49 protein-coding genes (2 of these 49 cut by a window edge) are annotated in these 57392 nt (G+C 68.5%); 21 read left to right on the forward strand and 28 right to left on the reverse strand.

Annotation, left to right across the window (positions count from 1 at the left end; all coding sequences use genetic code 11):
* The 5 genes in view from FPJ27_RS18430 to FPJ27_RS18450 are tightly spaced (at most 36 nt apart) and all read right to left on the reverse strand, a layout consistent with a single transcriptional unit that may run on beyond the window.
* Positions 1–446, reverse strand: partial view of a TIGR00725 family protein gene (locus tag FPJ27_RS18430; protein ID WP_204422064.1) — the 5' portion only. Its footprint begins 103 nt before the window's first position; 446 of the gene's 549 nt are visible here — the first part of the coding sequence; it begins with the start codon at positions 444–446; its stop codon lies beyond the left edge, outside the window.
* Complete coding sequence (locus FPJ27_RS18435; protein ID WP_175960004.1) at positions 424–1254, reverse strand: ABC transporter permease subunit; 831 nt, start codon at positions 1252–1254, stop codon at positions 424–426. The genes FPJ27_RS18430 and FPJ27_RS18435 overlap by 23 nt, the downstream gene beginning before the upstream one ends.
* A 10-nt stretch (positions 1255–1264) precedes the next feature.
* Positions 1265–2353 (reverse strand): extracellular solute-binding protein, encoded by a 1089-nt coding sequence (locus FPJ27_RS18440; protein WP_204422065.1) that lies wholly within the window; start codon positions 2351–2353, stop codon positions 1265–1267.
* A gap of 36 nt (positions 2354–2389) precedes the next feature.
* A complete protein-coding gene (locus FPJ27_RS18445) occupies positions 2390–3421 on the reverse strand; it encodes an ABC transporter ATP-binding protein (protein WP_204422066.1) in 1032 nt (343 codons plus the stop codon).
* A 7-nt stretch (positions 3422–3428) separates the two neighbouring features.
* Positions 3429–4280 carry an ABC transporter permease subunit gene (locus tag FPJ27_RS18450; RefSeq protein ID WP_204422067.1) on the reverse strand — a complete coding sequence of 284 codons (852 nt, stop codon included), beginning with the start codon at positions 4278–4280 and terminating at the stop codon, positions 3429–3431.
* A 162-nt stretch (positions 4281–4442) separates the two neighbouring features.
* Here FPJ27_RS18450 and FPJ27_RS18455 point away from each other — a divergent pair, with 162 nt between their 5' ends.
* Positions 4443–5339, forward strand: coding sequence for a LysR family transcriptional regulator (locus FPJ27_RS18455; protein ID WP_204422068.1), 897 nt, complete (start codon positions 4443–4445; stop codon positions 5337–5339).
* A gap of 100 nt (positions 5340–5439) precedes the next feature.
* Here the strand turns inward: FPJ27_RS18455 and FPJ27_RS18460 are convergent, their stop codons facing one another.
* Entirely contained in the window at positions 5440–7116 is a 1677-nt protein-coding gene (locus FPJ27_RS18460; RefSeq protein ID WP_204422069.1) for an alkaline phosphatase family protein, read from the reverse strand.
* A 250-nt stretch (positions 7117–7366) separates the two neighbouring features.
* On the opposite strand from FPJ27_RS18460, the gene FPJ27_RS18465 reads away from it, so the two are divergent.
* Positions 7367–7588, forward strand: coding sequence for a hypothetical protein (locus FPJ27_RS18465; RefSeq protein WP_034181647.1), 222 nt, complete (start codon positions 7367–7369; stop codon positions 7586–7588).
* A 57-nt stretch (positions 7589–7645) separates the two neighbouring features.
* Here FPJ27_RS18465 and FPJ27_RS18470 read toward each other — a convergent pair whose 3' ends face one another.
* Both FPJ27_RS18470 and FPJ27_RS18475 read right to left on the reverse strand, forming a co-directional pair.
* Entirely contained in the window at positions 7646–11422 is a 3777-nt protein-coding gene (locus FPJ27_RS18470; protein ID WP_204422070.1) for a DUF748 domain-containing protein, read from the reverse strand.
* Between the two features lie 149 nt (positions 11423–11571).
* The gene (locus FPJ27_RS18475) at positions 11572–13008 is read right to left on the reverse strand and encodes a DUF1254 domain-containing protein (RefSeq protein WP_204422071.1); all 1437 of its coding nucleotides are present in this window, start codon (positions 13006–13008) and stop codon (positions 11572–11574) included.
* 300 nt (positions 13009–13308) lie between these two features.
* On the opposite strand from FPJ27_RS18475, the gene FPJ27_RS18480 reads away from it, so the two are divergent.
* The 3 genes from FPJ27_RS18480 (at position 13309) to FPJ27_RS18490 (ending at position 16928) form a co-directional block, all read left to right on the forward strand.
* On the forward strand, positions 13309–13587 hold the full coding sequence (locus FPJ27_RS18480; protein WP_204422072.1) for a toxin HicA: 279 nt from the start codon (positions 13309–13311) through the stop codon (positions 13585–13587).
* Positions 13584–13907: a toxin-antitoxin system HicB family antitoxin gene (locus FPJ27_RS18485; protein WP_072440106.1), complete on the forward strand. Its 324-nt coding sequence runs from the start codon at positions 13584–13586 to the stop codon at positions 13905–13907. Before FPJ27_RS18480 ends, FPJ27_RS18485 begins: the two co-directional genes overlap by 4 nt.
* A 183-nt stretch (positions 13908–14090) precedes the next feature.
* Complete coding sequence (locus tag FPJ27_RS18490; protein WP_204422073.1) at positions 14091–16928, forward strand: heavy metal translocating P-type ATPase; 2838 nt, start codon at positions 14091–14093, stop codon at positions 16926–16928.
* A 127-nt stretch (positions 16929–17055) separates the two neighbouring features.
* On the opposite strand, the gene FPJ27_RS18495 is transcribed toward FPJ27_RS18490, so the two are convergent.
* From FPJ27_RS18495 to FPJ27_RS18510, 4 genes are all read right to left on the reverse strand, one after another.
* Positions 17056–17535 (reverse strand): GNAT family N-acetyltransferase, encoded by a 480-nt coding sequence (locus FPJ27_RS18495; RefSeq protein WP_072440102.1) that lies wholly within the window; start codon positions 17533–17535, stop codon positions 17056–17058.
* Between the two features lie 175 nt (positions 17536–17710).
* Entirely contained in the window at positions 17711–17866 is a 156-nt protein-coding gene (locus tag FPJ27_RS18500; RefSeq protein ID WP_174382494.1) for a hypothetical protein, read from the reverse strand.
* Positions 17867–18041: 175 nt separating this feature from the next.
* Positions 18042–19421 carry a flagellar hook-length control protein FliK gene (locus FPJ27_RS18505; protein ID WP_204422074.1) on the reverse strand — a complete coding sequence of 460 codons (1380 nt, stop codon included), beginning with the start codon at positions 19419–19421 and terminating at the stop codon, positions 18042–18044.
* Positions 19422–19513: 92 nt separating this feature from the next.
* Positions 19514–20212 (reverse strand): MgtC/SapB family protein, encoded by a 699-nt coding sequence (locus FPJ27_RS18510; RefSeq protein ID WP_204422075.1) that lies wholly within the window; start codon positions 20210–20212, stop codon positions 19514–19516.
* Positions 20213–20323: 111 nt separating this feature from the next.
* Between FPJ27_RS18510 and FPJ27_RS18515 the strand changes: the two genes are divergently transcribed.
* Entirely contained in the window at positions 20324–21433 is a 1110-nt protein-coding gene (locus tag FPJ27_RS18515; protein ID WP_204422076.1) for an AGE family epimerase/isomerase, read from the forward strand.
* Here the strand turns inward: FPJ27_RS18515 and FPJ27_RS18520 are convergent.
* Positions 21406–23025 (reverse strand): methyl-accepting chemotaxis protein, encoded by a 1620-nt coding sequence (locus FPJ27_RS18520; RefSeq protein WP_204422077.1) that lies wholly within the window; start codon positions 23023–23025, stop codon positions 21406–21408. The two genes, FPJ27_RS18515 and FPJ27_RS18520, sit on opposite strands and share 28 nt — an antisense overlap.
* Positions 23026–23330: 305 nt before the next feature.
* On the opposite strand from FPJ27_RS18520, the gene FPJ27_RS18525 reads away from it, so the two are divergent.
* On the forward strand, positions 23331–23774 hold the full coding sequence (locus tag FPJ27_RS18525; protein ID WP_047902232.1) for a PaaI family thioesterase: 444 nt from the start codon (positions 23331–23333) through the stop codon (positions 23772–23774).
* Positions 23775–23841: 67 nt separating this feature from the next.
* Here the strand turns inward: FPJ27_RS18525 and FPJ27_RS18530 are convergent, their stop codons facing one another.
* Together FPJ27_RS18530 and FPJ27_RS18535 are read right to left on the reverse strand one after the other, a co-directional pair.
* Positions 23842–24894, reverse strand: coding sequence for a CaiB/BaiF CoA-transferase family protein (locus FPJ27_RS18530; RefSeq protein ID WP_204422078.1), 1053 nt, complete (start codon positions 24892–24894; stop codon positions 23842–23844).
* Between the two features lie 200 nt (positions 24895–25094).
* Entirely contained in the window at positions 25095–25859 is a 765-nt protein-coding gene (locus FPJ27_RS18535) for a helix-turn-helix domain-containing protein (RefSeq protein WP_204422079.1), read from the reverse strand.
* Between the two features lie 135 nt (positions 25860–25994).
* On the opposite strand from FPJ27_RS18535, the gene FPJ27_RS18540 reads away from it, so the two are divergent.
* From FPJ27_RS18540 to FPJ27_RS18570, 7 genes are all read left to right on the forward strand, one after another.
* Positions 25995–26777 carry a crotonase/enoyl-CoA hydratase family protein gene (locus FPJ27_RS18540; protein WP_204422080.1) on the forward strand — a complete coding sequence of 261 codons (783 nt, stop codon included), beginning with the start codon at positions 25995–25997 and terminating at the stop codon, positions 26775–26777.
* Positions 26778–26859: 82 nt separating this feature from the next.
* A complete protein-coding gene (locus tag FPJ27_RS18545; protein ID WP_072440090.1) occupies positions 26860–28080 on the forward strand; it encodes a CoA transferase in 1221 nt (406 codons plus the stop codon).
* Entirely contained in the window at positions 28077–28877 is an 801-nt protein-coding gene (locus FPJ27_RS18550; RefSeq protein WP_083534127.1) for an enoyl-CoA hydratase-related protein, read from the forward strand. The genes FPJ27_RS18545 and FPJ27_RS18550 overlap by 4 nt, the downstream gene beginning before the upstream one ends.
* 89 nt (positions 28878–28966) lie before the next feature.
* Complete coding sequence (locus FPJ27_RS18555) at positions 28967–30019, forward strand: porin (protein WP_204422081.1); 1053 nt, start codon at positions 28967–28969, stop codon at positions 30017–30019.
* Between the two features lie 10 nt (positions 30020–30029).
* Positions 30030–31352 (forward strand): MFS transporter, encoded by a 1323-nt coding sequence (locus FPJ27_RS18560; protein ID WP_204422082.1) that lies wholly within the window; start codon positions 30030–30032, stop codon positions 31350–31352.
* Between the two features lie 37 nt (positions 31353–31389).
* The gene (locus FPJ27_RS18565) at positions 31390–32544 is read left to right on the forward strand and encodes an acyl-CoA dehydrogenase (protein WP_204422083.1); all 1155 of its coding nucleotides are present in this window, start codon (positions 31390–31392) and stop codon (positions 32542–32544) included.
* Between the two features lie 255 nt (positions 32545–32799).
* Positions 32800–33738, forward strand: coding sequence for an alpha/beta hydrolase (locus FPJ27_RS18570; RefSeq protein WP_072440083.1), 939 nt, complete (start codon positions 32800–32802; stop codon positions 33736–33738).
* Between the two features lie 57 nt (positions 33739–33795).
* Here FPJ27_RS18570 and prpF read toward each other — a convergent pair whose 3' ends face one another.
* The 4 genes from prpF to prpB form a co-directional block, all read right to left on the reverse strand.
* Positions 33796–34989 (reverse strand): 2-methylaconitate cis-trans isomerase PrpF, encoded by a 1194-nt coding sequence (prpF, locus tag FPJ27_RS18575; protein ID WP_072440081.1) that lies wholly within the window; start codon positions 34987–34989, stop codon positions 33796–33798.
* 24 nt (positions 34990–35013) lie between these two features.
* Entirely contained in the window at positions 35014–37608 is a 2595-nt protein-coding gene (gene acnD / locus FPJ27_RS18580) for a Fe/S-dependent 2-methylisocitrate dehydratase AcnD (RefSeq protein ID WP_204422084.1), read from the reverse strand.
* 81 nt (positions 37609–37689) lie between these two features.
* Positions 37690–38862: a 2-methylcitrate synthase gene (gene prpC, locus FPJ27_RS18585; protein ID WP_072440077.1), complete on the reverse strand. Its 1173-nt coding sequence runs from the start codon at positions 38860–38862 to the stop codon at positions 37690–37692.
* Between the two features lie 114 nt (positions 38863–38976).
* Positions 38977–39870, reverse strand: a complete 894-nt coding sequence (prpB, locus tag FPJ27_RS18590; protein WP_204422085.1) for a methylisocitrate lyase — start codon at positions 39868–39870, stop codon at positions 38977–38979.
* 170 nt (positions 39871–40040) lie between these two features.
* On the opposite strand from prpB, the gene prpR reads away from it, so the two are divergent.
* A complete protein-coding gene (gene prpR / locus FPJ27_RS18595; RefSeq protein WP_204422086.1) occupies positions 40041–42029 on the forward strand; it encodes a propionate catabolism operon regulatory protein PrpR in 1989 nt (662 codons plus the stop codon).
* A gap of 48 nt (positions 42030–42077) precedes the next feature.
* Here the strand turns inward: prpR and FPJ27_RS18600 are convergent, their stop codons facing one another.
* A complete protein-coding gene (locus FPJ27_RS18600) occupies positions 42078–42722 on the reverse strand; it encodes an ABATE domain-containing protein (protein ID WP_204422087.1) in 645 nt (214 codons plus the stop codon).
* A 101-nt stretch (positions 42723–42823) separates the two neighbouring features.
* Here FPJ27_RS18600 and FPJ27_RS18605 point away from each other — a divergent pair, with 101 nt between their 5' ends.
* On the forward strand, positions 42824–43207 hold the full coding sequence (locus FPJ27_RS18605) for a VOC family protein (protein WP_034181624.1): 384 nt from the start codon (positions 42824–42826) through the stop codon (positions 43205–43207).
* 141 nt (positions 43208–43348) lie between these two features.
* Here FPJ27_RS18605 and FPJ27_RS18610 read toward each other — a convergent pair whose 3' ends face one another.
* Entirely contained in the window at positions 43349–44197 is an 849-nt protein-coding gene (locus FPJ27_RS18610; RefSeq protein ID WP_072440067.1) for an ureidoglycolate lyase, read from the reverse strand.
* 663 nt (positions 44198–44860) lie between these two features.
* Between FPJ27_RS18610 and FPJ27_RS18615 the strand changes: the two genes are divergently transcribed.
* Positions 44861–45682 carry an IclR family transcriptional regulator gene (locus FPJ27_RS18615; protein WP_072440065.1) on the forward strand — a complete coding sequence of 274 codons (822 nt, stop codon included), beginning with the start codon at positions 44861–44863 and terminating at the stop codon, positions 45680–45682.
* A 171-nt stretch (positions 45683–45853) separates the two neighbouring features.
* Positions 45854–46405, forward strand: coding sequence for a hypothetical protein (locus FPJ27_RS18620; protein ID WP_034181621.1), 552 nt, complete (start codon positions 45854–45856; stop codon positions 46403–46405).
* Positions 46406–47058: 653 nt separating this feature from the next.
* On the opposite strand, the gene FPJ27_RS18625 is transcribed toward FPJ27_RS18620, so the two are convergent.
* The 5 genes from FPJ27_RS18625 to FPJ27_RS18645 form a co-directional block, all read right to left on the reverse strand.
* Positions 47059–49416, reverse strand: a complete 2358-nt coding sequence (locus tag FPJ27_RS18625; RefSeq protein WP_204422088.1) for a GNAT family N-acetyltransferase — start codon at positions 49414–49416, stop codon at positions 47059–47061.
* Between the two features lie 579 nt (positions 49417–49995).
* Complete coding sequence (locus tag FPJ27_RS18630) at positions 49996–50298, reverse strand: H-NS histone family protein (protein WP_034181619.1); 303 nt, start codon at positions 50296–50298, stop codon at positions 49996–49998.
* Positions 50299–50401: 103 nt separating this feature from the next.
* Positions 50402–50674, reverse strand: coding sequence for a hypothetical protein (locus FPJ27_RS18635; protein ID WP_081938468.1), 273 nt, complete (start codon positions 50672–50674; stop codon positions 50402–50404).
* A 61-nt stretch (positions 50675–50735) separates the two neighbouring features.
* On the reverse strand, positions 50736–51263 hold the full coding sequence (locus FPJ27_RS18640; protein ID WP_034181618.1) for a BON domain-containing protein: 528 nt from the start codon (positions 51261–51263) through the stop codon (positions 50736–50738).
* A gap of 54 nt (positions 51264–51317) precedes the next feature.
* A complete protein-coding gene (locus FPJ27_RS18645) occupies positions 51318–52814 on the reverse strand; it encodes a sigma 54-interacting transcriptional regulator (protein ID WP_204422089.1) in 1497 nt (498 codons plus the stop codon).
* A 317-nt stretch (positions 52815–53131) separates the two neighbouring features.
* Between FPJ27_RS18645 and FPJ27_RS18650 the strand changes: the two genes are divergently transcribed.
* Positions 53132–54535 (forward strand): GntP family permease, encoded by a 1404-nt coding sequence (locus tag FPJ27_RS18650; protein WP_034181616.1) that lies wholly within the window; start codon positions 53132–53134, stop codon positions 54533–54535.
* A gap of 395 nt (positions 54536–54930) precedes the next feature.
* On the forward strand, positions 54931–55182 hold the full coding sequence (locus FPJ27_RS18655) for a DUF4148 domain-containing protein (RefSeq protein WP_111020388.1): 252 nt from the start codon (positions 54931–54933) through the stop codon (positions 55180–55182).
* 39 nt (positions 55183–55221) lie between these two features.
* On the opposite strand, the gene FPJ27_RS18660 is transcribed toward FPJ27_RS18655, so the two are convergent.
* The gene (locus FPJ27_RS18660; RefSeq protein WP_072440054.1) at positions 55222–56817 is read right to left on the reverse strand and encodes a thioredoxin family protein; all 1596 of its coding nucleotides are present in this window, start codon (positions 56815–56817) and stop codon (positions 55222–55224) included.
* An 82-nt stretch (positions 56818–56899) separates the two neighbouring features.
* On the opposite strand from FPJ27_RS18660, the gene FPJ27_RS18665 reads away from it, so the two are divergent.
* Positions 56900–57130, forward strand: coding sequence for a hypothetical protein (locus FPJ27_RS18665; protein WP_204422090.1), 231 nt, complete (start codon positions 56900–56902; stop codon positions 57128–57130).
* On the opposite strand, the gene FPJ27_RS18670 is transcribed toward FPJ27_RS18665, so the two are convergent.
* Positions 57114–57392, reverse strand: partial view of a GNAT family N-acetyltransferase gene (locus FPJ27_RS18670; protein WP_072440052.1) — the 3' portion only. It continues 222 nt past the right edge of the window; the window shows 279 of its 501 coding nt (coding positions 223–501); its start codon lies off the right edge, out of view; the stop codon is at positions 57114–57116. The genes FPJ27_RS18665 and FPJ27_RS18670 overlap by 17 nt on opposite strands.

Genomic DNA, 57392 nt, shown 5'->3' on the forward strand with positions numbered 1-57392 from the left:
ACCGGCTTGCCCCATTGCAGCCCGAGCGCGATCTCGGACAGCGTGCCGAGGCCGCCGCCGACCGCGATCAGGCACAGCGACGCGCGAGCGATCAGCGCGTTGCGCGTGATGCCGAGCCCGGTGGGCAGCGCGACGCTCAGATACGGATTCGCGTGCTGCGCATCGTCCTCGGGCAGCAGCCCGATCGCACAGCCGCCCGCCGCATGCGCGCCGCGCGCGGCGGCCTCCATCACGCCCTGCTTGCCGCCGCCGACGATCGCGACGCCCGCCGCCGCGAGCCCGTGCGCGATTCGCTCCGCGATGGCGAGCTGGGCGTCCGTCGCATCGCGCGGGCCGATCACGCCGACCGGCATCCGGTGCCGGTCGGCGCCGCGCTGCCGTTGCGCGAGTTGCTGCAGCGCATCGCGCGCCTGGTTCGACCATTCAATGACGTCGTTGCCGTGCAAGTCCTTCCCCCAATGCAAGAACACAAGTGCAGAGCGCCGTCAGCACGATCGACAGTACGGCGGCCTGCGAGAAATCGGTCTGTCCGTCGGACAGCTTCAGGTACATCAGCAGCGGCAGGATGTTGATCTGCGTGCCGGCCAGCGCGAGCGCCGTGCCGTACGTGCCGAGCGCGATCGCGCTGACGAGGCACCACGCCGACGCGATCGACGGCCACAGCTCGCGCCACGCGACGTCGAACCACGCGCGCCACGGCCGTGCGCCGAGCGTCAGCGCCGCCTCGAGCGGCCGCCTGTCGAGATTCGCGAGCGCCGGGTAGAGGATCAGCGCGACGCGCGGGATCAGGTAGTACGCGTACGCGAAAGCGAGCCCCGGCATCGTGTAGATCGCGCCGCCGACCACGGTCGGGTCCGCGCCGAGCGACGCCAGCAGCGTCGTCACGAAACCGGCGCGGCCGAACACGAGGATGAAGCCGTACGCGATCACGAGGCCGGAGAACGCAAGCGGCACGCCGAGCAGCGCGAGCGACCAGCGGCGGCGCGCCGGCGACTGCCCTGCCAGCACGAACGCGACCGGCACGCCGACCGCGACGGACAGCGTGCCGGCGCCGATCGCGAGCGCCAGCGAACGCACGATTGCGTCGGCGACGAGCGGATCGCCGAATACCGCGGAGAACGCACGACCGCCGCCGTCGAACGCGGCGCCGACGAGCGCGGCGAGCGGCAGCGCGAAGCACACCGCGAACAGCCCGGCCGCCGGCACCGCGCCGTAGCGGCGCAGGACGCCGCGCTGCATGGACGAGACCCGCATCCCGTTCCCCTTACTTGCCGAGCGTGGCCTGCGACCAGAGCTGGTCGACCTCGGCCTTGCGCGTCGCGGCCTTCGCGACGTCGAGCGGACGCACCTGCGGCGCATTCGGCAGCTTCGCGGCAACCTCCTGCGCGACCGGCGTGCCGGGTACGGCCGGGCGCACGTAGCCCTGCGCGAACAGCGCCTGGCCGACATCGCTCATCACGAGGTTGAGCCACAACTGCGCGGCGGCCGGGTTCGGGCCGTTCTTCACGAGACTCATCGCGTACGGCGCCGATACGCTGCCGTCCTGCGGAATCACGACGTCGGCCGCGTCGCCCATGCCGTCCGTGTACTTGGCCTTGAGCCCGTCGTTCTCGTAGCCGATCAGGATCGGAATCTCGCCCTTGACGAACTTCGCGTACGGCGTCGTCCCCTCGACGCGCAGCACGTTGCCCGCCTGCTTCAGCTTGCCGAAGAACTCCGCGCCCGGCTTCGGGTTGTCGACGCTGCCGCCGTTCGCATAGGCGGCGGCAAACACGGCGACCTGCCCCTGCCCGGTCGAGCGCGGGTCGAGATAGACGACCGCATTGCGATATTCGGGCTTCAGCAGGTCGGACCAGCGCTGCGGCACGTTCTTCACGAGTTTCCGGTTGACGAGCAACGCGATGTTCAGCGAATGCACGGCGAACCAGCGGCCGTCGGCCGCGCGGAACACCGGCGGCAGCTTGTCGAAATTGACCGGCTTGAACGGCGCGACGACGTCCTTGGCCGTCGCATCGAGCGCCGACGCCGCGAAGTAGTACGCGGTGTCGGCCTGCGGGCGGCGTCGCGACTTGTCGAGCGCGACGACCGTTGCCGCCGAGCCGATGTCGTTGTACGTGATCTCGACCTTCGGGTAGCGCTTGCGGAATTCGGCGAACAGCGATTTCCAGTTCGCCCATTCCGGGCCCGTGTCGAACGACACGACGAGCCCTTCGTCGGCGGCTTTCTCGTACAGCGCGTCCTCGCCGGGATACAACGGCGCGGCATGGGCCAGCGCCGGCGCGAGGGTCGCGAACGCGCAGAGCGCCAGCAGGCGGCGGCGCGTCGCAAGAAGGAAGTGGCGGCGTGCAGACATCGTGATTCTCCGTGGAATGAATAGGGTCGCCCGCGCTTACGCGGCGGGCAGCACGAGCAGGTGGCGCGGCTCGATCGACACGCAGCGCGCGGGCAGCGCGCGCCCTTCGCCGAGCAGCGCGTCGGTCGCGCCGGCCGGCACGAAGTCGAAGCGCTGCGTCGCGCCGAAATAGCGCACCTCGCCGACCCGGCCGTCGATGCGGTTCGCGACGTGTTCGGGCGGATCGGGCTGCAGGTGTTCCGGCCGGACCAGCACGTCGACCGTGTCGCCCGGCCGATGCGCGCCCGTATCCGCGCACAGCGTGGTGAACCGCACGTCAACCGCGCCGTGCGCGAGCACGCGGCCGCGCAGCAGCGTCGAATGGCCGACGAAGCGGGCGACCTGCGCGGTCGCCGGACGCTCGTACAGGTCGCGCGGGGTGCCGGCCTGCAGCACGCGTCCGCCGTCGACGATCGCCACGCGATCGGCCATGCTGAGCGCCTCGTCCTGGTCGTGCGTGACGAGCAGCGTCGTCGCGCCGCACGCGCGCTGCAGCGCGCGGATCTCGTCGCGCAACTGGTGGCGAATGCCGGCATCGAGCGCCGCGAGCGGCTCGTCGAGCAGCAGCAGCTTCGGTTCGATCACGAGCGCGCGGGCCAGCGCGACGCGCTGCTGCTGGCCACCGGACAACAGCGCCGTACTGCGGTCGGCCTGCGCCGCGAGGCCGACGCGTTCGAGCATCTCGAGCGCGCGGCGGCGGCGCAGTGCCGCCGTCATGCCGCGCATCTTCAGGCCATAGCCGACGTTGTCGACGACCGACAGGTTCGGAAACAGCGCGTAGTGCTGGAACACCATCCCGATCTCGCGCTGCCACACCGGCACGCCGGCCATGTCGCGGCCGACGATCGCGATACGGCCGCGGTAGCCGTCGAGCAGCCCGGCGGCGAGGCGCAGCAGCGTCGATTTGCCGGAGCCGCTGCGGCCCATCACGGCGAGCAGTTCGCCCTGGGCCGCGGACAGCGTGACCGCGTCGACGCCGTGACGGGCGCCCGGATACTGAAAGCTGACGTTTTCGAAATCGAGACTCATGACGGTTTCACTTCAGGCGTTGCACGGTGAAGACGGATGCGAGCGTCGCGAGCACGGCGAGGACGAGCAGCACGACGGTCGCCGCACAGGCCATCCCCGACGCGCCGTAAAACGCCTGCAGCAGCACGATCGGATAGTTGCGATAGCGGAAGCCCGCGATCAGGTTCGAGATCTGGAATTCGCCGATCGACAGCGCGGCGACCATCACAAGGCCGGAAAACAGGCTGTGCCGCAGGTTCGGCACCACGATCGTGAAGAACTGCCGCAGCGGCGTCGCGCCGAGCGTTGCCGCACACGCCTCGAGATGAGCGAGGCCCAGATGGCGCAGGTCGCTCAGCAGTGTCTGCAGCAGATACGGCAGCGTCAGCACCGCGTGCGCGGCGATCATCAGCGGCAGCGTGCCGAGCCACGGCAGCGCATCGCCGCTGAAGATCGCGATGTAGCCGAACCCGAGCGTCAGCGCCGGCACCGCGATCGGCATCAGCATCACGACGCGCGCCGCGAAGCCGCGGCCGGCCAGTGCGCGGTGATGCAGCGCATACGCGAGCGGCAGCGCCAGCACGGCATTGGTCGCACAGCAGGCGAGCGCAACGACGAGGCTCACGCCGAATGCGCGGGTAAAGCTGCGATTCGCGGCCAGATCCGCGAACCAGTGCGACGTGACGCCGGACGGCAGCAGCGTGTTCGTCCACGACTGGCCGACCGAGCCGATCAGCAGCAGCGCGATCGGCAACGCGAGGTACAGCGCGAAGGCCGCGACGAATGCCTGCAGCAGCAGGCGTCCCGCCAACGCGCGCGGCCGTTTGTTACGACGAATCGGAATAGCTTCGGCTAGGGCCGGAGCGGATGGCGGATGCATGGCGAAACTCGCTGACGGACACGGAATGGGTCACGCAACGCCCGCCGGACAGGACCGACATGCATTGTCGTGACGGACGCAGTGTGCGGATCCGACATGGCATCGTCATGAAAAAAACGTACAACGCCCGCATCGATCTGTGCGCGCAAGGAATAGTTCGCCGTGAAGCACCTGTTTCCCAATATCGCGGAGCTGCACGCGTTCGCGAGTTCCGTGAAGTACCTGAACTTCTCGTATGCGGCCCGCGAGCTCGGCCTGACGCCGAGCGCGGTCAGCCGGCAGATCGCGAATCTCGAAACGCTGTTCGGCGTCAAGCTGTTCGTGCGCGAGGGGCGCAATCTCGCGCTCACGCGGGCCGGACAGGTCTATCACGCGCGCGTGATCGGCCCGCTGCGAGAGATCGGCAACGCGTCGATCGAATTGCTGAGCGCGCGCGAGAACAGCGATCTGCTGACGATCGCGAGCGTGCCGACCTTCACGACGAAGTGGCTGGTGCCGCGGCTCGCGCGCTTTCTGGCCTGCGCGCCGGGCGTCACGCTGAGTTTTCGCCGCCATCTGGCTCACGGCGACGTGTTTCCGTTCGGACTCGACGCGGCGATCCGCTATGGCGACGGCGCATGGGAAGGCGTCCGCTGCGATTACCTGGACGGCAGGACGTTCGTGCCGGTCTGTTCCCGTGAATTCGCGGCGCGGCATGCGCTGCGCACGCCGGCCGACGCGGTATCCGCGCCGCGGCTCGTACACGAGCAGGCGGAGATCGCATGGTCCATGTGGGCGGAACGCCATCGCGCGGCACACATGAACGCGCTGTCGGGGCCGCGCTTCGAACAGTATTCGGTGCTGATCCAGGCCGCGCAGGCCGGGCTCGGGCTCGCGCTCGTGCCGCGTTTCCTGATCGTCGACAATCTCGCGACCGGCGCGCTCGTCGAACCGTTCGACGCCCCCGTCGACGTCGACGCGCAAGGGCACTACCTGTGCTACGCGCCGGAGCGCCTGGAGACGAGCGCCGCGTTGCGGCGCTTCAGGGAATGGATGCTCGACGAATGCGCGAACGGATGAGCCTGTCCGGCCATGCCGGACAGGCTCGGATGGCACGGGGCCGGGCAAGCCCGGGCGGCATGGCGGCGCCGGTAGCGCGGCGCCGCGCCGCCCGTCACGCTCAACGCCCGATACCGAGCCCCGGCAGCACGCGCGTGTTCTCGGCCACGACCGCATGCAGCAGGCGCGGGTCGGCGCCGAGCAGCTCGAGGATCGTCGGCGCGACCTGCTTCGTGCCGACGAGATCGTTCACGGTGCGCGCGCGATGGATGCCCGGATACGATACGAGCAGGCCGAGGTGGCTGTCGTCCGGTGCGTTGCCGCCGTGCTCCTCGTCCTTCTTCGTGCTCGACGTGTAGATCACGCCCGGATTCGGCTGGACGATGATGTCCGGCGTACGGCCGTTGGCCGGATCGCCGAAGCGGTCGGCGAGCGCCGCGCCGTACAGGATGTAGGCCTGCGAACCGTCCGCGCAGATCCCCGGCGCGTTGCAGCCAAGATTCGCCTTCAGCGTCTGCACGACGGCCGTGCGCTGGCTGCGGTCGCGCAGCCAGATCAGGCCGACGTCGTCGGTCTGCACGAAGCCCGTGCCGACCAGGCCCGACCCGTCGTTCAGATTGCCCGTCGTCGTGTTGTTCTGGCCGAAGTTGCCGTTCGGGTCGAGGTAGTTGTTCGCTTCGAGCAGCTTCGACAGCGTATCGCCGTTCTTCACGAGCTTCGTGTGGTCGGTCGGCGACTGGCCGTGCTTCGCCGTCACGATCACGGCGGTCGACGTGTACAGGTTGGCCTGCTTCAGCGCCGCGACGACATGACCGATCGAGTTGTCGACATACGTGATCGCGTTCGCGACCTGACCGTTCGGCGTGAAGTCCGCGTCGAGATACCCGCCGCCCTTCGCGACCGGCGACTTCTGCGCGACGCTCAGCGTCTGGAAGTTCGCGCCGAACAGCGTCGGCACCGGCGCGCTCTTCGTGCCCGTCGAATCGCGGCCTTCGATCTGGTTGATCAGCGCCTGCACGTGCAGGTTGTCGAAGCGCGCGGTGTGCGAGTAGACGTCCGTGTACTCCGTGTTCGTCGCCGGGTCGATCGAATTGATCTCGGTGCGCATCAGGTCGTCGACGCCGGTGCCCGACGGGCCGTTCAGCCAGTCGTAGCCCCACGCATGCTTGTCGGCCCACGCGGTATGCGCATTCGGCACGCCGGCCTTCACGGCCTCGAACACCGTATTGGTCTTCAGGTAGTTGTGCGGATAGACCGGCACGCACTGGCCGCCCACGCGCGCATGCGGGATCGCCTGCGGGTTGAACGCGCCGCCGCCGTCGAGGTGCACGAGCTTGCCGCCGTTGATCGCGTCGATGCCGGTCGTTTCGTCGAACACGACGTTCCAGCCCTGCTTGCCCGAGCACGTCGTGTCGCTCGGCGCATACAGGTTGCGGTCGTACGACACGTCGTAGAACAGGCCGGCCGTCTTCGGCGAACCGCCCGTCACGAGCGCCGCGAGGCCCGGGAACGAATCCGACAGGCCCGGCGTGTACGCATTCGTGTACGTCACGCCGCTCTTGGCAAGCACCGCGATGTTCGGACACGTGTTCGCGCCGATGCAGCGCGCGAGATCCTGCTCGTGCAGGCCGTCGACGCTGATCAGCAGCACGTGCTTCACGACGCGGCGCGCATGGCCGCCGTTCTCGCCCTGACTGTTGCCGTCCTGCTGCGCCGCGTACGCGCCCATGCTTGCGAGCGCCAGCGCGCCCGCCACCATCGCGGCCATCTTCCGCTGCTTACCGAAGAACGAAATCATCACCCCACCTCATCGATTGATGTTGAACTGCGTGACTTGCCATCAGGCGCGCAAAATATCGCCGGATCGTGCGGCGGTCGGATGAAGCGGGGCTTTCTGTTCTCTGTCAAACGTAACCAAACGCAAGCGACATGACGCGGTCGCAATGCGGTCCGCTCCGTGCGTCGGCGTGCGCGGCCGGATTTTTTTTCGGCTTGGCCCGCGACTATTGGCGTGTGATAAAGGGTTTTCCCTGACCCGGAGCACGACTATGTCGACCCTGGAAGCTCTCCGGTTCGTGCTGGACGATGCACGCACCCCCGAAATCATTCGCCATCACGTCGTCGACGCGCTGCAGTACGCGCTGCGCAACTACGGACAGGTATTCACCGCGAAGGAAGTCGAATGGCTGACGCAGTGGGACGACGCGCGTCTGCCGCTGGCCGCGAGGAAGGAACTGGACAAGCGCGAACCGGCAATCGTCGCGCGCTGAAAAAAAGCCGCCGCGCCCGGCTTGTGCGGACGCGGCGGCAGCGGATGAAGCGACGGCTTACTGGAGCCCGAAGTCGACGCGGGTCGTCGCGCCCTTGTCCTCGATGCCCTTCGCATCGAGCTTCGGTGCAACGACGAACACGCGGCTCGAATCGATCTTTCCTTCGAGGTACTGGCGCACGGCCTGCGCGCGCTGCTGCGCGAGCGCACGCAGCGCGTTGTCGTCGGCCGGTGCGTGATCGGCCAGCGCCTGCTTCATGTCCGCATCGGGCAGCGTCTTCTGCAGGCCGACCAGGTTGCGCGGCTTCTTGAAATCGGCGGCCTTGTACGCGCGCGTCAGGTATTTGGAATATTCGGCCGGGTCGACCTTCACCGACATCGGATCGATGCTCTCGCCCTGGCCGACCACGTCCCTCAGCTTCTGCTGGCGAACCAGCCGGTCAACGTACGCGTCGCGCAGCCCCGGCGTGTCCTTCGCCGGATCGACGCGGCCGATCAGGTCGAGGCGGATCGACGGCTTCTCGGTCAGCATCTTCACGACGGTGTCGAGCTTCTGCTGCTGCGCATCGGTCAGCGCGTACGTGCCCGGCGCGAACTCGACGTAGCCTAGATCCTCGCCGCCGCCGCCGAATGCATTCGCGAGCAGCGTGAACGGCGACGTGACGGCCTTCGCGATCAGGTTCAGCACCGCGTGCCAGATCAGCCCGCCGATGCTGAACTCCGGATTCGACAGCGAACCCGACACCGGCAGGTTCACGTCGATCTGGCCGCGCGTGTTCTTCAGCAGCGAGATCGCGAGCTTCACCGGCAGCTTCGTCGCCGTGTCGTTTTCGACGTGGTCGCCGAACGTGAGCTGGTCGATGAAGATGTGGTTGTTCGCCGTCAACTGGTCGTTCGCGAGCTGGTAGTGCAGGTCGACGTTGAGCTTGCCCTTCGTGATCGGATAGCCGGCGTACTTCGCCGAATACGGCGTCAGGTTGGTCAGCTCGATGTCGTGCGCGGTCGCCGTGAGGTCCAGCGCGGGTTTCTCGATCAGCGGGTTCACCGAGCCCTTGATCGAGATCGGTCCGTTGCCCGCGAGGTTCGCGGCGACATCGACCGGCGCGGACGTCGTCGAATCCGTGCCGAACGCGCCGACCGTGCCCTTGATCGCGATCAGGTTCGCCGTGTAGTTCGGCTTGATGAAGTTGTCGGTGTACGTGACGCGGCCGTCCTGCAGCACGAGCTGACCGAAGTGCATCCGCACCGGGTGCTGCGGCGGCTGCGCGGCCTTCACGACCGCCGGCGCGGACGCGGCCGATGCAGCCTGGGCCACGGCCGGCGCCGACGCGGCCTGCGGCGACAGCGGCACCGGCTCGCCCTTGCTTGCGTCGCGCGTCAGCGACTGCGCGGGGCCCGACTCCTTCGCGACGACGTCCTTCAGGTTCAGGCGCCCCTGCGCGTCGAGCAGCACGCGGCCGTAGAAGTTCGAGAACGTCACGCGCGCGGCGTCGACGTCGGTGCCCTTCTCGTCGTAGTTCGCCTTCAGGTTCGACAGCGCGAGCGAGCGCCAGCCCGCGAACGGGTCGGACGTCGCCTTGTCGAGCATCCGCACGTCGACGAGCGCGACGTCGCCGCGATAGGTGGCGCGCGGCGTGTCCTTCACCTGCGCGAACGTCAGGTTGCCCTGCGCGTTGAGCAGCGCGCTCGCGATCGTCGCGTTCAGCACGCTGCCGAAATACGGCTCGAACGCAGCCGCGTCGAGGCGGTTGCCGTCGATCTTCAGGCCGAGCTTCAGCGGCTGCGCGGTCACGTCGCCCGCGACGTTCAGCGAGCCCTTGCGGTTCAGCGTCGCCTTCAGTTGCACCGGCAGCGGCTTGGTCATGTCGTCGCTGAGTTTTTGCACCGACAGTTCCAGCGGCTTGATCGCCAGCTTCACCGGACGCGGCGTCGACAGGTCGGTGAAGTTCGCGGACGAATCCTTCACGTTCAGCGCGTCGATCCGGTAATGCCACGACGGCGCGGCGGCCTCGGCCTTGCGCGCGACCGTGCGCTGCGGCACCGATGCCTGCGCGGGTTCGGCCAGCGCCGCGAGGTCGATCTTGCCGTCCTTCAGGCGCTTCACGTCGAGCGCGAGCCCGCTCGCGTCGACGCTCGCGATCTCCGCGGTGCGCGCGGCGACGTCGACCTTCGTGATCTTCGCGCTCGCGTCGGGCAGCACGATCGCGGGCGCCTTCGTGTCGGGCGTCGCGATCTTCAGCGATTTCAGGCTGACCGTGCTGTCAGCGACCTGCGCGGCGAGCGGCGTCTTGCCCCAGTCGGCCTGTGCGTTGACGGTCGCGCCGAGCGTGCCGTCGAGCACGCGCGCGCGCGTCGCCTCACCGAGGTACGGCTGCAGCGCCGGCAGCGCGAGCGCGGCGACCGTCAGCTTCGTGCCGGCCTGCTTCGCCGCGAGATTGAATGCGCCTTCGGCCGTCACGTCGCCGCCGCGCGACAGCGACGTCGACAGCGTGTACTTCGCGGGCGTCTTGCCCAACAGCGAGAAGCCGTCGAGCGTCGCGGCGAGCTTCGTCAGCGACAGCGCGGTCGGCGTCGCCGGCACGCGGTCGTCGACGTTGAGCGTGCCGCCGTCGATCGCGAAATGACGGATCGTCAGGTCGAGCGGCGGCGCCTCCTTCGCGGCAGCGGTGGTTTCTGCCTTCGCGCCGCTGGCTGCTGCGGCGGCGATGCCGGAAGCGGCTGCGGCCCCCGACGCCGCCGGCTTGCCGGCTTCGGCCTTCGGTGCGGCGCCCGGTTGCGCTGCGAGCTTCTCGACGTTCAGCACGCCCTGCTTGTCGCGCGACAGGTCGACCACCGGCTGGTCGATCCGGATCTCGTCGAAGTGCATCGCATTGCGCAGCGGCTCGAGGCTGGCCGCCGCGACGTGCACGCCGCGCGCGGCGAACAGCGGCGCCGACGCGTGGTCCGTCACCTTCGCGTCGTTCAGGTCGACGGTGCCCGATACACGCAGCGCGGACTTCTCGCCGCTCATCACGAAATTGACCGTGAGGTTGCTGCTCAGCAAGCCGCTCGTCACGGCCACCGGCAGCTTCGCCGGCACGTACGAGATCAGCTTCGGCACGTCGAGACGGTCGAACTTCAGCGCGATCTCCGACTCGCGCGACTGCGCGAACGGCTTGGTCCTGCCGTCGATCGCGATCGGGCTGCCGTCGAAACGCAAACGCAGCTTCGGCTCGACGAAGATGTCGGTCTTCGACGCCAGCGTCGCGATATACGGAATGCCGAGCGTCCAGTTGTCGACGACGTGTTTTTCGTTCAGCAGGCGATCGTCGAAGTCGATCCGGCCGTCGTTCACCTGGATGTTCGACACCGAGAACTGCGTCGGCTTGCTTTCGGGTTTGGACGGCGTCGAGAACTTCTCGATCAGGTCGGTGAAGTTGAAGCGCTGCGCGTCGTAGCGGACGACGTGAAAGCGCGGCGAATCGACGCGGATTTCGTTGACGATCGGCGCGCCGCGGAACAGCGACGACCACGACGGCCTCACGACGAGCTTGCCGATGTCGATGAAGTCGCCCTGGCCGCCGCGCTCGCCCAGGCGGATGCCGTCGGCTTCGAGATTCAGCGTGTACGGGTTCAGCGCGATGCGCTGGATCGTGGCAGGCCGGTCGAGCTGCTTGCTCAGCTGCTGTTCGGCGACATGGCGGATCAGCGGCGGCGCCGCGAAGAACCCGAGCAGTCCGAATAAAACGAGGAAGATCAGTACGCCGATGCCGATACGCCGGGTCCGGCGCGAGCGTGCAACGCCGCCGAGGGCATGGAGGGTCGAGGATACGGTTTCTTTGTCTGCGCTTGCCATGCTTGAATATCTTCGGGAATGGATGCCGGGCCGCACCGGAAAACCGGGCGGCCGCGCACGCTATCCCGAAAGTATAGGCTCAGAAGGGGACGGTACGGAGGTCGGGCGCCGCCGCGCCCGCGGGGCGGACAACGGCGCCGCTCAACCGTTCATTTCCGGACGACGACGGGCGGCATCCACGAGCCGTCGCTTGCCTGCGGCTTCGGCGCGTACAGGCGCAACGCGAGCGCGAAATCGGTGCGCGGCGCCGGCAGCCAGTTGCCCGCATACGCGCCGCCCGGCGATGCCGACACGACGATGTCGATCGAGCCGTCATGGTTGCGGCGCAGCCGGTCGCGATCGCCGAGCGAGCGGCGCGCCGCGCCGAGGTCGGGCGGCGCGCCGTTCGTCGTGTAGGGCGTGAGCGTCCAGAACGCGCGCGCCGGCGGCAGCGCGCCCGGCGCGAAATGCAGCACGTAGCGGTTCGCGCCGTTCAGCGCATGGCCGTCGCTGTCCACGCGGACGATCGCGAGCGTTTCGTCGTCGCGCGTCGCGGTGCCGAACTGCGTGTAGGCCGCGTATGCGCGCAGCGCGTAATCCTGGCCGTACTTGCCGGCCGTGTCGCCGATCCAGCTCCAGCCGTTCGCGTTCAGCAGGTTCGACGGCGGCGTCGCGAGCCGCGCGCGCGCCTCGGCGACACCCGCCGTCGCGGCCGCGAGGCGGTCGCCCGTCCACAGCACCGGGTAGCCGGCCGACACGCCGATGTCGCCGAGCAATTCCTGCGCGTGCGCGTCGTCGGCCGGCGGAGGGTTGTCCTGCAGCGCCTGCGCGAAGCGCGCGAAGAACGCCTTCGGGTCAAGCGCGGCCACCTGCTCGGCCGGCGTGCCGCCGCCCACCGCTTCGGACGGCGCGCTGCCCGCATGGACCGCGACCGACGCGCCGCGCGCGGCGCCTGTGTAAACGGACAGCGGCACCACGCGGATCGCACGCTGCAACTTCTTCACGTTCGTGAGATCGCGCCCGCCGCTCGTCTGCAGCCGCACTTCGAGCCACGCATTGCCCGACGGCACGTCGACGCGCCGCACGCCCTTCGGCAGCGTGCCCTGCCAGTCCTTCGCGGCAAAGGCAATCGTTTGCGATCGTGCGCCGCCGCGGGCCCCGCGTGCCGGCACGCTCGACGACGACCACAGCACGTTCGTCCACATGTCGAGCGCGCGCGCGTCCCAGTAGCGGCCGCGCGTGTCGGGCAGCGTGACGATCACGGGTTCGGCGGCGACGTCGAGCCAGCCGGTCGAGTCGAGCGTGTCGACGCCCGGCAGCGGCGGATTGACCGCGCCGACCGGCGGCAGCGCCTGCGCGTGGCGCAGCGTGTTGAGCGGCGCCTGCCCCGGCTGCGCGCCGTCGCCGCCCGTCGCCGCTTCCTTCGCGACGTCCATCAGCACGAGCGGATACGCATAGACATAGGAGTCGGCGACTTCCGCACGCATCCAGCCGGTTTTCCGCTGGATCGCATCGGGTTGCGACGCGCATCCCGCAAGCAACGCCGCCATGACCAGCGACGCGCACACGCGCCGCGGAGAAACGGATTCTCGTAGGTTTTCAATCATCGATTACTGGCCGAATATCGTTCTTTTCAGTCAACGCCTTGTTCGACTCGCGAACGGCGAACGCAAGGCACGTCAGCTTGCCCGCATGACCGTCTCGCTACGGTGGGCGCTGGTATCAGGCCGGTATCATAGCGCCTAAGGGCATCCCCCAATATGCCGAATAGAGGACAAAACGGTAGTCGGACTGTCGACGAATTCGAAACATTTCGCGGGATTCGCCCAAAAACGGAGGTATCGAAGCGACGCCGACACGTGCTGGAACGATCCCGAGGCAGAGCGGCCCGCGGTCCGGATTGACAAATGGTGTCACTATTGACACCATTTGCTATGGCAAGCGAATGGAAGATCCTCGAACAAATGAGGCGCGAGCCCGCGAATGTGCGATTCAACGATCTGTTCAAGGTCTGCGAGGCACACTTCGGAGCGGCCCGCCAATCCGGTTCAAGCCATGCCATTTTCAAGACACCGTGGCAAGGCGATCCACGAGTGAATATCCAGAATGATCGCGGGAAAGCGAAGGCGTATCAGGTGCGGCAGGTTCTCGACGCGATCGATCGACTGAAGGAACAGAAATCATGACCCAAGACCACTTTACGTACCGCGTAACGTGGTCCCCGGAGGACGGGGAGCACGTCGGCCTCTGCGCGGAGTTCCCGTCTCTTTCATGGCTCGATGAAACGCCGGAAGGCGCGCTGGCCGGCATTCGCCGGCTCGTCGCCGAGGTCGTGCGCGACATGACCGCGAACGGGGAGAAGGTGCCCGAGCCGATCGCCGACCGAACCTACAGCGGTGAATTCAAAGTTCGCATCCCTCCGCAGGCGCATCGCGCGCTGGTGATCCAGGCCGCCGAACAAGGCGTCAGCCTGAATCGTCTCGCGAGCGCCAAGCTCTGCGCGTGACCGCGCAATCGAGCGCAAAGGCATGACCCGTCCGGCTGCCCGCCTGGAAGTCGGGCGTCGGCTTTTTCCGGGCCGGAACAACCGGTGTGCATCGACGGCGTCGCCATCCCTTGACCTTCCCATCATGGGAATGTTGATACTGGAATCATTCGCGGCACGAACCGCGCTTTTGGGGAATCCGACATGACTGAACCACTTGCCTCCGCCGCGCTGCAAACGATCGAACTGAGCGTCGACGGCATGCACTGCGGCGGCTGCACGGGCCGCGTGCAGCGCGCGCTGGCCGCCGTGCCGGGCGTTGTCGATGCGGCGGTCGATCTCGACGCGCATACGGCGACGGTGATCGCGCAGGAATCGGTCGAACCCGGCCGGCTCGTCGACGCGGTCGGTGAGGCCGGCTATCGCGCGGCCGTGCGTGAAGCGGTGCGTGAAGCGGCGGTCGAAGCCGTCGCGACCGCGCCTGCGGCGCATGCGCTGCGCGACGAAACGCCGCCGGTAACGGCGGCGCTTCCTGAAGCCGCGGCCACGATCGAACTCGATATCGACGGGATGACCTGCGCGTCATGCGTGTCGCGCGTCGAGAAGGCACTGGCGAAGGTGTCCGGCGTTACACGCGCGTCGGTCAACCTGGCGACCGAGCGCGCCACGGTCGACGCCGCGGCCGACGTTTCCGCCGCGCGGCTCGTCGAAGCCGTCAAACAGGCCGGCTATGGCGCGACGCCGGTCGCCGGCGCCGCCGCCATCGCCGTCCGGCCGGCAGAATCCGCCGCCGCCTCCGATCTCGAACTCGACATCGGCGGCATGACCTGCGCATCCTGCGCCGGCCGCGTCGAAAAGGCGCTGGCCGCCGTGCCGGGCGTCGCACGCGCATCGGTCAACCTTGCAACCGAGCGCGCGACGGTGCACGGCACCGGCGCACTCGACACCGCCACGCTGATCGCGGCGGTCACGACGGCCGGCTACCGCGCATCGCTCGCCGCCGTGCCGTCAGCCGGTGCAACGTCCGGCGCAGACGCGCAATCGGCCAGCCCCGCGCAGGATCCCGACGCCCGCAAGCGCCGCGAGGCGGTTCGCGAACGCAACCTCGTGATCTGGTCGGCGGTGCTGAGCGCGCCGCTCGTCGCGCCGATGCTCGTCGCGCCGTTCGGCATCGACCTGATGCTGCCCGGCTGGCTCCAGCTCGCGCTCGCGTCGATCGTGCAGTTCGGCTTCGGCGCGCGCTTCTACCGCGCGGCCTGGCATGCGGTGAAGGCGCGCGCCGGCAACATGGACCTGCTCGTCGCGCTCGGCACGTCGGCCGCGTACGGGCTGAGCCTGTGGATGCTGCTGCGCGATCCCGCACATCCCGGCCACCTGTATTTCGAGGCGTCGGCCGTCATCGTCACGCTCGTGCGCTTCGGCAAATGGCTCGAATCGCGCGCGAAGCGCCAGACCACGGAGGCGATCCGCGCACTGAACGCGCTGCGTCCCGATCGGGCGCGCGTCGTCGAGCACGGCGTCGAACGCGACGTGCCGCTGTCGCAAGTGCGCGTCGGCACGAACGTCAGCATCCGCCCCGGCGAACGCGTGCCGGTCGACGGCCGGATCGTGACGGGCCGCTCGCATATCTACGAATCGCTGATCACCGGCGAAAGCCTGCCGGTGCCGAAGGACGACGGCGACGCCGTCACGGCCGGCTCGATCAACGGCGAAGGCGCGCTCGTCGTCGAAACCACCGCGATCGGCGCGGAAACGACGCTCGCGCGCATCATCCGCCTCGTCGAATCCGCGCAGGCCGAGAAGGCGCCGATCCAGCGGCTCGTCGATCGTGTCAGCGAAGTGTTCGTACCGGCGATCCTCGGCATTGCGCTGCTGACGCTGGTCGGCTGGCTGATCGCTGGCGCCGGGACGGAAACCGCGGTCCTCAACGCGGTCGCGGTGCTCGTCATCGCGTGCCCGTGCGCGCTCGGCCTCGCGACGCCCGCCGCGATCATGGCCGGCACGGGCGTCGCGGCACGGCACGGCGTGCTGATCAAGGACGCGCAGGCGCTCGAACTCGCGCAGCGCGCCACCGTGATCGCGTTCGACAAGACCGGCACGCTGACCGAAGGCAAGCCGTCCGTGACGGCATTCGAAGCTGTCGGTATGCCGCGCAACGAAGCGCTCGCACTCGCGGCGGCGGTGCAGCGCCAGAGCGACCATCCGCTCGCTCGCGCCGTGGTCGCCGCGCACGATGCGGACGTGTCCGCGCGCGATGCTGCAGCGCCGTCGGCCGTGGCAGCCGATGCGCGCGCGGTGGCCGGACGCGGCGTGGAAGCACGCGTCGGCGGACAGTTGCTCGCGCTCGGCAGCACGCGCTGGCGCAACGAGCTCGGCCTGGTAGTGCCGCCCGCGCTCGACGCGCGCGCGGCGGAGCTCGAACGCGCGGGCAACACGATCTCGTGGCTGATGCGCGCCGATGCGCCGCGCGCGCTGCTCGCGCTGATCGCGTTCGGCGACACCGTGAAACCGGGCGCCCGCGACGCGATCGCGGCGCTGTCGGCGCGCGGCGTCGCGAGCGTGCTCGTGACGGGCGACAACCGCGGCAGCGCGGCGGCCGTCGCGGCGGCGCTCGGCATCGGCGAAGTGCATGCGCAGGTGCTGCCCGACGACAAGGCGCGCGTCGTCGCCGAACTGAAGCGCACGCACGGCGGGATCGTCGCGATGGTCGGCGACGGGATCAACGATGCGCCCGCGCTCGCCGCGGCCGATGTCGGCATCGCGATGGCGACCGGCACCGACGTCGCGATGCACACGGCCGGCATCACGCTGATGCGCGGCGATCCGGCGCTCGTCGCCGACGCGATCGACATCTCCAAACGCACGTACCGGAAGATCCAGCAGAACCTGTTCTGGGCGTTCGTCTACAACCTGGTCGGCGTGCCGCTCGCGGCGCTCGGCTTGCTGAATCCGGTGATCGCGGGCGCGGCGATGGCGTTTTCCAGCGTCAGCGTCGTGACCAACGCGCTGCTGCTGCGGAGATGGAAAGGGCGCGCGCGCTGAGGCGTGCCGGTGAACTAGCCGAATGGGCGTTCGGCGAACAGGAAGGATCGGGAGGGTGGTTTGCGTCGGCCGTCAGCGGCGTGTGCGGAATCGATCGCACGTGACGACGCAGCGCCCACCAGCGGATTCAGCCCGGGATGACCGGCTTGATCAACGTCGTCGTGATCGGCACGAAGCCGCACGCACGATACAGCGCGCGGGCCGCCGTATTGTGATTGAACACCGACAGCCCGATCTCGGTGATGCCGTACCGGCGCGCCTCGGCGTCGAGCGCATCGAGCGCGCGCGTGGCCCAGCCCTGGCGGCGCCGGGACGCGACGATGTCGAGGTCGTAGATGAACAGCGTGCGGTTCGGCCCTTCGGGCACGATCGCGTACCAGAGATCGCCCACCGCGTCGCCGCTGGCGCCGTCGATGAGCACGACGAGTGTCTGGCCGGATGTCCGCAGGCCGTCCGGCAGCAGCATGTCGAAACAGGCGCGCGCACGCTCGGCCGCGTCTTCGACGGCATTCTGTCCGGATGAAACGAGATCGCGCGCGTAGCCGTCGATGGCTCGCGTGCGGTACGCGTGGAATTCGCCGGCCGTCATCGGCCGCATCTGCAGCATGGCCCGGTCGCCGTGAAGGGAATCGGACTTCCAGTGTAGCGGGACGGTCGCGCCGGCGCGCGGGGCAGCGGCGGAAAACAAGCGGGCAGGTGTAGCGGGCGCCGCGCCGAATCAGCGAATCAGCGAATCAGCGAATCAGCGAATCAGCGAATCAGCGAATCAGCGAATCAGCGAATCAGCGACGATACAGGACGATCGGCACGAGATGCGCACGGCGCACGCGCTCGGCTTCGGCACGACGCGCAGCGTACGAGTAATCGGCGTCGAGCGGCAGGTGCGGCGACACGAACAGGTCGTCGATCTTTTGCAGCAGGGCAAGGATGAAGCTCATGTGAGACTCCTGACAGTTGTGTCTAGGGTTTTCCCTTAGACGGACTCCATTCTAAGGGTTTTCCCTGAATTCTGCCAGTACACCGCATCAGTTTGCCGCACGCGCGCCGCCGCCGATCACGGGTGCGGAACGACGATCCTTGCCCCGTCGGGCTTCCAGGATAGGGTCGGAACGATCAGCGCGTGCGACGGGCACGCTTCGCGACGGCCGCGTCGCGGTTCGCATTGCGCTGAAGCCGGTCGACCTGCGACAGGAGTGCTTCGTGGTGCTCCTCGAGCGTCATCAGCGTCGCCTGCTGCGTCGACAGGTCGGCCGCCAGGCGATCGATCCGCTGCTGCCCGGTGGCCGCGTCCTGCTTCAGGTGCGCGATCTGCCGCGTTTGCAGCATCAGCGCGACGAGCCCCGCCAGCACGACGACGGCCAGCGCCAGCAACAGGCGGTTGACGCGGCGCATCTCGCGATCGGCCGCGCGCGTCAAACCGTCCACGTCGGCCTGCAGCGCGGCGAGCCGGTCGGTCAGCGGGCGCAGGTGCGTGTCAGGATCGAAGGCCGGCGCGGCCGGCTGCGTGCGTTCCGACGACGGCTTCGTCACGAAGGACGCGGCGGAAGCGACAGGCTGCGTGACCGGCGACGGCGAGGTGTTGGTCGGGGCAGCGTCACGGGTGTTCGCGGCGTTCGCTGGCTCGACCGGTTGTGCCGGTGTCTGCGGCTCGACCGTCGAAACGGCGTCCGCCCCCGGGTTCGATCCGGTCGCGTCCGGCGCCTTGCCGACGCTCGTCGCAACCGGCGCGGATTGCACCGACGTCGCGTCGCTTGCGCCGGCAGCCGCCCGGCGTTTGCCGCCCGACGACGAGCGGCGCTCCTTCACTACCTCACCGGAAGAGCGCCCTTCGCGGGATTTGACGGTCGCGACGCCGACCGCCGCTTCGATAGCAGCTTTCGCAACTTCGTCATCAGCCGCTTGTCGATCGGCCATCTTCGCCACAGCGCCATTTGCCGCTTGCGGCTCGGCTACCGCCACCGTGCCGCCATCGGCCTCACGCACATCGGCTGCCTTCGCTGCAACGCCATCGGCCGCAAGTATCTCGACCGCCTTCATCGCAACGCCATCGGCCGCAGTCACACCGTCCGCTTTCACAGCATCGCCGCATTCAGGCGCCGAAACACCGTCAACCGCCAGCGCGACTTCCGGCTTCACAGCGCCTTCTGCGTCCGCATGCCCCGCCGCACTCGCGGCCTCCGGCGCGCTGAACCCATCCAGCGACGCCTGCCGCCCGGCGGCGGCATCGTCTGCGGCACCGGCCGCCGCTTCGGCTTCCGCAACCGCTTCGTCGCGTGCCGTGACGGGCACCCGCTCGCCCGGCTCGAGCACCGGGTCGCCAAACAGGTCGAGCGTCAGTTCGTCCCGCGACGCATCGCCGACCGGCGCGCTGCCGGGCCGCGACGTCGCCCTCGCGGACGTGCTGCCCGCGGCAGCCGCCGAGCGCTGGCGGGAACGGGCCGACGAACGATTGGAACGGGAACGGGAGCGAGGCGTGGAAACGGATTCGGTCATGGAGATCGGATTGCGGGGCCCGCGAGCGCGGAACCGGAAGTCGAACGGAATCGGTGGCCGGCCATTGTCGCACGCCCCGCAACCGATTCAGCCTATTCGTCACCCGACAACCCGTTCGCTTCTTCGAAACGCGTGACGCCCGGCAGCGCGCGCAGCTTGCTGCAGATCGCCTGGTATTCGAGTTCCGACACCCGCGCGAGCGCGATGCGCACTTCGTCGTGCTCGCCCGTGTCGTCGGCACGCTGCAAGATGAACTGCTTCACGCGCGCGCTGTCGGGGCCGAGCGCCGCGTGCAGCGAATCGAACGTCAGCGCGCCGCTCACGACCGTCAGCTCAAGCTGGCGCCGCTGGCGCACCGTGAAATAGCGCCGCTCCAGCGGCTTGATGCCGGCCAGGATGATCAGGATGATGATCGTCGCCGAAATCGACGCGACATAGAGCCCGCCGCCCACCGCGAGGCCGATCGCGGCGACCGACCACAGGCTCGCTGCCGTCGTCAGCCCGCGCACGATCTCGCCGCGCAGCAGGATCGAGCCCGCGCCGAGGAAGCCGATGCCCGACACGACCTGCGCGGCGATCCGCGACGGATCGAGTACGATGTGCTCGCTGCTGCCGAGCACGTCGGCGAAACCGAATGCCGACACGATCATGATCAGCGTCGAGCCGACGCACACGAGCATGTGCGTGCGCAGGCCGGCCGCCCACGACAGGCGCTCGCGCTCGAAGCCGATGACGCTGCCGAGCGCCGCCGCGAGAACGAGCCGCATCACGAGTTCCAGGTTGCTGAGCATCCGATTTATCTCCTTTTTTTGTGCCGGCCGCGCGGAATGTTTTATCCTTGGCCCCGGCCGCGCCGATCCGGGCCGCGCCGACACGTTCAGATCCAAGCGCTCAACCCCGTCATGTCCGTTTCCGACTCCGCTTCCGCCCAGGCCGCCCAGCTGCGCCACCATTTCGCGCACGTCGTCTTGCCGATCTGGCGGGATTCCGGGTTCGACCACACGTTGCGGCTGCCGTTCGAGGCCGTCGATCCGGCCGCTCACGCGCCGCTGCCCGTCACCCGTTATCGCGCAATGGCCTGCGCGCGGCAACTGTTCGTGTTCGCGCAGGCCGGCGACACAGCACACGCGGCCACGCTGTTCGACGCGCTGTGCAGCCGCTTCCGCGACGCGCGCCACGGCGGCTGGATCTACAGCGTCGACGCGCAGGGCGCGCCGCTCGATACCACCAAGGATCTCTATACGCACGCGTTCATCGTGTTCGCGTGCGCCGCATGGCATGCGGCGTCGGGCGACGCCGCCGCGCGCGCGGTGGCCGAAGAAACCGCCGCGCTGATCCAGGACCGCTTCGCACCGCGCCATGGCGACGCGCTGCTCGATGCGGCGCGCCACGCCGATTTCTCGTCATCCGGCAGCGGCGCGCTGCAGAATCCGCTGATGCATCTGACCGAAGCGTGGCTCGCAGCCGCCGACGCGTTCGGCGACGCGGCGTTCGACGATGCGCTCGCACGCACCGCGCAGGCCGTCGAGCGCACGTTCGTCGACGCGGCGACCGGCTGCGTCGCCGAGCTGCCGCTCGGGGCGGCCGACAACCGTTTCGAGCCCGGCCATCAGTTCGAATGGTTCTATCTGGTCGATGCGGCCGGAGCACGGCTCGCGCAGACCGGGCTCCCCGCGGCACTGTCGCGCGCGTTCACGTTCGCGGAGCAATACGGCGTCGATGCGCAGACGGGCGGCGTCTGCGCGGCGCTCGACGCGCAAGGCGCGTGCATCGACGGCACGCAGCGGATCTGGGCGCAGACCGAGTACCTGCGCGCGCTCGTGACGCACGGCGGCACGCCGGCCTCAGTGCCACTCGCGCAGCAGATCGGGCGTTTCGCCGCGCGCTTCCTGCATCCGCGCGGCTGGTTCGAGTGCAAGACGGCGGACGGGCAGGTGTCGCGCGCCGACATGCCGTCGACGACGCCCTACCATCTCGCGACCGCCTACGCGGCGCTGCCGGCCGGTTCGTAACCCGCGTCGGCGAACGACCGCGCCGCGCGTTCGCCGCGGGCGGCGCGCGCGTCGCCGAGTTCGAACACCGACACCGCCTGCATCAGGTGCGCGGTCTGGTCGTTCAGCGACGCGGCCGCCGCCGCGACTTGCTCCACCAGCGCCGCGTTCTGCTGCGTCAGTTGATCCATCTGCGTGACGGCCTGGTTCACCTGCTCGATCCCGACGCTCTGCTCGACCGACGCGGCCGTGATCTCGGACATCGTCTGCACGACGCGCGTGATCGATGCCGACACCGTCCGCATCGCATCGCCGGCGCGCTCGACGAGTTCCGCGCCGCCGTTGATCTGCGCGACCGAATCCTCGATCAGCGCCTTGATCTCCTTCGCCGATTGCGCGCTGCGCTGCGCGAGCGAGCGCACTTCGCCCGCGACGACCGCGAAACCGCGCCCCTGTTCGCCGGCCCGCGCGGCCTCGACCGCCGCGTTCAGCGCGAGGATGTTGGTCTGGAACGCGATGCCGTCGATCACCGAGATGATCTCCGCGATCCGCCCCGAGCTCTGCGCGATGCCGCGCATCCGGTCGATCACGCTGTCGACCACGCCGCCGCCGTGGCTCGTCGCTTCGAGCGCCGCGTCGGCCAGCGCGCTGGCCGCGCGTGCGCTGTCGGTGTTCTGCCGGACGGTCGCGGTCAATTCCTCCATGCTCGCGGCCGTTTCCTCGAGCGACGCGGCCTGCGTGCCCGTGCGCGCCGACAGGTCGGCGTTGCCGCCCGCGATCTCGCCCGCGCCGAGGTGGATCGCATCGGACGCGTGGCGCACCGTGCGCACGGTGCCCGCGATGCTCGTCTGCATCGCGGCGAGGCCGCGCAGCATCCGGTCGATCTCGAACACGCCGCCCGCCCGCACGGCTTCGTCGAGCCGGCCCTGCGCGATCCGCTCGAAATGGCGACTGGCCTCGTCCAGCGGCGCGACGACCGCGCGCCGCGCGGCTGCGTAGATCGCCGCGCTCGCCGCGAGCATCGCCACCAGCAGCGCGATGCCGACCGACTTGAACCAGAGCATGCCCCCGTCGATCGTGTCGAGCGCCGTGCGGCTCGATGCGCTGCCGTATTCGGCGAAGCGATGCAGTTCGGCGATGTAGGCATCCTGGATACCTTGCGTCGGCTGGTCGAGGAAGGCCTGGATGTTGTCGGCGTCGAGGAACTGCACGAGTTCGCCAAGCGCGCCGCGCAGCGCGCGATAGCGCTCGGCGAGCGCCGCGACGCGCGCGCGGTTCGTGTCGTCGACCGGCTGCGCGGCCGTCAGCGCGGCGAACGCCTTGTCCGCGTCGGCAAGCGAAGCGCCGGCGTGGCGGATGATGTCCTCCGGCTTCGGGCCGCCGCGCACCATCCGCGTGCCGGCGCGTGACAGGTTGATGCGCGCGTCGAGCAGGTGCTCGGTCGCCTGGTTGGCCGCGTTGACCTGCGCGATCGCGACGTTCGACAGATCGTCGACGCCGCTGCGCGTCGACGCGAGCGCCCGGAAACCGAGCGCTTCGATCGCGAACAGGAAGAGGCAAAACACGGTCAACACGCCGAGCAGACCCGACGCGAGCTTGATTTTTCCGAACATGGGGAGATTCCTGGAGAGCGGACGATGAGGCAATGCCCCGGCATTAGCGGCATTTCTTCGTCGGACTTTAGGAGCAGCCGTTCAGGTGCGGCCGGCGAGGTGCGGCCAGCAACACGGGCCCGTGACGTGCGTCGCTCGCGCATTCCCGCCGAATCGCCCGCAAACAAGGACAACTCCCGCGTTCGACGCAATAATCGCGTCACATCGCGCCGGAAATTGCAGGAAACGCGGACGAATTTCCTTGCTTATCCGCTGCCCCCTTCCTAGAGTTCAGCGCAAGCGGGCACTCATTTCGAGGAAAGTCGATGACCGACATCACGGACCACGCGCGCGGCGCATTGCGTGCGCAACCGTTCAGCATGCTGCTGGGTACGGAGCTGATGCATATCGGCGACAACGAGGTGTCGCTGTGCCTGCACGTGCGCGATGAACTGCGGCAGCAGCACGGTTTCGTGCACGGCGGCGTCATCAGCTATCTCGCCGACAACGCGCTGACGTTCGCCGGCGCGCTCGTGCTCGGCCCGCGCGTGATCACGGCCGAATACAAGATCAACTACCTGCGGCCGGCCGTGAACGGCACGCTCGTCGCCCGCGCGAAGCTCGTCTACGCAGGGCGGCACCAGGCGACCTGCCAGTGTCATGTGTTCGTCATCGACGGCGATCACGAGCGGCTCGTCGCGATCGCGCAAGGCACGATCAACCGCGTCGGCGACGGCAAGGTGCCGGATATGCCGGAGGAAACGGCCTGAAGAAACCGCCTGAAAACGGCCCGAGCGGCCGCCATCCGATGCCGCACAACGGCACGCCTCCGCGCCGCTAGCCCGCATCGTCCCCCGTCAGCGGCAGGAAACGCGGCGCCACGCGCGCCCGCACGTTGCCGTTCTCGTCGGTCCGATAGATCCCGCGCGCCGCGTTGTGCGGATGCGCCACCGCGTCGGCCACGCTCAATACCGGCGCAAAACATGCGTCGGTGCCTTCGAGCAGCGCGCGCCAGTGTGCGGACGGCTGCTGCGCGAACACGTCGGCGAACCGCACCTTCAGCGCGGGCCAGCGCGCGCGGTCGTACTGCGACGCCGGATCGACGTCGGTCAGCCCGAGCCGCTCGACCAGCAGCGCATAGAACGGCGGCTCGAGCGCGCCGATCGTCACGCATTCGCCGTCCGCGCAGCGATACACGTCGTAGAACGGCGCGTCGTGGAAGAGGCTCGGCTGCGCGCCGTCGAGTTGCCCGTTCGCACGCGCCCACAGCGCGAGCGAGCCGAGCATCGACACGATGTCGACGATCGCGCCGTCGACCACGCGCCCCGGCCCGCCGCCGCGCACGTCGAACAGCGCGCAGACGATCCCGAACGCGAGCCCGAGCGCGCCGCCCGCATCGCCGACGACGGTCGGCGGCAAACCCGGCCTGCCGTCGTTCGGTGCCGACAGCGACAGCAGCCCCGTCAGCGCGACATAGTTCAGGTCGTGCCCGGCCGCGGCCGCGAGCGGGCCGTGCTGGCCCCAGCCGGTCATCCGCCCGTACACGAGCTTCGGGTTGCCGCGTGCGCAATCTTCGGGCCCGAGGCCGAGCCGCTCCATCACGCCGGGCCGCAGCCCTTCGATCAGTGCATCCGCCTGCGCGATCAGTTCGAGCGCGGCAGCGCGGCCGGTCGGCGCCTTCAGGTCGAGCTCGACGATCGTCTTGCCTTCGCGCAGCAGGTCGCCGTCGCGGCCCCGCAGCGCGTCCGGCGCACTCGTGCGGCCGGACGGGCGCGCGATCAGCGTGATCCGCGCGCCCATCCCGGCAAGCATCCAGCCCGCGAGCGGGCCGGGGCCGAGACCTTCGAATTCGACGATGTGGATGCCGGCAAGCGGCGCGTTCAATGGCATTGCGACCTCGCTGAAATGCGACCGGGACAAGGGCAAGGAAACGCATCGATTCTATGCGAATGCGTGCGACGGGCGCGGCACGAACGATGACCGGGCCGACACACGGGATCGACGTCCCGGCCGCATCGCCATCGCTCGCCGTCAGGCACCGGCACTTGCCCGATGCCACAACGCCCGGCGCGCGGGCCAGCCTCGCGCGGCTAGCCGGCCGCCTCGTCCGCGCGCTCGGCCAGCACCTCCCGCATCGCCCGCACGATCGCGTCGCGGTGCGCGTCGATCCGCTCGACAGGCCCGGCCACGCCCATCGCCAGCGGCAGGCCGTTCAAGCCGTCCGCGATCACCATCGAGATCATCGCGGCGCCCTGCGTCACCGTATGCGCTGAATACGAGTAGCCGCGCCGGCGCGCCTGTTCGACCTTGTCGAGCACGACATCCTCGTCGATCGTCCTGCCCGACTGCCCGAGCCGGCGGATGCTGCGCGCCACGAGCCGGCGGATCGTGTTGTCCGGCTGGATGCTCAGCAGCGCCCAGCCTAGGCTCGACATGCAGATCTCGCGGCGCGTGCCGATCGGCGCATAGAACTGGATCGGAATCCTATGGGAGCCCGCGATCGCGTCGATGTACTGCACATACAGATCGCTCTGCACCGCGATCACGACCGCCTCGTGCGTGCGGGCGGCCAGCCGCTTCGCGACGGCGTGCCAGTGCCGCCGGCTGCCTGCCGCCGAATCGACGAGCGCTTCGCCGAGATTGACGAGCCGCGCGGTGGGCGCATAGGCATGCGTCTCGTCGTCGTACGCGAGATAGCCGAGCGCTTTCATGCTGGTCAGCAGCGCCGCAGCGCTCGACCCCGGATAGCCGCAGCGCGTGGCGATCTCCCGCACGCTCAGCGGCCGCTGCAATGTGCTGAAGAGTTCCAGCACCTCGAACACGCGCGCCGCGCTCTTGACCACGTTTCCGCTCATCCCGCCCTCTCCGCACGCAACCGGGACGGGCCTTCCACATACGTGGAACGGAATTTCCCGCCGCCAACCGTCGTGACGATACTAGGCTTCGGCCCGCGGCGTGAAGTCCCGCGGCACAGAACATACGGAGACATCATGGCAGCCTTTCTGATCCGTGAACGGCAGGGCCCGATCCTGACCGTCACGATGAACCGCCCCGAAACCCGCAACGCCATTTCGGATACCGATGCAATCGACGCGCTGACCGAATGCTGCGACGACGCGAACCGCGACGAATCGATCCGCGTGCTGATCCTGACCGGCGCCGGCGCGGCGTTTTCGTCGGGCGGCAACGTGAAGGCGATGCGCGCGTTCGTCGAATCGGACCCGCACGACCTCGCCGCGATCCGGACGAGCTATCGCCGCGGCATACAGCGCGTGGCGCAGGCGTTCCAGCAGCTCGAAGTGCCGGCCATTGCGGCGGTCAACGGCCCGGCCATCGGCGCCGGCACCGATCTCGCGTGCATGTGCGACATCCGCATCGCCGCCGGCAGCGCACGCTTCGCCGAGAGCTTCATCACGCTCGGCCTCGTGCCGGGCGACGGCGGCGCGTGGTTCCTGCCGCAGATCGTCGGCGCCGCCGTCGCCGCGGAAATGTCGTTCACGGGCGACGCGCTGGACGCACAGGCGGCGCTGCGCTGCGGGCTCGTGTCGCGCGTCGTTCCCGACGGCGACCTCCTCGCGCACGCGCACGAACTGGCCGGCCGCATCGCCCGCCACTCGGGCACCGCGTTGCGCCTGACCAAGCGGCTGCTGCGCGAAGGCCGGCACGCGAGCCTCGACACACTGCTCGACCTGTCGGCCTCGTACCAGGCGTTCGCGCACGCCACCCCCGAACATCGTGCGGCGGTGAACGCGCTGTTCGCCGCGCGCGGCTGAGCCGGCGACGCGTCGTCTGCCGTGCGGCCGGCGCATGCCGGCATGCCGGACCATCGAATTCCACATCGAAGGAAACATCGTCATGACCAGCAACAACGAAGGCGCACTCGCGGGCGTGCGCGTGGTGGACCTGAGCCGCGTCTATGCGGGGCCGTTCTGCGCACAGACGCTCGCCGACCACGGCGCGGACGTCATCAAGATCGAGCCGCCGCAGGGCGACGAGACGCGCGACTGGGGGCCCGCGATGCCGGGCGGCATCTCCAGCTACTACTGGGGGCTCAACCGCAACAAGCGCAATCTCGCGCTCGACCTGTCGCACCCCGACGGACGCGACGTGCTGTTCCGCCTGCTCGAGACGGCCGACGTGCTGGTCGACAACTTCAAGCAGGGCACGCTCGAACGCTGGGGCATCGGATACGAACACTGCCTGCGCGAACGCTTCCCGCGCCTCGTGCATTGTTCGATTTCCGGATACGGCACCGACGGCCCGCTCGCGCGGTTCCCTGGCTACGACGCCGTCGCGCAGGGGCTGGCCGGCTTCATGTCGATCAACGGCGAACCGGGCGGCATGCCGCTCAAGGTGCCGTTTCCGGTTGTCGATTTCGCGGCCGGCCTGAGCGCCGTGTCGAGCATCCTGCTCGCGCTGGTCGAACGGACGCGCTCCGGTCTCGGGCAACACGTCGACATCGACCTGTTCAGCACCGCACTGTCGATGCTGCACCCGGTCAGCACGAGCTGGATGGCGACCGGCGACGTTCCCGTCGCGACCGGCAATGTGTATGGCGCGATCGCGCCCTACGGCGTCTATCCGTGCAAGGACAAGCCGGTGGCGACGGGCGCCGGCAACAACCGCACGTTCGCGCGGCTCGTCGAAGCGCTCGGCGTGCCCGAGCTTGCGCGCGATCCGCGGTTCGCGACCAACGCGCAGCGCGTCGCGCATCGCGACGCGCTCGACACGCTGCTCGGGCAACTCACCGCCGAACTTCGCGCCGACGACGTCGTCGAGCGGCTGCTGCACGCCGGCGTCGCAACGGGGCCGGTGAACACCGTCGCCGATGCATTCGGCCATCCGCAGGCGGCGCGCAACGCGATGTTCGTCAATACCGATGCGTACACCGGCGCGGGCATCCCGGCCAAACTCTCCCGCACGCCCGGATCGATACGCCGGCCGCCCCGGCCGTTCGCCGCCGACACCGACGCGGTGCTCGGCGCGTTCGGCATCGATGCGGCCCGGCGCGACGCGCTGCGGCAGGCAGGCGTCATCCACGACGAACGCGCAGGCTCTGCCGGGAGCGCGTCATGAGCGCGCCGCACACGTTCTCTTCCCTGACCGGCGACGACGCCCCGTCGATCCTGCGCAACGACGACGACGGCATTGCGTGGCTGACGATCCATCGCCCGCACGTTGCCAATGCACTGTCCGCCGACGCGATCCGGCGCCTGTGCGACGAACTGGTCACGCTCGACGACAACCCCGCGATTCGCGCGATCGTGATCCGAGGCGCCGGCGAACGGGCCTTCAGCGCGGGCATCGATCTCGGCGATCCCGAGATGCGCGGGATGCGGCCGATGCGCGGGCTCGCACGCAACGTACACGAGCTGATCCTGGAGCTGCGCAAGCCGACCATCGCGGCCATCAACGGCTTCGCCGTCGGCGGCGGCTTTGAAATCGCGCTCGCGTGCGACTTGCGGATCGCCGCCGAGCACGCGTACTTCGCGCTGCCTGAAGCGCGGGTCGGCATGGGCGCGAACTTCGCGAGCGTGCTGCTGCCGCGCATGCTGCCGCGCGCCGTCGCGATGGAACTGCTGTTCACGGGCCGCCGCTTCGACGCTGACGAAGCGCAGCGCGTCGGGTTGCTGAACCGCGTCGTACCCGGCGCCGCGCTCGACGACACCGTGCGCGAACTGGCGGAGGCGATCGCCGCGAACGCGCCGCTCACGATCCGCCGCATCAAGGAAACCGCGACACGCAGCCAGGGCTTGCCGGTTGCCGCGGCGCTGCGGCTGGACGTCGGCCCCGACGTCTATGCGAGCGAGGACCGGATCGAAGGCGCCCGCGCGTTTCTCGAGAAGCGCAAGCCGGTGTTCAAGGGGCGCTGAGCCCGACGCGGCACGGTGGGCGACACGACGCGCGCAACCGCTCCCAGAACGCGGGCGCGCAAAAAAAGACATGGAACGGAGACATCTTCATGCAACGGAAAGCATTCCTGGTCGGCGTGTGCGTGCTGTGCGCGTCGCCGGCGCAAGCGTCGTCGGTCACGCTGTACGGGATCGTCGACAGCTACGTCGAATTCGATCGCATCGGCAGCCTGTCGAGCGTGCGGCAGAGCGGCGGCGGATCGTCGACCAGCCGCATCGGGTTGACGGGCGTCGAGGATCTCGGCGGCGGCACGTCGACGAAGTTCGTGCTGGAAAGCGGCTTCACGCCGGCCGACGGATCGTTCCAGGGCGGCACGCTGTTCTACAGGCAGGCATACGTGTCGCTGCAGAACACCCGCTACGGCGACCTCCGGCTCGGCCGGCAATACACGCCTGCGTTCTACGTCGTGTACGACGGCGATCCGTTCGGACTCAACGAACGGCTGTCGCCGCTCGCGCTGCTCGCGACGTCGACGGATACGATCACGAGCAACACGACGCCGCCGATTCCGCGCTTCAACCAGGCGGCGTCGTATCTCAGCCCCGACTGGAACGGCCTGCGCGTGATGGCCACGTACGGCTTTCCGACACCGAACGCGCTGTCCATGCAGGCCGGACGCAACTATGGCGCCGGGCTTCAGTACCGGATCGGCGGGCTCTATCTCGGCGCGGGCTTCCAGGGCGACGTGTCGGCCGGCAACCTGTCGCCCGTCGTCTACCCGTCGACGACCCGCCATTACGTGTTCGCGGCCAACTACGCGTTCGCGCGCGTCAAGCTGTACGCCGCGTTTCTCTACGGCGTCAGCACGGCGCCGAACCTGCCCGCGTTCTCGACCGCGAGCGTCGGCGTATCGATCAACGTCGGCGCGCTCGATCGCGTGCTCGTATCGGTCGTGCGCCGCGACGTGAAAGGCTCGGCGAACGATGCGACCGCGCTCGGCATCGGGTACGACCATCCGCTGTCGAAGCGGACTTCGCTCTACGCACGCTATCTCTACATGAAGAACGGCGGCGACGCGCGCAACACGGTCGTCGCCGGCCTGCAGCCGCAACCGGGCGGCACCGAGCAGGTGCTCGCGCTCGGCATCGTTCACCGCTTCTGACGGAGTGCCCATGACCCCGACCCTTTCCACCCACCCGGCCGCCGTCGACGATGGCGCGATGCGGGCGCTCTACCGCCGGATCTCGCGCCGGCTGCTGCCGTTCCTGATCCTCTGCTACACGCTGTCGTTCATCGACCGGATCAACATCGGCTTCGCGCACGCGCAGATGGCCGCCGAATTGCACTTTTCCGACGCCGTCTACGGGCTCGGTGCGGGCATCTTCTTCATCGGCTACATGGCGTTCGAGATTCCGAGCAACGCCTGGCTCGCGCGGATCGGCGCGCGCAAGACGATCGCACGAATCATGGTGCTGTGGGGGCTCGGCTCGGCCGCGACGATGTTCGTCACGACGCCCGCGCAGTTCTACGCGTGCCGGTTCCTGCTGGGCGTGTTCGAGGCCGGCTTCTTCCCCGGCATCCTGTTCTATCTCGGCGCGTGGTATCCGCCGCGGCAGCGCGCGAAGGCGTTCGCGCTCTTCATGACGGCGCTGTATCTCGCGGGGTTGATCGCCGGGCCCGTGTCGGGCGCAATCCTCACGCTCTTCGACGGTGCAGCCGGCCTGAGCGGCTGGCAATGGCTGTTTCTCGTGGAGGGGCTGCCGAGCTGTGCGATCGGCATCGTCGCGCTCCGGTTTCTCGACGACCGGCCGGACGACGCACGCTGGCTGTCGGACGCCGACAAGGCCGCACTGCGCGCCGCACACGCGCATGTCGAAGCCGGCACGCCGGATGCGGACGCGGCGCGGCCGCTGCTCGCGCACCGCGATTTCTGGCTGCTGTGCGCGGCCAATTTTGCGATCGCGGCCGCCGGCTACGCGCTCGTGTTCTGGATGCCCGTGATCCTGCATCGCGGCGGCCTGCACGGCGCGATGCAGATCGGCCTGCTGTCCGCGCTGCCCTACCTGTGCGGCATCGTCGGCATGCTCGGGATGGGCTGGCACACCGAGCGCCGGCGCGAATGGCGCGGGCACGGTGCATTCGCAATGCTCGCGTGTGCGGCGGCGCTCGCCGGGCTGGCGAGCGTCGACGGCACGCCGCACCTGATGATCGCGCTCTGCATCGCGGTCGCCACGCACGCTGCGGCGCTGCCCGCGTTCTGGGTGGTGCCGGGGCTCGCACTGCCCAAGCGCTCGATGGCGGTCGCGATCGCGGCGATCACGATGTCCGGCGCGATCGGCGGGTTCGCGAGCCCGTTCCTGATGGGCGTGCTCAACACGGTCACCGGATCGATGCGCGGCGGACTCTATTTCAACGCGGCACTGCTCGCGGCCGGCTGCGTGGCGCTGCTCGGCACGCTGCGCGCGCGGGCGGCGCCGCTTCCAGCCGCGCGCTGACCGCACCGGTTTCCTTCACTCACTCATCGATCCGCATATGAACTTCGAACTCGAACTCGAACACCGGATGATCAAGGACCTCGTCGCGCGCTTCGTGAACGACGAGCTCATTCCGCTCGAAGCCGCCGCGATGGCGCGGGAAGCCGATGGTCAGCGCTTCGCGCTGCTCGCCGACGAGCGCGCACGGCTCGACGAACGCTCGCGACAGCTCGGCCTGTGGGGGCTCGACGCGCCCCTCGACGCCGGCGGCTCGGACCTGTCGGCCGTCGCGATGGTCGGCGTGAACGAAGCGATCGGTACGACCGTGACGCCGTACGTGCTGCCGCCCGATTCGCCGAACCTGAGGATGCTGTGCGACTCGGCCGACGACGCGCAGCGCGCCCGCTATCTCGACCCTTATGCGCGCGGCGTCACGCGCTCCGCGATGGCCATCTCCGAACCGGGCGCCGGCTCGGACCCGGGCGCGCTGTCGACGACGGCCGAGCGCGACGGCGACGGCTGGGTGCTGAACGGGCGCAAGATCTGGATCAGCCACGCGAGCGAAGCCGACTGGACGATCGTGATGGCGCTGACGGACCGCAGCAAGGGCAAGCGCGGCGGCATCTCGGCCTTCATCGTCGAGCGCGATACGCCGGGCTTCATCATCGAACGCCGGATTCCGATGATCGGCGGGCTGTCCACCTACGAGATCGTGCTGGAAAACTGCCGCCTGCCCGCCACGCAACTGCTCGGCCGGGAAGGCGAAGGCTTCGTGCCGATGCAGGGGCGGCTGTCGAACCGGCGGCTGGAGATGGCGGCCTGGTGCATCGGCCGCGCCGAGCGCGCAGTCGCGCTGCTGTGCGAATACGCGAAGCAGCGCACGACCTTCGGGGTGCCGCTCGCGGAGCGCCAGGCCGTTCAGTGGTGGGTGGCCGATGCGCTGACCCGCATCCACGCGTGCCGCCTGATGACCTACGAAGCAGCCGCGCGGGTGGATGCCGGGCAGGATGCGCGCACGCAGATCTCGATGGTCAAGGTGTTCGCGACCGAAATGGCGTGGACCGTCATCGATCACGCGATGCAGACGCTCGGCGCGATGGGCATGACGAAGGAACTGCCGTTGCAGCAGATGGCGAGCGAAGCGCGGCTGATGCGAATCTTCGAGGGCCCGAGCGAGGTGCACCGCTGGGTCGTCGCACGCAGCGTGCTGTAGGTATCCGCGCTGCGCGGGCCGCGCACGACGCATCACGACGACTGTGCCGCGCCGGTCGGCGCCGCCGCGGGAACTTGCGCGTCGACGGCAATGTCAGCCCACTGTCATGCCGCACATGAAACGCGCCCGGCGGTACCGCCCGCCTGCTGCGGCATGCCGAAAGGACATGATCGCGGCGGCCTGCCGGCCTCCGAGCCCCGCTGCGGCGACACCGGTTCGTCCGTTATCGCCGCCACTCAATCACGGAGCAACCGCTTGGATACCCTGCATCTCGTCGATCCCGAAATCCGCCCGCTGCTCGACGTGTGGCCGACCGTCACGCTCAGCGCCGACAACCTCGCGCAGGCGCGCGAGCGCGTGCTGCCGCTGCCGCCGCCGGACCCGGCCGGCAGCACGCTCGCGCGCCGCGCCGTCCCCGGCCCCGCCGGCGCGCCGGACGTCCCGCTTCACATCTACACGCCCGACGACGCCGCGCGACCGCTCCCGGCGATCGTCCACATGCACGGCGGCGGCTACGTGCGCGGCGCGGCGAAGGACCTGGAGGCCATTCATCGCCAGGCAGTCAAACAGCTCGGCTGCGTGCTGATCTCGATCGACTACCGCCTCGCGCCGGAAACGGTGTTCCCCGGCGCGATCGAGGATTGCTACGCGGGCCTCGCGTGGACCTTCCGCCATGCCGACACGCTCGGCATCGACCCGGCGCGCATCGGCGTGACGGGCGAAAGCGCGGGCGGCGGGCTGGCCGCCGCGCTGGCGCTGCTGGCGCGCGATCGCGGCGAATACCGGCTCGCGTTCCAGCACCTGATCTACCCGATGCTCGACGACCGCACCTGCACGCGCGCGCCGCATCCGCATGCCGGCGAGTTCGTCTGGCACGCGGCCAACAACCGGTTCGGCTGGACGTCGCTGCTCGGCCACGCGCCGGGCCTCGACGGCGTGTCGCCGTATGCCGCCGCCGCGCGCGCGGACAAGCTCGACGGCCTGCCGCCGACGTTCCTGTCGATCGGCTCGCTCGACCTGTTCCTCGAAGAAAACCTCGACTATGCGCGGCGGCTGCTCCGCGCCGGCGTGCCGACCGAACTGCACGTGCTCCCCGGCGGCGTGCACGGCTTCGACATCGTGCCCGACGCGCGACTCTCCGAAGCGGCACGCCGCCTCAGCCACGACGCGCTGCGCCGGTTCCTGCACGGCTAGCCGAAACGACGCGGGCGGCCGAAGCCGCCCGCGCATTCCGGTCGAACGACTGAAACGTCAGAACGCGTCGCCCGGCACCCTCACCCAGCCTTCCATCAGCACGCGCGCACTGCGGCTCATGATCGCCTTCGTGACGGTCCACTCGCCGTTCTCCTGCTGCTGCGCTTCCGCGCCGACACGCAGCGTGCCCGACGGATGCCCGAAGCGCACCGCGTTGCGCTCGCCGCCGCCCGCCGCCAGATTCACGAGCGTGCCGGGGATCGCCGCGGCCGTGCCGATCGCGACCGCCGCCGTGCCCATCATCGCGTGGTGCAGCTTGCCCATCGACATCGCGCGCACCAGCAGGTCGACGTCGCCCGCGTTCACGCGCTTGCCGCTCGATGCGACGTAATCGGCGGGCTTCGCGACGAACGCGATCTTCGGCGTGTGCTGCCGCGTCGCGATTTCATCGAGCGTATCGATCAGGCCCATGCGCAGCGCGCCGTGCGCGCGGATCGTCTCGAACTTCTCGAGCGCTTTCGCGTCGCCGTTGATCGCGTCCTGCAGCTCGGTGCCCGTATAGCCGATCGCGTCGGCCTCGACGAAGATCGTCGGGATTCCCGCGTTGATCATCGTCGCCTTCAGCGTGCCGACGCCCGGCACCGCGAGATCGTCGACGAGGTTGCCGGTCGGGAACATCGACCCGCCCGCGCCCTCTTCCTCGGCGGCCGGATCCATGAATTCGAGCTGCACTTCCGCGGCCGGGAACGTGACGCCGTCCAGCTCGAAGTCGCCCGTCTCCTGCACCGCGCCGTTCGTGACCGGCACGTGCGCGACGATCGTCTTGCCGATGTTCGCCTGCCAGATCCGCACGGTCGCGATGCCGTCGCGCGGCACGCGCGCGGGATCGACGAGCCCGCCGCTGATCGCGAACGGGCCGACCGCCGCCGACAGGTTGCCGCAGTTGCCGGTCCAGTCGACGAACGCCTTGTCGATCGCGACCTGCCCGAACAGGTAGTCGACGTCGTGGCCGGGCCGCGTGCTCTTCGACACGATCACCGTCTTGCTGGTGGACGACGTCGCGCCGCCCATCCCGTCGATCTGCTTGCCGTACGGATCGGGGCTGCCGATCACGCGCAGCAGCAGCGCGTCGCGCGCGGCGCCCGGCGCCTGCGCCGCGTCGGGCAGGTCCTGCAGCCGGAAGAACACGCCCTTGCTGGTGCCGCCGCGGATATAGGTCGCGGGAATCCTGATTTGAGGAATGTGAGCCATGTCTGTGTTCTCGATGTAACCCCGTTACGCCGCCTGCGACGATTCGAGGAAGTCCTGCGCGAAGCGCTGCAGCACGCCGCCGGCTTCGTAGATCGACACTTCCTCGGCCGTATCGAGCCGGCACGTCATCGGCACCTCGACGCGCTCGCCGTTCCTGCGGTGAATCACGAGCGTCAGGTCGGTGCGCGGCGTGCGCTCGCCGATCACGTCGAAGGTCTCGGTGCCGTCGATGCCGAGCGTCGTCCGGTTCGTGCCGGGCTTGAACTCGAGCGGCAGCACGCCCATCCCGATCAGGTTCGTGCGGTGGATCCGCTCGAAGCCTTCGGCGGCGATCGCCTCGACGCCCGCGAGCCGCACGCCCTTCGCTGCCCAGTCGCGCGACGAGCCCTGGCCGTAGTCGGCACCGGCGACGACGATCAGCGGCTGCTTGCGATTCATGTACGTCTCGATCGCTTCCCACATCCGCATGACCTTGCCTTCCGGCTCGACGCGCGCGAGCGAGCCCTTCTTCACCGCGCCGTCGACCACCGCCATCTCGTTGATCAGCGTCGGGTTCGCGAAGGTCGCGCGCTGCGCGGTCAGGTGGTCTCCCCGGTGCGTCGCGTACGAGTTGAAGTCTTCTTCCGGCAGGCCCATCTTCGCGAGGTATTCGCCGGCCGCGCTGTTCGCGAGGATCGCGTTCGACGGCGACAGGTGGTCGGTCGTGATGTTGTCGCCGAGCACCGCGAGCGGGCGCATGCCCTGCAGCGTGCGTTCGCCGGCCAGCGCGCCCTCCCAGTACGGCGGACGGCGAATGTACGTGCTCTGCGGCCGCCAGTCGTACAGCGGCGCCGCGCGCTCGCCCGCATCGGCGCTGCGCGCGAACATCGGCTCGTAGACCTTGCGGAACTGCTCGGGCTTCACGCTCGACGCGACGATCGCATCGATCTCTTCGTCGGTCGGCCAGATGTCCTTCAGCGTGACCGGCTTGCCGTCCCGGTCGTGGCCGAGCACGTCCTTCTCGATGTCGAAGCGGATCGTGCCGGCGATCGCATACGCGACGACGAGCGGCGGCGACGCGAGGAACGCCTGCTTCGCATACGGATGGATGCGGCCGTCGAAGTTGCGGTTGCCGGACAGCACGGCCGTCGCGTACAGGTCGCGATCGACGATCTCCTGCTGGATCTTCGGGTCGAGCGCGCCCGACATCCCGTTGCAGGTCGTGCACGCGAACGCGACGATGCCGAAGCCGAGCTTCTCGAGTTCCGGCAGCAGCTTCGCTTCTTCCAGATACAGCTCGACCGCCTTCGAGCCCGGCGCGAGCGAGCTCTTCACCCACGGCTTGCGGGTCAAGCCCTTCGCGTTCGCGTTGCGTGCGAGCAAGGCCGCCGCGATCACGTTGCGCGGGTTGCTGGTGTTCGTGCAGCTCGTGATCGCGGCGATGATCACCGCGCCGTCGGGCATCTCGCCCGCCTTCTCTTCCCACTGGCCGGCGATCCCGCGCGCGGCGAGGTCGGACGTCGGCAGCCGCTTGTGCGGGTTCGACGGGCCGGCCATGTTGCGCACCACGCTCGACAGGTCGAACGTCAGCGTGCGCTCGTATTGCGCGTTGGCGAGCGTATCGGCCCACAGGCCCGCCGCCTTCGCGTAGGTCTCGACGAGCTTCACCTGCTCGTCGCTGCGGCCGGTGAGGCGCAGGTAATCGGTCGTCTGGCCGTCGATGAAGAACATCGCGGCCGTCGCGCCGTATTCGGGCGCCATGTTCGAGATCGTCGCGCGATCGCCGAGCGTGAGGCTCGCAGCTCCCGCACCGCGGAATTCCAGGTACGCGCCGACCACCTTTTCCTTGCGCAGGAACTCGGTCAGCGCGAGCACGATGTCGGTCGCGGTGATGCCGGGCTGGCGCTTGCCGGTCAGCTCGACGCCGACGATGTCGGGCAGGCGCATCCACGACGCGCGGCCGAGCATCACGTTCTCGGCTTCCAGGCCGCCTACGCCGATCGCGATCACGCCGAGCGCGTCGACGTGCGGCGTGTGGCTGTCGGTGCCGACGCAGGTGTCCGGGAACGCTACGCCATCCTGCGCCTGGATCACCGGCGACATCTTCTCCAGATTGATCTGGTGCATGATGCCGTTGCCCGGCGGGATCACGTCGACGTTCTCGAACGCCTTCTTCGTCCACTCGATGAAGTGGAAGCGATCCTCGTTGCGGCGATCCTCGATCGCGCGGTTCTTCGCGAACGCATCCGGATCGAAGCCGCCGCATTCGACGGCGAGCGAGTGATCGACGATCAGTTGCACGGGTACGACCGGGTTCACCTTCGCCGGGTCGCCGCCGCCGTCGGCGATCGCGTCGCGCAGGCCGGCGAGATCGACGAGCGCCGTCTGCCCGAGGATGTCGTGGCACACCACGCGCGCCGGGAACCACGGGAAGTCGCGTTCGCGCTTGCGCTCGACGATCTGCTTCAGCGACTCGGCGAGGATCGCCGGATCGCAGCGGCGCACGAGGTTTTCGGCGAGCACGCGCGACGTGTACGGCAGCGTGTCGTAGGCGCCGGGCGCGATCGCGTCGACCGCGGCGCGCGCGTCGAAATAATCCAGCGACGTGCCGGGCAGGGGTTTGCGGTTGGCGGTATTCATGATGTGGGGGGATACCTGGGTAGGGCGTTCAGCGCGCGCCGGCCGCCCGCGCTGCGGTGGCCGGCGCGCGCTGCGGGAGGGTCAGCGCTTCTCGATCGGCACGAACTGCAGGTCTTCCGGGCCCGTGTAGTTCGCGCTCGGGCGGATGATCTTGTTGTCGATGCGCTGCTCGATGATGTGTGCGCTCCAGCCCGACGTGCGCGAGATCACGAACAGCGGCGTGAACATCTCGGTCGGCACGCCCATCATGTGATACGACACCGCGCTGAACCAGTCGAGGTTCGGGAACATCTTCTTCGCGTCCCACATCACCGATTCGAGGCGCTCGGCGATGTTGTACAGCTTCGTGTCGCTCGCTTCCTTCGACAGCTTGTACGCGACGCCCTTGATCACCTTGTTGCGCGGATCGGAGATCGTGTAGACCGGGTGGCCGAAGCCGATCACGACTTCCTTGTTCTCGACGCGGCGGCGGATGTCCGCTTCGGCGTCGTCCGGCGAGCTGTAGCGGCTCTGGATTTCATACGCGACTTCGTTCGCGCCGCCGTGCTTCGGCCCGCGCAGCGCGCCGATCGCGCCGGTGATCGCCGAGTAGATGTCCGAGCCCGTGCCCGCGATCACGCGGCCCGTGAACGTCGACGCGTTGAATTCGTGCTCCGCGTACAGGATCAGCGACGTGTGCATCGCCTCGACCCACGACTTCGACGGCGTCTTGCCGTGCAGCAGGTGCAGGAAGTGGCCGCCGATCGAATCGTCGTCGGTTTCCGTCTCGATGCGCTTGCCGTTGTGCGAGAAGTGATACCAGTACAGCAGCATCGAGCCGAGCGACGCCATCAGGCGGTCGGCGATGTCGCGCGCGCCCGGCAGGTTGTGATCGTCCTTCTCCGGCAGCACGGTGCCGAGCACCGACACGCCCGTGCGCATCACGTCCATCGGGTGCGCGGACGCCGGGATCTGCTCGAGCGCCGCCTTCAGCGCGCTCGGCAGGCCGCGCAGCGCGCGCAGCTTGGTCTTGTACGCGGCCAGTTCGGTCAGGTTCGGCAGCGTGCCGTGCACGAGCAGGTGCGCGATTTCCTCGAACTCGCACGACTCGGCGACGTCGAGAATGTCGTAGCCGCGGTAGTGCAGGTCGTTGCCGGTCTTGCCGACCGTGCACAGCGCCGTGTTGCCGGCCGTCACGCCCGACAGCGCCACCGACTTCTTCGGCTTGAATGCGCCTGCGGCGGCCGGTGCTGCTGCGTCTTTCGTCTCGCTCATGTTTCCGTTCTCCAATAGGTATCTGGGTAGCTGTCGACCGCACTTGGCGCTTCAGCGCCTGGTGCGGTCCCATGCAAAGCTTCCCGGGAATCGTGTCCCGGCGCGCGGGCCGCGTTACTTCTTGCCCTGCGCGAACAGTTCGTCGAGCTTGCGCTCGTATTCGTGATAGCCGAGGAAGTCGTACAGCTCGGCGCGCGTCTGCATTGTCGGCACGGCCGCCTTCTGCGTGCCATCGCGGCGCAGCGTCTCGTAGAAGTTCAGCGCGGCCTTGTTCATCGCGCGATACGCGCCGCAGCAGTACAGCGCGATGTCGACGTTCGCCTCGCGCAGTTCGTCGAGCGTGAATAGCGGCGTCGAGCCGAACTCGGTCAGGTTCGCGAGGATCGGCACCTTCACGGCCGCCTTGAAACGGCGGTAGTCATCGAGCGTCTTCATCGCTTCCGGGAAGATCATGTCGGCGCCCGCTTCGACATACGCGACCGCGCGCTCGATCGCCGCGTCGATCCCTTCGGCGGCGGCCGCATCGGTGCGCGCCATGATCACGAACTGGTCGTCGGTGCGCGCGTCGACCGCGGCCTTGATGCGATCGACCATTTCGTCGGCCGGCACGACTTCCTTGCCCGGACGATGGCCGCAGCGCTTCTGGCCGACCTGATCCTCGAGGTGCACGGCCGCAACGCCGGCCTTGATGAACGAGCGGACCGTGCGCGCGATGTTGAATGCGCCGCCCCAGCCCGTATCGACGTCGACGAGCAGCGGCAGATCGGTTGCGTTGGTGATCCGGTTCGCGTCGATCAGCACGTCTTCCATCGTGCTGATGCCGAGGTCGGGGATCCCGAGCGAGTTCGCGGCGACGCCGCCGCCCGACAGGTACACGGCCTTGAAGCCGACGGCCTGCGCCATCTTGGCCGCGTACGCGGTGATCGCGCCGACCACCTGCAGCGGCTGCTCGGCCGCGACTGCCGCGCGGAATTTCGCGCCGGCGCTCTGAAGATGCGTGTTGCTCATGAACGGCCTCCTGAAGGAATGCCCGATAACAGCAAGGACCGGGCCAGCTCACGAAACGTCGCTAACCCACTGATTCTTAAGCAACCGGCGCGGGCGATGCAACGCCCGGAGATTTCAATTCGGCAATTTCATGTTTCAAAAATGAAATCCCGCGCGCATAATCGATCGCCATGGACCTCTCCTCGACCAAGCCCGTCGGCCCGGCCGATCGCGCGGCGCGCCCGCGCATCTGGGCGATGGGCATCAGCCGCCTGCGCGACTTCTTTCGCGAGATCGCCGGCGAATTCGACGAACGCGCCGACGTGCGCATCGTGACACGCGCGTATGAGGATGCGCTCAGCGCGATCGCCGAGGCCGGCGCCGCGCGGCCCGACGTGATCGTCGCGGCCGGCTCGAACGGCGCCTTCCTGAAGACGCGTGCGCAGGTGCCGGTCGTGGTCGTGTCGCCGACCGGCTTCGACGTGATGCAGGCGCTCGCGCGCGCCCGGCGCGACGCGTCGCGGATCGCGCTCGTCAGCGCCGGGGAAACGCCGCCCGAAGTGCGCCGCTTCGTCGCCGCGTACGGCCTTGACGTGCAGTTTGCGTCATATCAGTCCGCGCAGGAAGCGGAAGCCTGCGTGCACGACCTGCGCGACCGCGGCATCGAGACGATCGTCGGCCCCGGCCTCGTCACCGACCTCGCGGCCAGTGCCGGCATGGGCGCGGTGTTCCTGTATTCGCATGCGTCGGTGCGCAAGGCCGTCGATACGGCGCTCGAAGTCGCGTATGCGACGCACGCCGAGGCATTCCGCCGCCAGCGGCTCGACAACCTGCTTCAGCACCTGCGCGACGGCGTGGTCGCGCTCGACGCGCGCGGCCGCGTCGAGGCGATCAACGAGCGGCTCGCGTCGGCGCTCGGGGTCGAACCCGCGGCGGCCGTCGGCCGCGCGCTCGTCGACCTGCGGCCCGAGCTGCGCACGCTGCGCGGCGAGGACGGCGACGCGCTCGCGACCGTGCGCGGCGTGCGCTACGTCGTGCATCGCGGGCCGCTCGTCGATCGCGGCGTCACGTCGGGCAGCGTGCTGACGTTCCAGGAATCGCGCGCGGTCGAACGGCTCGATCGCGCGCTGCGTTCGCAGCCGACCACCCAGCAGTTCGCGGCGCGCTATGCGCTCGACGACGTGATCGGCGCATCGGCGCCGATGGCGCGCGTGCGCGACCTCGTGCGCCGCTACGCGAAATCCGACGCGACCGTGCTCGTGCTCGGCGAAAGCGGCACCGGCAAGGAAATGATCGCGCAAAGCCTGCACGCGCTGTCCGCGCGGCGCAGCTACCCGTTCGTCGCGGTCAATTGCGGCGCGTTTCCGGAAGCGCTGCTCGAGAGCGAGCTGTTCGGCTATGAGGAAGGCGCGTTCACCGGCGCGCGGCGCGGCGGCAAGACCGGCCTGTTCGAAGCCGCGCACCGCGGCACGCTGTTCCTCGACGAGATCGGCGAAATGCCGTCGTCGCTGCAGAGCCGGCTGCTGCGCGTGCTGCAGGAGCGCGAGGTGATCCGCCTCGGCTCGACCGAGCCGATCCGCATCGACGTGCGTGTGATCGCCGCGACGCATCGTCCGCTGCTCGCGGCCGTCGAGGCCGGCACGTTCCGCGCGGACCTCTATTACCGGCTCAACATCCTGAACGTCGGCCTGCCGCCGCTGCGCGAGCGCGCGGCCGACATTCCCGCGCTCGCGGCGACGCTGCTCGTGCAGGCCGCGCGGCGCGAGCCGCGCCTCGCCGAACGCCTGCGCGATGCCGGCGACGCCGCGCGCGTGCTCGGCGCGACGCAGGCAACGTTTGCGCGCTACCGGTGGCCCGGCAACGTGCGGGAACTGCAGAACGTGATCGAGCGGGTCGCGGTGGAACTCGCCGAGGAAGCCGACGAAATCGATCCGGCCGCCGCGTGCGCCGCGCTCGATCCCGACGCGCTGCAGGCGATCGCGCCCGAGCTGTTCGCGGCGCCGCCCGACGCGGCCGGCGCCGACGCCGATGACGCGCAGACGCTGCACGCGCGCCGCCGCCGCGCGGAAGCCGACGAGATCCGCGCGGTGCTCGACGCGTGCGGCGGCGACCGCAACCGCGCATGCGCGATGCTCGGCATCAGCAAGACGACGCTGTGGCGGAAGTTGTCAGCGAAGTAGGAAGGTTCGGGTTCGACGCGCTCGTAGGCGCATGCCTGAACGGGCTCGTCAGTCGGCCTTGTGATAGTGGCGATACGCCTTCGCGCGATTGCCGCACGACGACATCGAGCACCAGCGGCGGCTGCCGTTCTTGCTGTCGTCGATGAACAGCCACTGGCATGCGTCGTTCGCGCATCGCTTGACCTTCGCGAGCCGCGCGCCGCCGAGCAGGTCGATCGCCGACCACAGCACCGGGCTCAGCAGCCCCGCGAGCGTCGCTCCAGCGTCCCCGATCCGCCACGCATAACCGCCGTCGACACGCGCCAGCGCGACGCGCGGCGACGCTTCCGCCAGGAAGCCGCCGAGCAGCGCGAGATCGTCGGCCTGCGGCTCGCACCGCTCGGCCTGCGCATGAAAGAGCCGATACAACGCCTCGCGCAACGCGAGCGCACGCGCGAGCATCGCCGGCTCGCCTTCCTCCCCATCACGCACTCGGCACCGGTCGGCCAGGCAGGCCGGCACGCCGGCCTGCTCGCGGCACCACGACTGCAGGTCGTCCATCGTTCCGAAGGTTTCCGTCGGCGCCTCGCTGCCACGCCAGTACAGCGTGTTGGCGAAATCGATACTCAGGGTTTCAGGCGGCGCCGGAATCAGGCAGTCCATCGTGACGGAAGGTTGCGTATCGCTCATGACGCCATCGTATCTAACCACCATACCGGTTGACAAGCGTACGGACGCTTTCTAACATAACCAGCATGGTGGTTAAAACGAGGTTTGCTGCACTGACGTCCCCCTTCAGTTCAAGGAGCCAACAGATGATCGATCACCTTTCCTTCGGCGTCGCCCACATCGGCCGCAGCCGCGCGTTCTACGACAGCACGCTCGGCGCGCTCGGCTACAAGCGGCTGTATAGCGACGACGGATCCATCGGGTACGGCACGACCGAACCGGAGCTGTGGCTGCAGCACGCTGCCCGCCCCGTCGCCGCCGATCCCGAATCGGGGCTGCACCTGTCGTTCAAGGCCGCTTCGCCCGTCGAGGTCGACGCGTTCTACCGCGCCGCGCTCGAGCACGGCGGCCAGGACAACGGCGGGCCCGGCAAGCGCGAACACTACGGCCCCGGCTACTACGCGGCGTTCGTCGTCGATCCCGACGGGTATCGGCTGGAAGCGCATTGCGAACTCGACAACGTCGTGTGATCGAGCCCGCGTACACCGCGTACAAGCGGCAAGGGCCCGATTCCGCGTTGCGCGGAATCGGGCCCCTGGTTTTGACGCGTCAGCGTCCGGTTTGCGGCGACCGCCTGCAGCGGTCGCTCGACGGGATCTCGGCTCGTGCGGTTACTGTGCGCCGCGCGTGTGCTGCAACTGCTCGCCGAGCCCTTCGATCCCCAGGCGCACCCTCTGGCCGGCCTTCAGGAAAATCGGTAACGGCTTGATGCCCATGCCGACGCCCGGCGGCGTGCCGGTCGTGATCACGTCGCCCGGGTGCAGCGTCATGCAACTCGACAGATAGGCAATCAACTGCGCGACGGTGAACACCATCGTGCGCGTGTTGCCGTTCTGATAACGGTGGCCGTCGATTTCGAGCCACAGGTCGAGACGCTGCGGATCGGGCACCTCATCGCGCGTCACGAGCCACGGACCGATCGGGCCGAACGTGTCGAAGCCCTTGCCCTTGTCCCACTGGCCGCCGCGCTCGATCTGCCACTCGCGCTCGGACACGTCGTTGACGACGCAATAGCCCGCGACGTAATCGAGCGCGCTCGCTTCGTCGACGTCCTTGCACCGCGCGCCGATCACGACGCCCAGTTCGACTTCCCAGTCGGTCTTGACCGAACCCTTCGGGATGTCGATGCCGTCGTTCGGGCCGCAGATCGAACTCGTCCACTTGCCGAACACGACCGGTTCCTTCGGCACCGGCATGCCGGCTTCGGCCGCGTGATCGGCATAGTTCAGGCCGATGCCGATGAACTTGCCGACGTGCCCGACGCACGCGCCGATGCGCGGCTCGCCGGACACGAGCGGCAGCGTGGCCGGATCGATCGCGCGCAGCCGCGCGAGACTCGCGTCGGACAGCACATCGCCGGCAAGATCCGGCACGTGCGCGGACAGGTCGCGAATCCGGCCGTCCGCGTCGAGAATACCGGGCTTTTCCTGGCCGGATGGGCCATAGCGAAGCAGTTTCATCGTGGTCAACCTCTGTTGTCGAATGGGACAGGATACCCGCCGACGCGGCCATTCGCGGCCGCGCGCCGGACTGATTGTCGATCGTCGATTGCACGCGTCGGCGCCGCATCCGGCCTGCCGTCGACGCGCGAGGGTCGCGCGGGCGCAGCGATCGCGGCGCCGCACGGAAGCACGGCGCGCATCGAACGGGCGGCCGCCGGTCTGCGCATCGGCGACGACGGCCCGGCACCCGCGACGCGTGCCGGCCGATGCCGGCCGACTTCACGCGCGGCCGCACCGTCGCGGGCCCGCACGCCTTTGTACCATCGGCCGCGCACCGTGAAATGACGCGCGACGGATACCGACTATTGGTGCGCCTGCAGACACTGCGGCGCAACATTGGACGCGCCAACGCAAAGTGATCCGCCGCGCATGTCGCCATTGCCTGCCATCGGCGCATGAATACTGGCTATTCGGGGTGCCCCTGTCATCGAAAACGTTTGCCAATCCGTTCTTGTTCAGTAACGATCGGTAAAAAGACGCTGAATTGCACACTATATGTTTATTGTTAAGCTCGGACGAATGGCTTTCATCGCCATACGCGGGGCCGACTTGTGCGCGTGCAGAACCGGCCAGCGTGCGTCGCCAACCGATCGACGGTAATCCCCCAACCTCACACTAAAAATGCAAACAACCAACGACCCGCTTCCCGGCTGCGACGCACGGGAATCGATGGCCGCAATCGATCGCTATCGCGCGCCCGCGCTCGACAAGGGCCTCGACATTCTCGAACTCCTGTCCGAGCAGAAGGAAGGACTCACCCGCACCGAAATCACGAAGGAGCTCGGCCGCAACGCAAGCGAAATCTACCGGATGCTCGAACGCCTCGTCGCACGCCGCTACGTGATGCGCTCGACCGGCGGCGACCGCTACACGCTCAGCCTCAAGCTGTTCGCGCTCGCGCACCGGCATCCGCCGATGAACCGGCTGATCGCCGAGGCATTGCCGCCGATGCAGCGCTTCGCCGATGCCGCCGAACAGTCGTGCCACCTGTCCGTCTACGATCGCGGCAACCTGCTCGTGATCGCGCAGGTCGACGGGCCCGGCCCGTGGGGCGTGTCGGTCCGGCTCGGCTCGCGCGTCGGGCTCGCCGATACGGCGTCGGGGCGCGTGATGCTGTCGTTCCAGGGCGCCGAGCAGCGCGCGCACATGCTGGCCGAGCATCGCAAGGTCAGGGGCGACGCGCCGCTGAACGAGCAGGAACTCGCGCATGCGTGCCAGTCCATCCGGCAGTCCGGCTATCTGCGTCAGGACAGCCGCCAGGCGTACGGCGTGACCGACCTGACCGCACCGATCCTCGGGCCGTCCGGCCATGCGATCGCGGTACTGACCTGCCCGTACATGCGCCGGATCGATACGCACACGGCGCCGTCCGTCGACGTCGCCGTCGAAGGGCTGCGGGACACGGCGGCCCACCTGTCGATGGGCCGCATCGAGGCCTGCTGACGCGCGGGTTCAACGAAGCGCACCGGGCCGGCGCAGTTGCGCCGGCCCGGCCGCGCATGACACCTGTGCAGTGCACGATCGACGGTGCCATATCGTGCGCTCACGGCGCTACGCTAGAATAGCGGCCCTCTCAAAAACTACGGCGGCCGGCTGTCGCGGCCGTCGTGTCCGATGGATGTCATGGCCAAACTTCTGAACGATCAAGAATTCCAGCGTTTCTCCGAACTTCAGCAGAAGCAGGCAAGCTTCACGATCACGCCCGAGGAGGCGGACGAGTTGCGCGATATCGTCGCGCGCGCGCAGAAGAAGCGCGACGATCGTGCCGCCGCGATGCAGGCGATCGAGAACTACATCGAGCAGTTCGACATCACGCCCGACGAGCTCTTCTCGCCCGAGCAGATCGGCGACGCGGCCCGCACCTACGGACTCATCACGGCGACCAAGAAGGAACGCACGCTGCCGCCGTCGATCACGTTCAACGGCAAGCCGTACCAGTGGACCAAGACGCTTCCGGACGACGTGCGCGGCGCGCTGTTCGAAGCATTCACGTCCGGCGAGTCGGTCAAGCGCTTCATCGCGATGCCGAAGGACACCGCGCGTTGCGCGCTGACGATCGCCCGCCTCGAGCGCGAAACCGGTGCCGTCTATGCGGATCCGCACCTCGAGGAACTCGCGATTTCGCGCGACCAGGTGAACGACGCGGCGTCGAAACTCGCTGCCTGAATCTGATCGCGGGCACGATTCATGCGTGCCCGCACCCGTGTGTGACGCCGGCATTGGCCGGCGTCGCGCTCGCGGGAGCCGTGCATCCGCATGCTCCCGAAAAGTCTCACCCTGGTGTCCTGCAAACGCTCACCAACAGCTCCCGAAAAAACTCACCCCAGGCTCCTGGAGACCCTCACCAAAGTCTCCCGAATGTGCTCACCGGCATCTCCCGCAGACCCTCACCAACGTGCCCCGGAAAGGCTCACCAGCGGCTCCCGCAGGTGCTCACCGGCCGTTCCCGGGAAGGCTCACCGAACGCTCCCGTATCGGCTCACCACGCTTCCCCGGAAAAGCTCACTCGCGGCTCCCGAAAAGTCTCACCTTTGTGGTGATTCCGGATTGGCGAGGCCGGAACGCGGTTGCGAATGCGCGTGAACGCATGGGGTGAAACGGCTGTGCGGAGCCGATAATGCGGCACACAGAAAACGCCTCCGGACGCTATGCGTGCGTCGATATCGACGTAGCCGAACGAGCCCGATATGTTTGGGCGTTTCGTACCAGATGCCGGCTCGAATGTTTTGCACCTCTGAATGAAAACAGGCGCAACACGGTGAGGGATTGGCGCCATCGACTGCAAGCGATCGCGCCGCGCTTCACGCAGCCGAAGGATGCTACGGCTGCAACTTCATCCTGAAACCCACGACGCCCGGCTCCTCCGTCGTCGACACCTCAAAACCGCACGACTTCGCGAGCGAGATCATCGCCGAGTTCTCGCGCAGCGCCTCGCCGATCATCCATGCGGTTCCGCGCGAGCGTGCGTAGTCGATGATGCGGTTCATCAGCAGCCGGCCGAGCCCCTTGCCCTTCTGATCGGGCCGCACCGCGATCGCGAACTCCGCCGTCTCGTTGTCGGGATCGGCGACCGCGCGCACGACCGCCAGCGTATGGTCGCGCCCCGACACATCGGTGTACGACACGATGAGGGCCATCTCACGGTCGTAGTCGATCTGCGTCATGCGCGCCACCTGCGAATGATCGAAGCCGCGCACCGCGCCGAAGAAACGCATCCGCAGATCGTCCGGCGTCATCGCGCCGAGCAGTTCGTTATGCGCGGCCTCGTCTTCCGGACGGATCGGACGGATCGTCACCGTCTCGCCGCGCCACTCGAGCGTCTGCTCGAGGTGGCGCGGATACGGCATGATCGCAAGCCGGCTGCGCCCCGTGGCTAGCGTGATGCGCGGCGCGATCACCTGCGCGCGATCGGACAACACACGCAGCGTGACGGACATCGCGACGACTTCGCGCACGTCGCAGACGACCTGCGACAGCGCCGTCAACGCGTCGAGCGTCGGCTCGACGGGCGTACGGCGCGCATACGGCGAGCGCTCCATCACCGCGCGGGCGAGCACGGTGTTCAGCGGCGGCAGGCCGTAGACGACGAATGGCGCCGACACGCCGTCCGCAGGCGGCACGGCATAGCGAAACACCGGACCGAAGTTCGAATCGTCGTACATGTCGACCGTGACATCGACGACTTTGGCACCGGCCGGCTCGCCCGCCTGCTCGCCTTGCAGGCCGAAATGGGACAGCCAGCGCAGCGCGGCTTCGCCAGCCAGTTCATGCTGGCCGGCTTCGACCATCCGGCGCGCGTCGGCCTGTGCGGACGCAACGCACTCGGCCGGCTGCAGCGGCGTGCCCTCGGGCGTCTGCATCAGCAGTTGCCGCCCGAGGTTGTAGTCGACGAGACGCGCATACGCGCGCGCGAGCCGCTGCGGTGTCGTGTGTACGGGAATGCCGTTCGCGTGCAGCGCATCGCGCGTCGCCGCGTCGACCGCGCCGAAGAAACATGCGAGGATGCCGCGATGCGCATACTGCCGCGATTCGATCAGCGTGCGCGCAACCGAATCGGCCGGCGCGCTGTGGGACGTCGAATGGACGACGAACAGCGTGCCCGTTTGCGGGAACGGCGCGAGCGCCTTGATCGCCGCGGCGAAGTGCTCGGGGCGCGCGTCGTCGCCCAGCGTCAGCGGATTGCCCGGCGCAGCCAGATGCGGCAGCGCGGCCGACACGGCCGAGGTTGCAGCCGGCGACCAGCCGGACAGCACGTCGCGCACCTCGGCGACCGCATCGACCGCCAGTTTCGCGACACCCGCATCGCTCGTCACGAGCGTCGCCGCGCCGCGCGCCGTGACACGGCCGACGCCGAGCGTCTCGATCTCGTCGAGCAGATCGTCGAGCGCATCGACGCGCACCATCCCCGCGCGCTGGAACGCCGCCGTATAGAGCGCGTCGCCGGGATCGGCGCGCCCGGTGCGCAACGCGAGCACCGGCTTGTTGCGTGCGGCCGCACGTGCGGCCGACATGAACTTGCGCGCGGCGCGCACGGTATCGAGTTCGAGCAGGATCGCGCGCGTGCCGGGATCGCTCGCCAGATAGTCGAGCACGTCGCCCGCATCGACGTCGGACTCGCTGCCGAGTGCGACGACATGCGAAAAGCCGAGGCCCCGCGCATCGGCCCAGCCGAGCGCCGCGTTCGTCAGCGCATTCGATTGCGACACCCACGCGACGCCGCCCGAACGCGCCGTATAGGCCGGCGCGCCGAAATGCGCATGCCGTGCGGGCGACAGCACGCCGAGGCTGCCGGGCCCGACGATACGGAGCACGAACGGCTTCGCCGCCTTCAGCGTGCGATCGAGTGCGGTGCGATCGGCATCCGTGCGCGCCTCACCGACGATCACCGCGACGCGCGTGCCGAGTTCGCCGAGCTTGCGCACGATGCCGGCCCAGGTCGCGGGCGGCGTGCAGATCACGGCTACCGACGGCGGCGCGGGCAGCCGGTCGACGTCGGAGACGACCGTATGCCCGTTCAGCTCGCGATATTTCGGATTGACGGGCCACACGGGCCCGTCGAACGCACCGTCGAGCACGCGCGACCACACCATCGCGCCGATACTGCCCGCGCGCGACGACGCGCCGACGACCGCAACGGACTTGGGCTGGAACAACGCATCGAGATGGCGAACGGTCACATCGGCTCCCTGCGGTAACGAAAGACGGCCCGAGCGGCATACGGCACGGACAGGCCGCGCGCCGCTCGACGCGAACCCCAAGCATAGGCGAAGCGCATGCGGCTGCCTATATGCCGAACGGCCGACTACCCGACGAACGTCAACGCTCGCACCATGGATCTGCAACACAAGCGCGACGCGACATCGCCGCAAGCCGCAAGCCGCAAGCAACATGGCGCGACGCTGCCGCTTCCTCAAAGGTGAGGATTTACAGGAGCCATGGTGAGTATCTTCGGGAATTGCACGGCACAACGCGCAAACACGCGAAAGGTGATGGAAATCCGCAGCAGGCGGGCACCGCGGAAATGGCGAATGCCAATGCGCATGCACTGCGCAATTGCACGGTTGTTTACCGGAATTCACCGCGATAAGCAGCCGAATCGCGGCGAATTCGCAAAACGTGACCCGTTAATCGTGCGACATTGCACTGCATTTCGTCAGCGGGAATCGTATGGCGACGGCGCAAAAACAAAACGGTGCAACGGCCGCATGGCCGTTCGCACCGTCAGTCAACGCACGAAAGGTGAGGATTTTCGGGAGTCAGTCCTTGATCAGGAAACGTGCGCGATTCTTGCCGAGCCATGCCGGCGCGCGCCCGCGGCCACTCCAGGTTTCGCCCGTCTTCGGATTCAGGTATTTCGGCGGCAACGTGCGCTTCGGCTTCGAGGTAGCGGCGGCGCCGGTACCTACCGGACGAAAACCGAGCTCTTCCGGCGTGATGTCGTATTCGTCGATTTTCGCGCGGATATCGGCAATCGCGTCGGCAATCGCCTTTTCGCGTTCCTTGTCGATCTTTTGCTGAAGTCGTTCGAGCTGCGCGGTCAGTTGCCTGTAGGTCGCCATATGGATGGGACTCCGTGAGTGTTATTCGTGAAAAATAGACGACTCCAAGCAAACAGAAAAGCGCTTCGCCCGATCGCGGTCTCCTCGGCCGGTCATTTCGGGATCAGTAACCGCTTTTCTTCTTGCATGCGAAGAGAAGATTTCGCACGGTGTCATCGGTCGATTGCTGGATCACTTCGAAATCCCCGTTGCACATGGCCCGGGCATTGTCCGTGCAATTGCTCCAGCCGCTGCCGGTGCATTGCACCTGTGTGGTAGGGCGCCCGTCCGAAGTGAACAGCGGCGCGCTGCCACCGCACCCGCCGAGCCCTGCAACCAGAGCCAACAACCCGGCCACCCGAGGCCACCGACAGACCGACGCAAGCATGTGTTTCATTATTCTTCCCGTCAACCATTTTTTGAATGTCGCGAGTATGCCATGCGCGGCCCTTCCGTCGTCAGTTCGGCGTGCGGCCCGGTTGCCCGCGCGCCTTGTACGGCAAGCTCCGGCGCGGATCGTCGGTGATACGAACGAACACCTGCTCGACGTCCGGAAGCGCCTCGAGTTCGCGTTGCAGCGCCTGCCGATCGAACGCCGTATCCGCGCATCCTTCGACATAGATGAAACGTCGCTGCACGGTGATCCACAGGCTCGTACCGTGCAGGCGATCGGAGCCTGCGAAGTGCGCCTTCGCGGCATCGGCGATCGGCGCGTCATACATATACGAATTCGGTTTCGTGCAGCGATGCGCGAGCCAGCAGGTGGTACCGCGTTCGGCGCGGTAATGCGCGTCGTCCGTCATCTCGGCGCGGGTCATCCACGGGCCGAGCGGCAGCGGGCATTCGGCCAGGTCCTGCGACAGCGCGACGAACGGATCGTTGTACCAGTTGCGTCGCGCCTCGGGCGCGTCCGCGTCGCCGGACTGCGCGAGCGCGGAGGTTGCCAGCAACAGGGTCAGCCAACCTGCGATACCGATCCGTTTCATCGTGATCTCCTGTTCGATGCTTCAACTCCGGCCGCATCGGCGCCGCCGATCGGCCTACCGGTCGATGCCCAGCGCCGCCAGCTTCTTGTACAGCGTCGCGCGGCCGATCCCGATGCGCACGGCGGCTTCCACAACCTTGCCGTCGCAGGCCGCCAGCGCGTCGATCAGGAACTGGCGCTCCCACGCCGCCAATGCATCGGCATACGAAGCGACCGGCGCACCGGATGCACCGGATGCACCGGACGCGCCACCCGCGCCCCGCTCGACCGGCGCTGCGGCAACACGCTGCGCCGGCGATGCGCCGTCCGTCGATATGCGTACCGGCCCGAGGAACGGCGCGAGCGCACGCGCATCGATCACCGAACGGTCCGACAGCATCAGCGCGCGTTCGAGCGTATTGCGCAACTCGCGCACGTTGCCCGGCCACGGATACGCACACAGCATCCGCAGCGCGTCGTCGGTCAGCTCGCAGTGCGCGGCGCGTCCGTGCTGCGCGGCCAGTTCCTCGAGCGTCGCGTATACGAGCGCCGCGATGTCCGACGCCCGCTCGCGCAGCGGCGGTGCGTGGATCGTCAGCACGTTGAGCCGGTAATAGAGATCCGCGCGAAAACGCCCGGCCTCCACGAGCGCCGGCAGGTCGGCCGACGTCGCGGCAATGATCCGGACGTCCGCGCGCACGATCCGGTTCGAGCCGACCGGCTCGAACTCCTTGTCCTGCAGCACGCGCAGCAGCTTGCCCTGCAACGGCAGCGGCATGTCGCCGATCTCGTCGAGAAACAGCGTGCCGCGATCGGCCAGCTCGAACTTGCCGACGCGCCCCTTGCGGTCAGCGCCCGTGTACGCACCGGGCGCCGCGCCGAAGAATTCGGTTTCGAGCAGCGTGTCGGGAATCGCAGCGACGTTGACGGTCACGAGCGGCTGGAGCGCACGCGCCGAAGCCGCGTGGATCGCGTGCGCGAGCAGCTCCTTGCCGGTGCCCGTCTCGCCGAGCAGCAGCACCGGCGAATCGACCTGCGCGGCCCGCCGCGCCTGGCGCTTGGTTTCGAGGCTCGCGGCACTCGTGCCGACGAAGCTCGCGAACGTGTATTTCGCGCGGCGCGCCTGTGCGAGCGAACGCTGCGTCGCGATCAGCTGCTGCTGAAGCTGCACGTAGCGGGAAAAGATCGGCGTAAGCGTCTTCAACTGGTCGAACAGCGCGAAGCCGATCGCGCCGACCGTCTCGCCGGCCTCGTTCTTCAGCGGCAGGCGCGTGACGACGAGCGGCTCGCGGCCCGTCTCCATGATGTCGAGCAGGATCGGCTGCCCGGTCGATACGACCTCGCGCATCAGGCTGTTCGGGATCACGGCCTCGCAGTCGAGGCCGACGGCCTGCTGCGGATCGGCGAAACCGAAGCGCGCCGCGTAACGCTCGTTCATCCACACGACGCGCGCGTCGCGATCGACGACCACCGTGCCCGCGCTCGAATCCTCGAAGGTCCGGAACAGCGACTCGGCGGCGCGCCGCAGCACGTCGCCGTAGTTGACGGGCAGGCGGGCCCAGTCGTTCATCATCGTGTCTTCGTCCCCATGTATTTTCGACCGGACGTCTCCGGAACGAGACGGATTATCTCACTCTGGAGACACGCCACAACGGCTTGTCCGGGAAAGTCCTGCCCGATTTCACGAGCTGGCCGGATGGCCATAACGTCTCCAAATGGAGACGTTTTCTGTAGAATCGTCAGACATGGACCGGCGCGGGCCCGCCGGTCTCCGCCGGACCCATGTCCGGCGGCGCAATCCGGCCGATGGCACGAAACCTGCACGAACCTGAGCCGGTCCGCGGCGCGTCGCGCGATCGAACAACAACCAAAGCCATTAGGAGACTCCCCTTGTCTTTCGTGATCGTCCTCGCCGCGCTGGCGTTCCTGATGTACGCCGCGTATCGCGGCTACAGCGTGATCCTGTTCGCGCCGATCGCCGCGCTCGGCGCGGTGCTCCTGACCGAACCCGCCGCCGTCGCACCGGTCTTCTCCGGCATCTTCATGGAGAAGATGGTCGGCTTCGTCAAACTGTATTTCCCGGTATTCATGCTCGGCGCGGTGTTCGGCAAGGTGATCGAACTGTCCGGGTTCTCCGAATCGATCGTCCATGCGGCGATCCGCTACATCGGCCGCTCGCGCGCGAATGCGGTGATCGTCGCGGTGTGCGCGCTGCTCACCTATGGCGGCGTGTCGCTGTTCGTCGTGGTGTTCGCGGTCTATCCGTTCGCGGCCGAACTCTATCGCCAGAGCAACATTCCGAAGCGGCTGATGCCCGGCGCGATCGCGCTCGGCGCGTTCTCGTTCACGATGGATTCGCTGCCCGGCACGCCGCAGATCCAGAACATCATCCCGACCACGTTCTTCAAGACGACCGCGTGGGCCGCACCGGCACTCGGCACGATCGGCTCGCTGTTCATCGTCGTCGTCGGCCTCTCTTATCTGGAATGGCGCCGCCGCTCGGCGATGGCGAAGGGCGAAGGCTACGGCACGTCGCTCGTCAACGAGCCCGAGCGCGTCGAGGCGACGTCGCTGCCGCACCCGGCGCTCGCGATCCTGCCGCTGATCCTCGTCGGCGTGTCGAACTTCCTGTTCACGAAGCTGATCCCGCAGTGGTATGGCGCCGCGTCGTACACGGTCGCACCGGACGTGCTGCCGGGCGTGCACACGCCGGTGACGACGTCGATCAAGACCGTCGTCGCGATCTGGTCGGTCGAGGCGGCGCTGCTGCTCGGCATCGTGCTGGTCGTGCTGACCGCGTTCAATCGCGTCAGCGATCGCTTCGCGGCCGGCTCGAAAGCCGCCGTCGGCGGCGCACTGCTCGCCGCGATGAACACCGCGTCGGAATACGGCTTCGGCGGCGTGATCGCCGCGCTGCCGGGCTTTCTGGTCGTCGGCGATGCGCTGAAGAGCATCCCGAACCCGCTCGTCAACGCGGCCGTGTCGGTCAGCTCGCTCGCCGGCATCACGGGCTCGGCGTCGGGCGGCATGAGCATCGCGCTGGCCGCGATGTCGGACCTGTTCATCAAGGGCGCGCAGGCAGCCAACATTCCGATGGACGTGCTGCACCGGGTCGTCGCGATGGCGAGCGGCGGCATGGACACGCTGCCGCACAACGGCGCGGTCATCACGCTGCTCGCAGTCACGGGCCTCACGCACCGCGAGTCGTATCGCGACATCTTCGCGGTCACCGTCATCAAGACGCTCGCGGTGTTCTTCGTGATCGCGGTGTACTACACGACGGGGCTCGTGTAAGCGCCTGCATGAGGCGGCGTTCCGTACGCCGCCTCCAGGCCTGCCGCATCATCGCGGCCGGCCTCTTCGAGCCCGACCCGCGTTACTCGATCGGACCGCATGCGAACCGGAACGGATTCCGGAGTTCGCATCCGGTCCGATTTCAATTCCCGCTCACCAGAGCCGGTCGGCTCCGCACCGCCGCGCGGCTCGCGTGTCGCGTCGCCCGTCACTGTTGTCAAGCCGACATCCGGCATCGCCCGCCACCGCCTGCCCATTGTTACCCGCAGCAAAACACTGCGTTGGGCGCGATCGCATTTTTCGCGCGCCCGCCCCGGCCTACACTGGTTTCAACGTCGCCCGGCGCTTCGACGAACGAAGCGCGGCGAATCACCGGAATCCTGGAGGTCCCGATCATGAAGCGCCTGATCCAAGCCGTTGCCATTGCCCTGGCCGTATCGGCCCCGCTCGCCGCGCAAGCGCAGTCGAACCAGCCGCTGACGCGCGCGCAGGTCCACGCCGAAGTGAAGGCGCTCAAGCAGGCCGGCTTCCAGTCGAGCGACTGGTTCTATCCGGCCAGCATCGTTTCCGCCGAAGCGAAGATTGCCCGTCAGCACGACGCCGGATACGGCAGCGATCGCGGCGCGTCGTCGGAGTCGGGCCGGTAATCTACCGTCCGGCCCGCTCGACGATGTGCGAGTGCGTCGTTATGCCTTCACGGGCTGGATCAGCTTCGCGCACGCCGCTGCCTGCGGATCGCCCGCGGGCAGTTTCCCGCATACGCCGTCGAACTGCTTCACGACCGACCGGACCGACGCATCGTGCGCGCCGCCGCTGCGCCAGCGGTTCAATTGCGTGACGACCTTCGTCAATGCGCGCAGGTTCGCGCCGTAGAACGCGTCCCGGGTCTTGTCGGCCTGTGCGAGCACGCTCGCGGCAATCCCTTCGATACGCGCCGAATCGTCCGGCGCCAGTTCGACCGCATTCGCAAAATAGGTCGCGCCCCAGCGCAGCTTCGTCGCCGGCCCGCTCGCCGAGTCGTATGCCTTGCGATACCAGTCGAGCGCCGCGGCCTTGTCGCCGCGCGCCTTCGCATTCGCGGCCAGCCCTGACATGAAGTAATACGGCGTCGACGAACGCGGCAGCTCGGCCTTCAGCAATGCATCCGACTCGTCGTACAGCCCCGCGTCGGTCAGCGTGTCCGCGCCTTCGCTGACGAGCGCCTGCCGTTCATATGCATTCGCGGCGCCCTGCACCGACGCGGCAATCTGCTTGCGCGCGGTATCGGCCAGCGCCGGCGCAGCGAGCGGCGCGCCCTTGCGCGCGTCGCCGCGCGCAAGCAGCACGCGGCCGTGCAGCGCCATCAGCCGGTCGATCGACGACAGCGTGGTGTCGGTCGACAGGCGCGCGAGCGCCGTGTCGTACGCGCCGCGCAATTTCGCGCGCTGCGCGTCGTCGCCGCCGAGATACGCGACCACGCGCGCGGGCGCCGCGACCAGCACGTCCGAATCGGCCCGCGCCAGCGCTGGATCGTGCAGCACCGCGCGCAGCGAATCGGCGAGCGCCGCCTTGTCGAGCGCGCCGGCCTGCGCCGGATCGTCCGACGCGGCGACCACCGCCGACTTCAACGCAAACCGCGCCGATTCGGCCTTCGCGCCGGCCGCCCGCGCGCGTTGCGCGAGCGACTGCAGCGTCTCGGCGACACGATCGGCCGGCACCGGCAGTGCGCCGTCGGTGTCCCACGAATAGTCGGCCAGCAGACGCCATTCGTCCGGCGTCAGCGACGCGCCGTTCTTCAGCGCAGTCGCGAGCGTCTGCCGCACCGGATGCGCGGCCGTCATCCCGAGCGACAGCGCCTGCATGTAGCGGTCGAGATCGGCCTCGCCCGGCAGCCGCGTCACTTCGGTGCCGTCGGGGCGGAACAGGATCATCGTCGGATAGCCGTGCACCTTGAAACGCTCGCCGAGCTTCTGAGCGCTTTCGGTATCGCCGTCGAGATACACGGGCACGAAAAACGACGAGCGGGTCTTGAATGCCTGCTGGCTGAAGATGGTCGACTTCACCTGGTTACACGACGGGCACCACACCGCGCCCCAGTACAGCAGCAGCGGCTTGCCGGTGCGCTTCGCCAGCGCGAAGGCAGCATCGACATCGCCGTGCTGCCACGCGATGCCGGGCGGCAGATGCGCGCCTTCGGGCGACGCGCTCGCCACCGCGGCGCCCGAAGGCGCGGCAGCGGCAAACGCAGCACCCGCGGCGGCGAACAGGCAGGCGGCAGTCAGATTCCGGAGAGCGGTTTTCATCGAGGCAGGTTCCGTTGAAAGAGACGGTTGCGGGAAGATGTGTCGTGCGAAACGATGACCATGAAGCGATGTTCTTGAAACGATGAAACGCACCGGCGTGCGGCACGACGCAAGCCGGAACGCAGCGGCGCATGGCACGCGCATCGACGCGAAAAAAGCGCACGCCGGCCGGAGCGACCGGCAAATCGATCAACGATACGACCGGCGCAGCCCGCGGAAAACGAACGAATTCTCGAATGAATATGACGCGCTGCACCGTGGCCGCGCGTTCCGTCACGCCCGCGCCGTCAGCCCGTTCACTGCCGGCCCTTGATCCGCGCCATGTGATATACGGCCGCATGCGCGCCGTCGCGCAATGCATAGCCCGGCGATTCGCCTTCGATCCGGAAACCGTGCTTCTCGTAGAGCGCGATCGCCGCGCGATTGTCAGTGAACACGGTCAACTCGAGGCGCGTGATGTTCAGCCAGTTTTCCGCGAGATCGATCGCGGCCGCGAGCAGCCGGCTGCCGACGCCGCGCCCGTGACGAGCCGCGTCGACCATCATGCCGAGCCCCGCCGCATGGCGCCGGCGCGG

The organism is Burkholderia sp. MS455 (genome assembly GCF_016899445.1).
Taxonomy (GTDB): Bacteria; Pseudomonadota; Gammaproteobacteria; order Burkholderiales; family Burkholderiaceae; genus Burkholderia; species Burkholderia pyrrocinia_C.

Coding starts and splice junctions, on each gene's coding strand:
- FPJ27_RS18435 (WP_175960004.1), bottom strand. CDS start 1,254: ATGCGGGTCTCGTCCATGCAGCGCGGCGTCCTGCGCCGCTACGGCGCG.
- FPJ27_RS18440 (WP_204422065.1), bottom strand. CDS start 2,353: ATGTCTGCACGCCGCCACTTCCTTCTTGCGACGCGCCGCCGCCTGCTG.
- FPJ27_RS18445 (WP_204422066.1), bottom strand. CDS start 3,421: ATGAGTCTCGATTTCGAAAACGTCAGCTTTCAGTATCCGGGCGCCCGT.
- FPJ27_RS18450 (WP_204422067.1), bottom strand. CDS start 4,280: ATGCATCCGCCATCCGCTCCGGCCCTAGCCGAAGCTATTCCGATTCGT.
- FPJ27_RS18460 (WP_204422069.1), bottom strand. CDS start 7,116: ATGATTTCGTTCTTCGGTAAGCAGCGGAAGATGGCCGCGATGGTGGCG.
- FPJ27_RS18465 (WP_034181647.1), top strand. CDS start 7,367: ATGTCGACCCTGGAAGCTCTCCGGTTCGTGCTGGACGATGCACGCACC.
- FPJ27_RS18470 (WP_204422070.1), bottom strand. CDS start 11,422: ATGGCAAGCGCAGACAAAGAAACCGTATCCTCGACCCTCCATGCCCTC.
- FPJ27_RS18475 (WP_204422071.1), bottom strand. CDS start 13,008: ATGATTGAAAACCTACGAGAATCCGTTTCTCCGCGGCGCGTGTGCGCG.
- FPJ27_RS18480 (WP_204422072.1), top strand. CDS start 13,309: ATGGTGTCACTATTGACACCATTTGCTATGGCAAGCGAATGGAAGATC.
- FPJ27_RS18485 (WP_072440106.1), top strand. CDS start 13,584: ATGACCCAAGACCACTTTACGTACCGCGTAACGTGGTCCCCGGAGGAC.
- FPJ27_RS18490 (WP_204422073.1), top strand. CDS start 14,091: ATGACTGAACCACTTGCCTCCGCCGCGCTGCAAACGATCGAACTGAGC.
- FPJ27_RS18495 (WP_072440102.1), bottom strand. CDS start 17,535: ATGCTGCAGATGCGGCCGATGACGGCCGGCGAATTCCACGCGTACCGC.
- FPJ27_RS18500 (WP_174382494.1), bottom strand. CDS start 17,866: ATGAGCTTCATCCTTGCCCTGCTGCAAAAGATCGACGACCTGTTCGTG.
- FPJ27_RS18505 (WP_204422074.1), bottom strand. CDS start 19,421: ATGACCGAATCCGTTTCCACGCCTCGCTCCCGTTCCCGTTCCAATCGT.
- FPJ27_RS18510 (WP_204422075.1), bottom strand. CDS start 20,212: ATGCTCAGCAACCTGGAACTCGTGATGCGGCTCGTTCTCGCGGCGGCG.
- FPJ27_RS18515 (WP_204422076.1), top strand. CDS start 20,324: ATGTCCGTTTCCGACTCCGCTTCCGCCCAGGCCGCCCAGCTGCGCCAC.
- FPJ27_RS18520 (WP_204422077.1), bottom strand. CDS start 23,025: ATGTTCGGAAAAATCAAGCTCGCGTCGGGTCTGCTCGGCGTGTTGACC.
- FPJ27_RS18525 (WP_047902232.1), top strand. CDS start 23,331: ATGACCGACATCACGGACCACGCGCGCGGCGCATTGCGTGCGCAACCG.
- FPJ27_RS18530 (WP_204422078.1), bottom strand. CDS start 24,894: ATGCCATTGAACGCGCCGCTTGCCGGCATCCACATCGTCGAATTCGAA.
- FPJ27_RS18535 (WP_204422079.1), bottom strand. CDS start 25,859: ATGAGCGGAAACGTGGTCAAGAGCGCGGCGCGCGTGTTCGAGGTGCTG.
- FPJ27_RS18540 (WP_204422080.1), top strand. CDS start 25,995: ATGGCAGCCTTTCTGATCCGTGAACGGCAGGGCCCGATCCTGACCGTC.
- FPJ27_RS18545 (WP_072440090.1), top strand. CDS start 26,860: ATGACCAGCAACAACGAAGGCGCACTCGCGGGCGTGCGCGTGGTGGAC.
- FPJ27_RS18550 (WP_083534127.1), top strand. CDS start 28,077: ATGAGCGCGCCGCACACGTTCTCTTCCCTGACCGGCGACGACGCCCCG.
- FPJ27_RS18555 (WP_204422081.1), top strand. CDS start 28,967: ATGCAACGGAAAGCATTCCTGGTCGGCGTGTGCGTGCTGTGCGCGTCG.
- FPJ27_RS18560 (WP_204422082.1), top strand. CDS start 30,030: ATGACCCCGACCCTTTCCACCCACCCGGCCGCCGTCGACGATGGCGCG.
- FPJ27_RS18565 (WP_204422083.1), top strand. CDS start 31,390: ATGAACTTCGAACTCGAACTCGAACACCGGATGATCAAGGACCTCGTC.
- prpF (WP_072440081.1), bottom strand. CDS start 34,989: ATGGCTCACATTCCTCAAATCAGGATTCCCGCGACCTATATCCGCGGC.
- acnD (WP_204422084.1), bottom strand. CDS start 37,608: ATGAATACCGCCAACCGCAAACCCCTGCCCGGCACGTCGCTGGATTAT.
- prpC (WP_072440077.1), bottom strand. CDS start 38,862: ATGAGCGAGACGAAAGACGCAGCAGCACCGGCCGCCGCAGGCGCATTC.
- prpB (WP_204422085.1), bottom strand. CDS start 39,870: ATGAGCAACACGCATCTTCAGAGCGCCGGCGCGAAATTCCGCGCGGCA.
- prpR (WP_204422086.1), top strand. CDS start 40,041: ATGGACCTCTCCTCGACCAAGCCCGTCGGCCCGGCCGATCGCGCGGCG.
- FPJ27_RS18600 (WP_204422087.1), bottom strand. CDS start 42,722: ATGGTGGTTAGATACGATGGCGTCATGAGCGATACGCAACCTTCCGTC.
- FPJ27_RS18605 (WP_034181624.1), top strand. CDS start 42,824: ATGATCGATCACCTTTCCTTCGGCGTCGCCCACATCGGCCGCAGCCGC.
- FPJ27_RS18610 (WP_072440067.1), bottom strand. CDS start 44,197: ATGAAACTGCTTCGCTATGGCCCATCCGGCCAGGAAAAGCCCGGTATT.
- FPJ27_RS18615 (WP_072440065.1), top strand. CDS start 44,861: ATGCAAACAACCAACGACCCGCTTCCCGGCTGCGACGCACGGGAATCG.
- FPJ27_RS18620 (WP_034181621.1), top strand. CDS start 45,854: ATGGATGTCATGGCCAAACTTCTGAACGATCAAGAATTCCAGCGTTTC.
- FPJ27_RS18630 (WP_034181619.1), bottom strand. CDS start 50,298: ATGGCGACCTACAGGCAACTGACCGCGCAGCTCGAACGACTTCAGCAA.
- FPJ27_RS18635 (WP_081938468.1), bottom strand. CDS start 50,674: ATGAAACACATGCTTGCGTCGGTCTGTCGGTGGCCTCGGGTGGCCGGG.
- FPJ27_RS18640 (WP_034181618.1), bottom strand. CDS start 51,263: ATGAAACGGATCGGTATCGCAGGTTGGCTGACCCTGTTGCTGGCAACC.
- FPJ27_RS18645 (WP_204422089.1), bottom strand. CDS start 52,814: ATGATGAACGACTGGGCCCGCCTGCCCGTCAACTACGGCGACGTGCTG.
- FPJ27_RS18655 (WP_111020388.1), top strand. CDS start 54,931: ATGAAGCGCCTGATCCAAGCCGTTGCCATTGCCCTGGCCGTATCGGCC.
- FPJ27_RS18660 (WP_072440054.1), bottom strand. CDS start 56,817: ATGAAAACCGCTCTCCGGAATCTGACTGCCGCCTGCCTGTTCGCCGCC.
- FPJ27_RS18665 (WP_204422090.1), top strand. CDS start 56,900: ATGAAACGCACCGGCGTGCGGCACGACGCAAGCCGGAACGCAGCGGCG.